Below are 52,633 nucleotides of genomic sequence, written 5' to 3'. Positions count from 1 at the left end.
CCCGTTCCGGGGAGGAGCTACTAAGGCCGTCCCACCCGCTCGATCAGGGCCATTGCCGCCGATGGCGCCCGCACCTTGGCGCCGGCGATGAAGAAGACGAACACGTCGCGGCCGCCTTGCGCCCAGGCCCGTGCCTGGTCTGCCCAGCCGTCGAGTTCGGCGGCGGTGTAGCCGGTTGGCTTCTCCTCGCAGCATTGCTGCAGCCGGGCGTAGGTGAAATCGCCGGTCTGCTCGTCGAACGTCGGGTAGTCCGCGGCATGCGCATAGACGACGGCGACGTCTGCCTTGCGGGCGAGATCGAAGAACTCGGGCGTCCGGAAGCTTTCGTGCCGCGGCTCGATCGCGTGGCGGAGCGGCACGCCGTTCCAGCTCTTCGGCAGCAGCGCGAAGAAGCTGGCGACCTCATCCGGGTCGAACTGCTTGGTGCCCATCAGCTGCCACAGGATCGGCCCGAGCTTGGGCCCAAGTTCCGTCAGGCCCTGGTCGAGGAAATTGCGGATGCCCTCCTCGCCTTCGGCCAGATTCTTGCGATTGGTGCAGAAACGGCTGGCCTTTAGCGCGTAGACGAAGCCGTCGGGCGCGGTCTTGGCCCAGCTCTCAAACGTCTTGGGCGTCTGGCGGCGGTAATAGGTGCCGTTGACCTCGATCGCGGTCAGCGCGCGGGTCGCGTGCTCGATCTCCTTCGCATGCGGCAGTTTGGGCGGATAGAAGGTCCCCCGCCACGGTTCGTAGGTCCACCCGCCAATGCCCACCCGGATCATGGGCGAAAGGCTTAGCGCAGCTCCCGCCGCATCGCCAGATTGTCGAGGATCATGCCGCCGGCCATGAACACGCTCCCGGTGCAGGCGAGGAACAGCAGCTTGCCGCCGATGCCCGGATATTGGCCGAGATAATGGATGCCCCGCTCGCATCCGCCGAGCGCAAGCGCATAGATCACGAGGAACGCTTCGAACCGCGTCTTGACCGTGAACAGGCGTTTGAGCCGGGCGAACATCGCTGCAGTAACGCGCGCCCGTCCGAGTCGGACAAGGTAAAATAAGGGTTAATGGCTCCCTGGAGGGGAGATTAAAGATCTTCGTGCGCGAGACCGAGCGTATCCAGCAATGCCGCCCGTGCCCGCTCTACCGCGGCGTGCAAGGCCGGGTCGGACAGGCGGGTCGGATCGATCGACTCCGGCCAATGCTCTGCGATCACTGCTTCCAGCCGGTCGAGCTTGGCGTCGTCGACCAGGAAGCGTGGATCGACCTCGGCCGGGTCGGCGACCACGCGGAGGCGCAGGCAGGCGGGGCCGCCGCCATTCGCCATCGACTGGCGCACGTCGACGAACTCCGTGCGGCGGATCGGGCCGTTCCCGGCGACCAGGTCTTCCAGATAGTCGCGCACCGCGGGGATCGCCTGCGCCTCGGTCGGCAGGATCAGTGCTTGCTCGCCGGAGGGGAGCGTAACCAGCTGGGCGTTGAACAGATAGCTCGCGATCGCGTCGGCAAGGCTCACGCGCGCGGCGGGGACCTCGACGATCCGCACGTCCGGCAGCAGCCGTTCGAGATCGGCGTAGAAGCGGTCGCGATCGGCAAAGGCCCGCTCGTGCGCGAACAAGGTCAGCCCGTCGGCGACGGCGACCACGTCGTTGTGGAAGGCGCCGGCGGCAATCGCCTGCTCCGCCTGCTCGACGAACAAGGTGCGCGCCGGATCAAGGCCGTGGTGCGCGGCGACCGCTTCGGACGCGGTCCGATGCTGGCGGGCAGGAAAGGGACCACCGGTGCGGCCGTAGACGAAGACTTCCACGCCCGGCGTCTCGTGAGAAGGCGCAAGGCGCATGTGATTGGCCGCGCCTTCGTCGCCGAACGGGGTGGGAACGGGTCCGTGCACGATGAAGCCAGGACTGGCGAAGGCGAGGCGCAGCTGCTTCAGCGTGTTCGGCCATTCGTGGCTGCGGTGCGGCATCGTGACGAGATTGGCGACGGTCAGGTGGCATTTGCCGTCGCGCGTATCGGGCGCGGGCGAGACGGTCGCGGCATTGGCGGTCCACATCGGCGAGGCGCTGAGCGCCCAGGCCGGCATCGGCTCAGGACTGTCCATCGTCGCCCCGAGCGCCTCCAGCCACGGCCGGTCCGGGCGCGGGTGCGGCAGCAGCACGCCCTGGGTGAGGCCAAGCCGCACATTGTGCCGCATCTTGGCGAGACCCTGCAGCGCTGCGGCGCGGGGATAGCTGGTCTGGTTCGCGTTCCTGGCGGACGCGAGATTGCCGAGGCTGAGGCCGGCATAATTGTGACTGGGGCCGACAATGCCGTCGAAGTTGATCTCTTTCACCGCTCCAGGCTCCGATGTTCGCTCGTCCCGAGCGTAGTCGAGGGGCGCACGTGATAAGTTGGAGCAGCGCCCCTCGACTTCGCTCGGGACGAGCGGGCTTCTGCTTTCACGTCCGCCCCACGTGCATCACGGTGTCGCCCACATCCACCAGCAGCATCTCCGCGCCCTCGGGATCGATCGCGACCTCGCCGTCGCCGAGCGGCTCCATCAGCGCGTAGGCGGCCCGCCAGCCCGCCAGGCGCCCGGCCGTGGCGAGGCGGCGTTCGCCGTCGGGCACGTCGCCGATCCGGGCGACGCGCGATTCGACCGCGTCCGTGATCGATCGGATGCGATCGGTGTGCGCGACCATCGTCGGGCCGCCATCGAAGATGTCGATATATTTGTCGTGCGCGAAGCCCTCATGCTCCAGCATCCGCATCGCCGCGCGACCGCTCGGATGTGGCATCGCGATCACCGCGCGCGCACTTTCGGGCAGCATATCGATATAGATCGGGTGCTTCGGCATCAGGTCGGCGATGAACTGATTGCCGTTGGTGGCATTGAACTCGTCGGCTTCCTGAAAGCTCATGCCGAAGAATTTGCCCGCCAGGCCGTCCCAGAAGGGGGAGCCGCCCGCCTCGTCGATCACGCCACGCAGCTCCGCAAGCGTGCGGTCCGAAAAGCGGCCGCGATGTTTCTTGATGAACAGATAGCGGCTGCGGGCCAGCAGCATGCCGAGGCCGCCGGCCCGCTCGCGCGGGTGAAGGAACAGGCCGCCGACTTCGCTCGCGCCCTCGAGGTCCGTGGATAGCGTCAGCATGTCGGCGCGGAAGGTGCGGTTCAGCTCGCGGGAGGTCTGGGTGAGGGTGCCGAGCCGGTAGGAGTAGAAAGGCCAGTTCTGGCCGACCATGGTGAAGATCTGGCAGGTGCCGCGGACCTGCCCGGTCTCGCTGTTTTCCAGGACCATGACGAACAGGTCGTCGACATGCTCGTCCGCCTCGCGCGCAAGTGCCGCGGCCGAACGCTCGAGCTTGGCGCGCAGTGAATTCCGGTCGGGCGGCAGGTTGGTGAAGCCACCCCCGGTCAGCTTCGCCAGTTCATACAGCGCGCCGAGGTCCTTCAGGGTTGCCGGGCGAAGAAAGCAGCTCATGGCCGGCCCCGATCGGCTAGGCGCAGAATGGCAAGCGTGGACAGCATCGCCCGTTCGGGCAGCGACTCGGGAATCAGGAACTCCTCCTCCGAATGAATGGCGCCGCCGCGCGCGCCCATCGTGTCGACGACCGGCACGCCGCAGGCGGCGATGTTGTTGCCGTCGCAGACCCCGCCGGTCGCCTTCCAGCCGATGTTGAGGCCCAGATCGGCGCCGCAGCTTTTCACCAGCCCGAACAGGCGTTCGGCGGCGGGATCGAGCGGCTTGGGCGGACGGCCGAAACCGCCATGGACGTGGATGCGGACGTCGCGCGCGGCAGCGACCTGCGCGACAGCCTGGTCGAGATGCGCGCGCGCGCGTGTCTCGTCGTCCGGCGAAGCGGGCCGGAAGTTGACGCGGAGCACCGCATGATCGGGCACGACATTGTTCGGGCCGCCGCCGTCGATTTTCGCCGGATTGGCCTTGAGCCCCGGCCCGATCGCCTGCTCCAGCCGCAATGCCAGGTCGGCCGCGGCGAGCAGCGCGTTGCGACCCTCTTCCGGATTGCGGCCGGCATGCGCGGATCGCCCACTGACCACGATCGAGAAGTTGCCCGAGCCCCCCCGCGCACCGGCGAGCGTCCCGTCGGGGAGCGCCGGCTCGTAGGTAAAGGCGGCCGCCTTGCCCTGCGCCGCACGGGCAATCAGGGCCGCGGAGGAGGGTGATCCCACCTCTTCATCGCTGTCGATCAGCACCTGATAGCCGAACGAAGGGGCGGCCGGCGTGGTCTCGACCGCTTTCAGGGCTGCCAACATCAGCGACAGGCCGCCCTTCATGTCGGCGACGCCGGGGCCGTTCAGCCGTCCATCGTCCAGCGATTTCAGCGACTGGAATGGGTGATCGGCGCCGAACACCGTGTCGTAATGACCGGTGAAGAGCAGCTGCACCGGCGCATCGGGACGCATGGTCAGCAACAGGTGCGCGCCATGCTGGACCGCGCGCACCGACCCGTTCGGATCGACGATCTCGACCGGATCGGGGGGCACCAGCTCGAGTTTGCCGGGCAGCGCAGAAAAAGCGTCGGCGAGCAGCCCCGCCATGGTCGTGAGCCCGGGCAGGTTGCGCGATCCGCTGTTGACCGCGGCCCAGGCCTGCACCTGGTCGAGCATCGGCACTGCCGCCGCCGCTTCGCATGCGCGCTGCTCGATCCCGCTCAACCCCATGCGCCGGCTCTAGCCGCGCCGGCGGGGGAAGCCAACACCGGGGGCCGAGCGCCGGCGCCGGGCCATGTCGGTCGCTGCGGCTTTCACCAGCCGGCGGAATTTGGGACACTCCATATGGCTCGGCGCGGGGCAAGCCGCTGCGTGGCGCAGGCCGTCGCGCATCGCGCTGAGCCTGCGGATCACGGCGTCCAGCTCGTCCGCCTTCGAGGCCAGCATGGCCCGGTCGATGCCGGCGCCCCCGCTTCCGAACATCTGCGCGATCTCGTCGAGCGAAAAGCCGGCCGCTCGCCCGGTCGCGATCAGCGCCAGCCGCTCCAGCACGCCGGGATCGAACAGTCGCCGCAAGCCACGCCGGCCGATTGAAGCGATCAGCCCCTTTTCCTCATAGTGGCGGAGCGCCGATGCGGGCACGCCCGAGCGCTTCGCCACCTCGGCGATATCCAGATCACGCACCCTCTTGACCTCAAGTCGACTTGAAGTGGCAGAATGCCGCTTTCGAGTGCAGCAAGCAACGGTAAGGAGCCGATCATGACCGCCATTCGCGACGCGGCGAACGAACAAGGGATCAATTGGAACGGCCAGGCCGGCTACGCCTGGGTCGAGGCGCAGGACCTGCTCGACCGGCTGTTCACGCCGATCGAGGGGTTGCTGGCGAACGCGGCGGAGGCTGCGTCCGCGCGGCGCGTGCTCGACGTCGGATGCGGCACCGGCAGCACCACGCGCGCCATCGCGCGGCTGCCCGGAGTCCGATGCGTCGGTATCGACATTTCGGAGCCGATGCTCGCGCTCGCCCGCCGCCAGGCGGAGGCGAACGATCTTGCGGCGCGCTTCCTGTGCGGCGATGCGCAGAGCTACGGCTTCGAGGCGGGCAGCTTCGACATGATCGTCTCACGCTTCGGCGTCATGTTCTTCGATGATCCGGTGAAGGCTTTCGCCAACCTGCGCCGTGCCGCACGGCCCGGCGCCTCGCTGCGCATCGTCGCTTGGCGAAGCGCGGACGAGAACCCGTTCATGACCGTCGCCGAGCGTGCCGCCGCCCCGTTCCTACCGAACCTTCCCGCGCGCACTGCCGATGGGCCGGGCCAATTCGCGTTCGCCGATCCGGACCGGGTGCATCGGATTCTTGAGGAAAGCGGCTGGAAGGGCATCGATATCCAGCCGCTCGACGTCCCCTGCACGATGCCGGAGGGCGACCTGGTGCGCTACTTCACGCTTCTGGGCCCCCTCGGCCGCGTGCTGGGCGAGGTGGATGGCGGCACCCGCGCCCGGATCGTCGATGCGGTCCGCGCCGCGTTCGACCCGTTTGTGCAAGGAGCAGATGTCCGATTCACCGCAGCCTGCTGGACGATCGGCGCCAAAGCACCGGCGTAGCGCTTTCCAGTCGGGCCGTTGGGCGCTAGGCAATCCGTCGCCGGATCGTCCGACGCTGCCTGTTGAAAGTATCCGAATGAAGCCGGTCCAGCGTATCCAGGCCAATCTCCTCGCGAAGGCGGAGCGGCGCGCGCTGACCTGGATATGCGCGCGACTGCCGGCGCGGGTGACGCCCGACGGGCTGACGGCCCTGGGACTTGCGGGCGCGGCGCTGATCTTCGCCGGCTATGCGCTCAGTTCGGTGGACCCGGCCTGGCTCTGGGCCGTGATCGCCGGACTGGTCGTCCACTGGTTCGGCGACTCGCTGGACGGAAGCCTCGCCCGGTTCCGCCGGATCGAGCGACCCGAGTTCGGCTATTTCATCGACCACAGCACCGACGGGCTCGCCAATCTGCTGATCCTTGCGGGCCTGGGCCTGAGCCCGTTCGTGCGGCTGGACATCGCGCTGTTCGCGCTTGCCGGATACCTGCTGCTCTCGATCCACGCCTTCCTGGCGGCGCGTGTGACCGGCGAGCTTCGCCTGTCCTACCTCGCCGCCGGACCGACCGAGCTTCGCCTGGTGCTGGTCGCGATCACGCTGTCGATGTTCGCGTTCGGCGCGCTGCCGGTGTCGGCCAGCGGCGTCACCGCCTTCGACCTGATCGTCGGCGGCGTCGGAATCGTCATGGTGATCTTGTTCGTCGTCCAGACTCTCGCCACTGCACGGCAATTGACGCTGCGGTAGGGGCAGCGACTGATCCGCGTTGGTTATTCGACTAAGTATCTGAAAACGCTGGTGACCCCTACGGGACTCGAACCCGTGTTTTCGCCGTGAGAGGGCGACGTCCTAGACCGCTAGACGAAGGGGCCGCGCGGGAGACGTGCGCACCTATGGTCGGGGGTGCGCGGAGTCAAGCTAGTGCCCGCCGCCGATGCCGGCCGCGGCCCGGCCTTTCGGCGCGATCCAGACCATCGCCGCGGCGACCAGGAACACGGCGCCGGCGACGAGGAAGATGTGGACCACGCCGATCGTCGCGGTCTGCGCCTCGACCATCCGGTCGATCGCGGCGCGCGCCTGCTCGTGCGTCGCGCCCCGGCCCTCGAGTTTCGCCATCGTCTCGGCGACGCCGTTGAGCGAGCCGACAACCTGGCCCCGCGCGCTGGCGTTCGCATTGTCCCACAAGGTCGTTGCAAGCGCGGTGCCGAACGCGCCCGAGAGGGTCCGGCAGAAGCTCATCAGGCCGGCGGCGGCGACGACCTTGTGCGGCGGCACCGACCCCAGCGCCAGCGCGGTGAGGCCGATGAAGAAGAACGGCATGCCGATCCCCTGCAGGATGTGCGGCAGCGCCAGCGTCCAATAGTCGGACTCGGTCGACCAGCGCATGCGCATGAACGACATCAGGAACAGCCAGATGATGCCGCCGCTGACGGTGACGCGCAGGTCGATCTTGTCCGTCATCTTCGCGGCGATCGGCGACGCAAACACCGCGAACAGCCCCAGCCAGGCGACGACATAGCCGGCGTCTGTCGCGGTATAGCCGAGCACCTGCTGCAACCAGAGCGGCGTCAGCACGACTTGGGCGAAGAAGGCGCCGAACGCCAGCGACACCGCCAGCACGCCGGCGACGAAGCCGCGATAGCGAAACACGCTGACGTCGACGATCGGATTGGGCTCGGTCGTCTCCCAGATCAGGAACGCGACGAAGCCGATCACCGCGATCAAGGCCAGGCCGACGATCCAGGTCGAATGGAACCAGTCATTGTCGCGCCCGGTATCGAGCATGACCTGCAGCGCGCCCACAAAGACGATCAGCAGCGCAAGGCCGATCACGTCGATCCGCTGGCGGATGACCTTGGTCTCGAACGGCGTCACCAGCTGCGAGACCGCGAAGATGCAGATCGCGACGACCGGCAGGTTGATGAAGAAAATCCAGGGCCACGACCAATTATCGCTGATGATGCCGCCCAGGATCGGGCCGAGGATCGGCGCTGCGGTCGTCGTCATCGCCCAGATGCCGAGCGCGGCCGATTGCTTGCCCCGGGGGAAGATGCGCATCAGCAGCGTCTGCGACAGCGGCATCAGTGGCCCGCCACACAGGCCCTGCATCACCCGGAACGCGACCAGCATGTAAAGCGTGCTGGAAATCCCGCACAGGAACGAGAACAGCCCGAATCCGATCAGCGACGTGATGAACCAGCGCACGCTGCCGAACCGGGCCGAAAGCCAACCTGTGAGCGGCACGCTGATCGCGTCGGCGACCGCATAGCTGGTGATCGTCCATGTGCCCTGGCTCGGCGAGACGGCAAGGCCGCCGGCGATGTGCGGCACGGACACGTTCGCGATCGTCGTGTCGAGCACCACGATGAAGTTCGCGAGCGCCAGCGAAAAGGCCGCGAGCCCGAGCCGCCAGCCGGTGAGGCAGGGGCCTTCCGCGAATTTGTCGAGCGCGGCGGCGGTGGTCGCCATCAGCGGCCCCGCGTGTCCACCGTCGCCGTCATCGACAGGCCGACCCGCAGCGGATGCTCCTTCAGCTCCTTCGGATCGAGCGCGATCCGGACCGGCAGCCGCTGCACGACCTTGATCCAGTTGCCGGTCGCATTCTGCGCCGGGATCAGCGCGAACGCGGCCCCGGTGCCGCCGGCAAAGCCGACGACGCGGCCGTGGAACTCCACGTCGCCGCCGTAGAAGTCAGACGTCAGCAGCACCGGCTGGCCGGGCCGGACCTTGGCGAGTTGGTCTTCCTTGAAGTTCGCATCGACGTAAGCGGCCGCGATCGGCACCAGGGTCATGATCGGCGTGCCGGCGGCGACGCGCTGGCCGACCTGGATCTGGCGATTGGTGACGATGCCGTCGATCGGCGCGCGGATGACGGTGCGCTCCAGGTTGAGCTTGGCCTGCGCCAGCCGCGCGCGGGCGGCGAGCACTTCGGGCGCCGTCCCGATCGTGGTGCCTTCGACCAGGGCCGCCGACGCCTGGAGCTCGCCAGTCGCGGCGTTCTGCGTCGCTTCTGCACTGGCGACGCCGGCGCGGGCGAGGTCGCGCGCCGCCTGGGCCGATTGGAATGCGGTCCGCGCTGCCGTCAGCTCATCGCCCGAAACGGCGCCGGAGGAAATCAGGGCCTCCCGCCGGCCGAGTTCGATCCGGGCGCGGTTGAGGGTCGCTTCGGCATCGCGCAGTCGTGCGCGTGCCTGCTCGATTTCGGACCCGCGTGCCGCGACCCGACCCTGGGCCGCGCCGACAGTCGCGCGCGATTGGCGGTACTTCTGTTCGGCCTGGGCGAGCGCGCTTTGCGCCTGCGCGACTTCGATCCGGGCATCGGCGGGGTCGAGCACGACCAGCACGTCGCCTCGCTTCACCGGCTGGGTGTTGGCGACGCGCACTTCGGCGACCGGTGCTGCGATCAGCGGCGTCACCTGCGCGGTCTCGGCGCCGACATAGGCATTGTCGGTCGAAACCCGGCCCATTTGGGTCAGGAAGAACCAGATCGCCCAGACGAGGGCTGCGGCGACCACGACCAGCGCGAGGATGCCGAACCAGCGCTTGCGAAGGCTGCGCATCTCGACCGGCGTGGTCTCGTCGATGTCGCCGACCGGCATGTCCTCGGGATTGATATCGGCCATCAGCGCAGTCCTGCCAGTTGAGGGGCCTGGAATCCGCCGCCCAGCGCGCGGACCAGGGCAATATCGAGCGTGAAGCGACGCGCTTCCAGATCGGCGACGGCGCGGCGGTTCGCCAGCACCGTGTCGTCGGCCTGCAGCGCAGTAAGCTGGTTGGCGAGCCCGCCCTGGTAGCGAATGCGCGCGATCTTCGCCGCTTCCTCTGCCGCCGTGAGCGCCTGGCGTTGCTCGGCGAGGCGCGTGTCGAGCGCGCGCAGGCTCGCGACCGCGTCGGCCACTTCGTGCAATGCGGTCACCAGCGTGCCGTTATACCGCGCGACCGCCTCGTCATAGCGGGCGCGGGCGCCGCGATAGTTGCCTTCGAGCCGGCCACCCTCGAACAGCGGCAGGCTGAGAGCCGGCCCGGCGTTGCCGTAGAGCGAACCGCTGTCGAACAATTTGTCGAGGCCGAAGGATTGCAGGCCGACGATCGCCGCCAGGTTGACGTTCGGGTAGAATGCGGCGCGCGCAACCTTGATCCGGCTGGCGGCCGCTTCGGTGCGCAGGCGCGCGGCGACGAGGTCCGGCCGCCGCCCGACCAGCTCCAGCGCGACGCGGTCGGGCAGCCGCGGCGCTCCTGCCGCGAGTTGCGGCCGCGCGATCGCAAGCCCCCGGTCCGGTCCGGCGCCGACCAGAGCGGCAAGGCGGTTGCGGGTCAGGGCGATCGCCTCGTCGAGCGCGGCGATGTCGGCCCGGGCGGCCGGCACGCGCGACTCGGCCTGGCGCTGCTCGCCGCGCGTGTCGAGCCCGTTCAGCACGCGCTTGGCGGTCAGATCGGCGGTCGCCTGGCGGACGCGGACCGCCTCTGCCGCCACGTCCCGCTCGGCATAGAGCTGGGCGAGCTCGGCATAGGCCGCAGCGACGCCGGTCGACAGCATCAGCTTGGCCTGTTCCGCGTCGACCGCCGCTGCCTGCGCGTCCGATGTCGCCGCGGCGAGCTCGGCGCGGTTCCTGCCCCACAGGTCCAGGTCGAACCCAAAGCTGCCGGTGATCCGGCCGGTGTCGATGATGCCCTTGGGCACGAACTGCCGCGGGATACCGAGATTGTAGCTCTGCTTGATGCCACCGACCGTCGCGTCGATCTGCGCCTGGGGCTGGAGCGCGGCCCCGGCCTGCTGCGCCAGTGCGTCGGCCGCGCGGACTCGCGCCGCCGCCGCTGCCACATCCGGAGATCCGGCCAGGGCTTCGCCGATCAGTGTCGAAAGCTGGGGATCGCCGAAGCCGCTCCACCAGTCAGCGGCCGGCCAGGCGCCTTGCGCTCCGGCCAGCGTCTGTCCGGCGCCGAGCGCGTCGGCGGCGACGAGCGTCGGCTTCGGCCCGAGCTTCGGCACCGACGCGCAGCCGGCCAGCATGGTCGCGGCGCCTGCGGCAATTACGAGTTTGATCGAAGCCATGCCATCCATCATACTGGGCGGTACAGGTGCGACCTGCGCGCGCCGCAAAAGGTTGTCAATCGAAATGATACCGTCCAGTACGGCTACTCCTCCTGCTCGAACGCGCGACGCACGGCGTGAGGCATTCGTGGCCGCGGCACGGCAGGCTTTCTTTTCCGAGGGTTACGGCGGGACCTCCATGTCGTCGATCTCCGCTAAGGTCGGCGGATCAAAGACGACTTTATGGACTTACTTTCCGTCGAAACAGGATTTGTTCGCGGCCGTCGTCGACGATCTGGTCGAACGCTATGGCCGCGCACTGGAGGTCCAGTTCGATCCGGACGCGGATATCGCCGATTCGCTGCGGATGATGGGGCGCGCCTTGCTCCTGACCGTGCACTCGCAGCCGATCATCGACCTCAATCGCCTGTGCGTCGGCGAAGCGGGGCGATTTCCCGAATTGGCCCGGCTGTTTCATGAGCGCGGGCCGGCCCGGGGCAAGGCACGGCTGCGCGCGTTCATTGCCGAGGCGATGGCGCGCGGCAAACTCCGCGCCGGCGATCCGGCCGCGGCGAGCCTGAGCTTTGTCGGAATGCTGTGGGCGGGATCGATTCAGTCGCACCTGCTGGGTCTGATCGAGCGGCCGAGCGACGCCGAGATCGAGCAGGAGATCGGCGCCGCGGTCGGCACGTTCCTGCGTGCCTGGGGCGCCTGAGCGAAGCGGATCAGCCGCGCAGCCGCTCCGCGTGCCAGCGCAGGTGATCGGCCATGAAGGTCGAGATGAAATAATAGCTGTGGTCGTAGCCCGGCTGCATCCGGAGCATGAGGTCGATGCCGGCAGCCTCGCACGCGCCGCGGAGCAGGCCGGGGCGGAGCTGCTCCGACAGGAATGCGTCGGCCTCTCCCTGATCGACCAGGATTTCCGGCACGCGCGCGCCATCCTCGATCAGCGCTACGGCATCATAGTCGCGCCACTTGGTCCGGTCGGGTCCCAGATAGCCGGTCAGCGCCTTCTCTCCCCAGGGCACCTGGGCGGGCGCGACGATCGGCGCGAAGGCGGAGACGCTGCGAAACCGCTCCGGATTCCGAAGCGCGATCGTCAGCGCGCCGTGCCCGCCCATCGAATGGCCGGTGATCGCCTGCCGGCCCATATCGGCGGGAACCTCCGCCGCGATCAGCGTCGGCAGCTCGTCCTCGATATAGCTGCGCATCCGGAAATGCGGCGCATAAGGGGCCTCGGTCGCGTCGACATAGAAGCCGGCGCCCTGTCCCATGTCATAGGCCGGGTCGTCGGCCACGCCTTCGCCGCGTGGGGACGTATCCGGCGCGACGAAGATCAGGCCAAGCTCCGCGCAGGCCGCGCGATACTCGCCTTTCTCCGTCACGTTCGCATGCGTGCAGGTCAGTCCTGAAAGATACCAGACGACCGGCAGCCGCGCGCCCGGTTCGTGATCGGGGACGAAGACGGAGAAGACCATCTCCGTCCCCGTCGCCTCGGATGCGTGCCGGTACACGCCCTGCGTGCCGTGATGGCTGCGCCAGGACGAGACCGTCTTCATGCGCGTCAATCCGCCACCCGATGCAGGGCGCAGAGTTTGTTGCCGTCGGGATCGCGCAAATAGGCAAGATAGAGCTTCATCGTCGAACCTTCGCGCACGCCGGGCGGATCCTCGCAGGCGGTGCCGCCCGCCTCCAGCCCCGCCTTGTGCCAGGCATCGGCCTGCTCTGGATTGTCCATCGCGAACCCGATCGTGGCGCCGTTGGCATGGGTCGCCGGCTGGCCGTCGATCGGCTTCGTCACCATGAAGATGCCGCCGTTGTGCGCGTACATCAGCCGGCCCTTTTCATCCTGCAGGCCCGGCTTGCCGCCGACCGCGCCGAACAGGCTGTCGTAGAATTTCTTCGAACGCGCGATGTCGTTCGATCCGACCATCATATGGCTGTACATGTTCGCTCCCTCCTCCTCAGTAGACGACGACCGACCGGATGCTTTCGCCAGCGTGCATCAGGTCGAAGCCCTTGTTGATCTCGTCGAGGGTCAGCACGTGGGTGATCATTGGGTCGATCGCGATCTTGCCGTTCATATACCAGTCGACGATCTTCGGCACGTCGGTGCGGCCCTTGGCGCCGCCGAATGCGGTGCCGCGCCAGTTGCGCCCGGTGACCAGCTGGAACGGCCGCGTCGCGATCTCCTTGCCCGCTTCCGCCACGCCGATGATGATCGACGTGCCCCATCCGCGGTGGCAGCATTCCAGCGCGGTGCGCATGACCTCGGTGTTGCCGGTCGCGTCGAACGTATAGTCGGCGCCACCATCGGTCAGCTCGACGACCTTGGCGACGATCTCCTCGCGCGACATGCCCTTGGTATTCAGGAAATGGGTCATGCCGAACTTGCGGCCCCATTCCTCGCGGTCCGGGTTGATGTCGACGCCGACGATCTTGTCCGCGCCGACCATCTTCGCGCCCTGGATCACGTTCAGGCCGATGCCGCCCAGCCCGAACACGACGACGTTCGCGCCGGGCTCGACCTTCGCCGTATTCACCACCGCGCCGACGCCGGTCGTCACGCCACAGCCGATATAGCAGCTCGTCTGGAACGGCGCGTCTTCGCGAATCTTCGCGACTGCGATTTCGGGCAGCACGGTAAAGTTCGAGAAGGTCGAGCAGCCCATATAATGGTAGATCGGCTGGCCCTTGTAGCTGAACCGTGTGGTGCCGTCCGGCATCAGCCCCTTGCCCTGGGTCGCGCGGATCGCGGTGCAGAGATTGGTCTTGCCGCTGAGGCACGACTTACACTGCCGGCATTCCGGCGTGTACAGCGGGATCACGTGATCGCCGGGCTTCACGCTGGTCACGCCGGGCCCGACCTCGCGCACGATTCCCGCGCCCTCATGGCCCAGGATCGAGGGGAAGATGCCCTCGCTGTCGAATCCGTCGAGCGTGTAGGCGTCGGTGTGGCAGATGCCGGTCGCCATGATCTCGACCAGCACTTCGCCGGCCCTGGGCCCTTCCAGATCCAGCTCGACGATCTCCAGCGGCTGCTTCGCCTCAAACGCGACGGCTGCGCGCGTCTTCATCCTACCTTCTCCCATACTCGTTCGGTTTCGAGCGCGTCGGCGCCTCGCGTCTGGAAGAGCCAGATCCGCGCCGGCGGCAGGTTGCGCCACACCCTCGCGGCCAGCGTCACCTTCAGGTCCGCAGAGCGCGGCAGCGGCGGCTTCACGCCATAGCTGTATTGCACGAACGGCGCCCCTGGGGGCACCAGCCGCAGCAGCTCGCGGACCAGCGCCACGCGCTCGTGATTGGGAAAGTTGAGCAGCGGCAGGCTTGAGATGATCGCGCTGAACGGACCCAGCCGCTCCAGCCGGCGGGCGTCGGTCGCGTCGCCTTCGACGACATCAAGGCCCGGAAACCGCCCCCTCAGCAGCCGTGCGAAGGTCGCGTCCGCCTCGATCGCGACCACCTTCTCCGTCCCCATGCCGCGGCGGATCAGGGCCTTGGTGACGGCGCCGGTGCCGGGCCCAAGCTCGAGCACGCGGCCGGGCGCGGAAAAGTCGACCTGGGCCGCCATGGTTTCGGCCAAAGCCGCGCTCGCCGGGCTGATTGCGCCGATTGCACGCGGATTGCGCGCCATCCGCTGCACGAAGTTCAACCAGTCGTTCACAGGGCCGGACACTCGCGCCCCATGCAGGCTGAAACGGCGGAGCGCAACGGGCTTGAATCGAACGCATCGTGCGGCACAATGCGACCGAAGGAGACCTGGCGATGGCAAGAGCCGACCAAGTCACTCATGTCGACGTTCTGATCGTCGGAGCCGGCATATCCGGCGTCGGCGCCGCCTGGCACCTGAAGAACCAGTGCCCGGACCGGTCCTTCCTGGTGCTGGAGGAGCAGGAGAGTTTCGGCGGCACCTGGATCACGCACACATATCCGGGCATCCGATCGGACAGCGACCTCTACACCTTCGGCTATCGCTTCAAGCCCTGGGTCGGAAAGCCGATCGCGACCGCCGAGCAGATCCTCACCTACATGGGCGAGGTGATCGAGGAGAACGGCCTCGGCCCGCACATCCGCTACCGTCACCGCATCCTGACCGCCGACTGGTCGAGCGCAGACGCACTCTGGACGCTGGACGTCGAGCGCACCGACACCGGCGAACGCCTGACCTTCACCACCGGCTTCCTGTGGATGTGCCAGGGCTATTACCGCCATTCGAAAGGCTACACGCCCGATTGGCCCGGCATGGCGGATTTCCAGGGCCGGATCATTCACCCGCAGACCTGGCTCGACGATCTTGACCTCAGCGGCAAGCGCGTCGTCGTCATCGGCTCCGGCGCGACTGCGGCGACGCTGATCCCCAACATCGCCGACGAATGCGCGCATGTGACGCTTCTGCAGCGCTCGCCGACCTTCTTCATCCCCGGCCGCAACATCAACGAGCTGGTCGAGACGCTGAAGGTCCTGGAAATCGACGAAAGCTGGATCCACGAGATCGCGCGGCGCGCGGTGCTGCACCAGCTGAGCGAGCTCAACCGCCGCTCGTTCGAGGATGCGGAGGCGCTGCGCCACGAGCTGCTCGAAGGCGTGCGCGCCTTCCTGCCCGAAGACCAGGTGCAGCAGCATTTCAATCCGCGCTACCGTCCCTGGCAGCAGCGTATCGCCTTCGTGCCCGACGGCGATCTGCTGGCCGCGATCCGTGACGGAAAGGCCGCGGTCGTCACCGACGAGATCGACTGCTTCACCGCGGCGGGCATCCGGCTGACGTCAGGGGAGGAGCTGCACGCGGACGTGATCGTCACCGCGACCGGTTTCGACCTCTGCATGATGGGCGACATCGCCTTCGGCGTCGACGGGCGGCCGGTCGACTGGTCGCAGACGGTCAATTACCGCGGCATGATGTTCACCGGCGTGCCGAACCTGGTCTGGGTGATGGGCTATTTCCGTGCGAGTTGGACCTTGCGCGTCGACCTGCTCGGCGATTTCGTCTGCCGGCTGCTGAACCACATGCGCGACAAGGGCGCGACCCGCGTCGACGTGCAGCTCCGCCCGGAAGACGCGGACATGCCGCTGCTCGACTGGATCGACCCGGAAAACTTCAATCCCGGCTATCTGATGCGCGGCATGCACCTGATGCCCCGGCGCGGGGACAAACCCGAATGGATGCACAACCAGGATTATTGGCGCGAGCGCGAGGAGATACCCGGGATCGACCTTGATGGCGCGGAGTTCGTCTACGGGTCTCTGGGTCGGAGCGGAAGCCGCCGCCTGATCGCCTGAACAGCCAAGGGTCGCCGATTCCGCATGACCGAACCGCCGATCCTGATGCTCGGCATCATCTTGATGACCGCCTCGCTGGTGGCGATCGTCTCGCGCCGCCTGCACCTGCCTTACAGCGCCGGACTGGTCGCCGGCGGGATCGTGCTGGCGCTGCTGCCGTTCGACCTCGACCTGCCGCTCAGCCGTGACCTGATCTTTTCGGTGTTCCTGCCGCCGCTCGTGTTCGAGGCGGCGTTGCAGCTGGATTGGCCGCGCTTTCGCCGCGAGCTGCCGCTGACTGCGGTGCTTGCCTTTGCCGGCGTCGCCATTGCCGCCGCCGTGGTCGCGGCAGGCACGCACGTCGCGCTCGGCTGGAGCTGGATCGGGGCGGGGCTGTTCGGCGCGCTGATCGCCGCCACTGATCCGGTCTCCGTCATCGCCGCCTTTCGGGAAATGAAGGCGGAACCGCGGCTGGCGCTGATCGTGGAATCCGAAAGCCTGCTCAACGACGGCGCCGCCGCGGTGGGGTTCGTGGTGCTCGCGGCGGCCGCGGGCGGCATGACGGCCAGCGTGGGCGGAGCCGCCGCTTTCCTGCTGCTGACGGTGTTCGGCGGGATCGCTTGCGGCGCGATCGTCGGCGGCGCCGTGCTGCTGATCGCCGGGCGGACCAAAGATCACATGGTCGAGATCACGCTGACGACGATCGCCGCCTATACGTCGTTCCTGCTCGCGGAGCATTTCCACATGTCGGGCGTGCTGGCGACGCTGGCGGCCGGGCTGGTGGTCGGCAATCTCGGCTGGCGGGGCCCGATTTCGGAGGCCGGTCGGGGCCATGTCCTCGCCTTCTGGGAGTTCGCCGCGTTTCTCGCGAACTCGTTCGTGTTCATCCTGATCGGCGGCCATGAAGCGCACCAGCCGCTCGCCGCGATCGGCGGTGCGGCGCTGGTCGCGATCGCCCTCGTCCTGCTCGGCCGCGCCGTCGCCGTTTATCCGCTGAGCGCGCTGTTCGCGAAATCCGATCTGCGGCTCAGCTGGGGCTATCAGCACGTGCTGTTCTGGGGCGGCCTGCGCGGCGCCCTTGGCCTCGCGCTCGCGCTTGCGCTGCCGCCAACCGTGCCGGAACGCGGCGAGATCATCGCCGTGGCCTTCGCCGTCGTCGCTTTCTCGATCTTTGCCCAGGGACTGACCATGCCATGGCTGATCCGGCGGCTTGGGCTGATCTGCGACGACAGGGCGCAGCGCGAGGGCGGATGAGCTAAAATCCGAGAAGCTATTTGGCCGCGTCCAGCGCCGCTTTGATGCGGGCGAGGAAGTCCGTGCGGGCGGCGGACAGGTCGCGACCCGTCGCCTTCGGCCAGGCACTCGACATCGCGATCACCAGCCGGCGCTTTGGATCGACGTGGATCAGCTGGCCGAAAATGCCCTGCGCCTGGAACGTGCCGTCGGCATTGATCCACCATTGATAGCCATAGCCGCGGCCGTCTCCGACCGGCGCCTGCGCACGCGTGGCTTGCCTGAACCAGCCGTCCGGCACGACGCCTTTGCCGCCCGACTGCGCGAACAGGCCGATGCGGGCGTAATCCCGCAGCGACGCCGACAGGCAGCAGCCGCCGATGTCGCGGCCCGACGCATCGACCATCCAGAACAGGTCGCGCTCCATGCCGAACGGGCGCCAGATCTTCGCTTCGGCATAATCGGTCAGCGTCTTGCCGGTCGCGTTCTGGACCAGCACGCCGATCAGGTTCGTCTCGCCGGTCTTATACACCCATTTCGTGCCCGGCGGCGCTTCGCGGGGCAGGGTGCGGAGATAGGCGACGGTCGGGTCCATGCCGGGCGGCGCCGGCTTGGCGTACATGCGCGCCACATCGGAATTCGGATCGGTATAATCCTCGTTCCATTTGACGCCGGAGGTCATCGTCAGCACCTGGCGCACGCTGACGCCGTCATAGGCGCTGCCGGCGAGGCCCGGGATGTAGCGGGTCACCGGATCGTCCACTGATTTGATGAAGCCGTCGCGGACCGCGGCGCCGACCAGAGTCGAGGTCAGCGACTTGGCGACCGAGAAGCTGGTGTAGCGGCCCTCGCGCGAATAGCCCCGCGCATAGCGCTCCAGCCGGATGCGGCCGTCTTGCACGACGATCAGCCCGGCCGTGTTGTTCGCGGCCATGAAGGCTTCGACGCCGTCGAGCTTCAGCGGCTTGCCGGGGCGAAGCGGGTAGGGATGGGAAGACGCCTTGGCCGTGGTGCCGGGGAAATGATCCTCCATGTGCGGGAAGTTCGCGTCGCGCTGCGCCTGGTTCCAGAACAGGATTTCGGCGCCGGCCTGCCGGATCCGGTCGGCATTCTCGGGCGTCAGCGCGACTTGCGCGTGGCCCGGCACGGCGGCCAGCAGTGCGGCCGCGATCAGCCCCCATTTCCCCGTCATCTAATCCCCCTTGGTCAGTGTCACCTGCGCAACCCAGATGCCGCCGCCGCGAAAGCCGCCTTCGCAGTACATCAGGTAATAGCGCCACAGCTCGACAAAGCGCCGGTCGAACCCGGCCGGCAGCCGGCCCTCCGCCACCGCCGTATCGAACCGTTCGCGCCAGCGCTTCAGCGTCTCGGCATAATGGAGGCCGAAATTGCGCTGGGCGGTCCAGGCGAGCCCCGCCGCTTCGGCAAGCGCCTTGAAGCGGCTTTCGGAAATCAGCATGCCGCCGGGGAAGACATAGGCCTGGATGAAGTCGGCGCTGTTCGCGTAATCCTCGAACAGCGCATCGTCGATCGCGATATACTGGATCGCGGCGCGGCCGCCCGGCCTCAGCGCGCGGGCGATGGTCTGCAGATAGGCGGGCCACCAGCGCTGACCGACCGCCTCGACCATCTCGACGCTGGCGACGGCGTCATATTGCTCCTGGACGTCGCGATAATCGCGGAGCTCGACGCGCACGCGGCCGGCGGCAACGTTGCAGCGGTTGAGGTCAAGCGCATGGGCCTGCTGTTCCTCCGACAGCGTCAGCGCGGTGACGTTCGCGCCATATTCGTCGGCGGCGATCTCGGCGAGCGTGCCCCAGCCGCAGCCGATCTCGAGCAAATGCTGGTCGGGCTTCAGCTCCAGCCGGTCGAGCAGCGCGCGAACCTTGTTGAGCTGCGCATAGGCGAGCTCCTCGTCGGCGCGGATCGGCTCCTGGAACAGGGCGGACGAGTAGGTCATCGTCTCGTCCAGCCATTCGGCATAGAATTCGTTGCCGAGATCATAATGGAACGCGATGTTGCGGCGCGCGCGCCTGGGCGTGTTGTCGCGCAGCCAATGGGCCAGCTTCTTCACGCGACGGCTGAGCCCCCGCGCACGAGCGATGCTGCCCAGCGCCCGGCCATTGCGCATGAACAGGTCGAACAGCGGCACCGGATCGGGACTGGTCCAGTCGCGCGCGGCCCATGCGTGATACCAGCCGATCGAGCCGCTCCGCGCGAGCTTGATCAGCGCCCGCCAGCGCCGGACCTCCACCTCCGCAACCGGCCCCGGTCCGCGCCCGCCAAGGATGCGGTAGCTTCCATCCGGCAGCCACGCCTCGATCGCGCCGGCCTCCAGCGCCGCGTCGATCCGGTCGAGCACCCGGTGGAACGGCGCAGCGACGATCGCGCTCCACAGGCCGGGAGCGGGACGGCCGGACCGAAACTGCCGGCCGCGATCAGGTGCGTGCGCAGTCATGGTCTGAAGCTAGCGATTGCGGGCCGAGTGCGCCAGACGAGTGCGGCCAAAAGAAGAAGAGTCTCGCACGAAGAACACGAAGGACACGAAGAAGCAGGTCAATCCCGAGGCGGATAATAGTCGTTTGCGAGCCGGCGCAGCCCTTCCCTGAACGTAGGCGCGCCGAAGTTCATCAGCAGGCCTAGCGGAAGATCCATCAACCGCAGATAGGTGAGCACCTGTTTTGCATGGACAGGCGCATGCGCCTCAGTCGACTTGAGTTCGATCAGCAACCTGCCTTCGACGAGGAGATCGGCGCGAAAGCCCATCTCAATATCGATGCCATTGAACCGAATCGGAATGGGCTTCTGCCGTTCGACGATGAAACCTCGCTCCGCGAGGCTGTAGGCCAAACAGGCTTCATACGCCGATTCGAGCAGACCTGGACCAAACGCCTGATGAACCTTCAATCCGCAATCGATCGCGATCCGAGCCAGCTCTTCGAGATCGGCCCGCATCTTCTCTTCGTGCCCTTTGTGTTCTTCGTGCGAGACCAAACCTTCAAATCTCGTGCGGCTGCTTCTCGACCTGCCAGGTCTGGCCCTTGGCGACGAGCTTTTGCAGGTCGGGCGTCTTGCCTTCGGCGGCGGCGCGGTTCTGGTCGGTGACGGCACGTTCGAAGGTCGGACGGGGATGGTTGAAGATCACGCCCAAGGCGACCGGGAAGCCGTTTTCGATCTCCATGTCGATCAGCATCTGGGCGATGCCCTTGTTGGTCTGGTCGTGGCGGATCACGCCCGCCGCTTCCCAGTTGCCATTCTCGACATTGACGATCTCGAGCCGGAGTTCCTTCGCGTTGAGCTTCAAGCCCATCGTGCCGCCGGCGAACAGCATCGGCTCGCCATTTTCCAGCCAGATCTGGTTGACCTGCGCCTTCGCCTTTTCGGTGAAGGCGGCGAACACTTCGTCATTATAGACGATGCAGTTCTGGTAGATTTCGACAAAGCTCGCGCCCTTGTGCGCGTGCGCCGCCTTCAGCACCGCCGCCAGATTCTTGTGCACATCGATACCGCGCGCGACGAAGCGGGCGCCGGAACCGAGCGCGAAGCTGCACGGGCTGGCCGGCCGGTCGACGGAGCCGAAGGGCGTCGAAGGCGAGCGTGTGCCGACGCGGCTGGTCGGGGAGTATTGGCCCTTGGTCAGGCCGTAAATCTCGTTGTTGAACAGCAGGATCTGGCAGTCGAGATTGCGGCGAAGGATGTGCATCGTGTGGTTGCCGCCGATCGACAGCGCATCGCCATCGCCGGTGATGATCCACACGTCGAGCTCGGGATTGGCGAGCTTCACCCCCGTCGCGATCGCCGGCGCGCGGCCGTGGATCGTGTGGAAGCCGTAGGTCTCCATGTAATAGGGAAAGCGCGACGAGCAGCCGATGCCGGAGACGAACACCGTCTTCTCCGGCGTCGCGCCGATTTCAGGCATCGTGCGCTGCACGGCCTTCAGGATCGCATAGTCGCCGCAGCCAGGGCACCAGCGGACTTCCTGGTCCGATTCCCAGTCCTTGATCGTGGTCGTCTTCGCGACGGGAGTCATGTCGTTCATGAAAGCGCACTCTCGATAGCGGCTTCGATTTCCGAAATGCGGAAGGGCTGGCCGGAGACTTTGTTGAGCGGGCGGGCGTCGACCAGATACTGGTCGCGCAGCACCGTCTTGAACTGGCCCGTGTTCATTTCGGGCACGATGATCTTGTCGTAGCTCCGCAGCAGGTCGCCCAGGTTTCGCGGCAGCGGCCAGATGTGGCGGACGTGGATGTGGTGCACGTCGCGGCCCTTCATTCGCTGGCGCCGGACGGCCTGATGGATCGGGCCATAGGTCGAGCCCCAACCGACCACGGCCAGCTTGCCCTTAGACTCGCCGAGCGTGACCTCCTGCTCCGGAATGTGATCGGCGATGCCGAGCACCTTGTCGGCGCGCAGGTCGGTCATCAGCTGGTGGTTCGACGGCGAATAGTCGATGTTGCCGGTGCCGTTCGCCTTCTCGATGCCGCCGATGCGGTGGAGCAGGCCGGGCGTGCCGGGCTTGACCCAGGGTCGCGCCAGCTTGTCGTCACGCGCATAGGCCTTGAAGCCGCCTTCGGGCACGGTCTCCAGATACTGCACCGGGAACGGCGCATAGCGGCTCATGTCTGGCACCCGCCACGGCTCGGCCGCGTTGGCGATGTAGCCGTCGGTCAGCAGCATTACTGGCGTCATGAACTGGGTCGCGAGCCGCACTGCCTCGATCGCGCAATCGAACGCGTCGGCGGGGGAGCGGGCGGCCAGCACCGGCATCGGCGCGTCGCCGTTGCGGCCATAGACGGCCTGGTACAGGTCCGACTGCTCGGTCTTGGTCGGCAGGCCCGTCGACGGGCCGCCGCGCTGCGAGTTCACGATGACCAAGGGCAGCTCGGTCATGATCGCAAGGCCCATCGCCTCGCCCTTCAGCGCGATGCCGGGACCCGAGGACGAGGTGACGCCCAGCGATCCGGCATAGGAGGCGCCGATCGCGCTCGCGATCGCGGCGATCTCGTCCTCCGCCTGGAACGTCGTGACGTCATACTCCTTCAGTCGCGACAGATGGTGCAGGATCGCCGACGCCGGCGTGATCGGATAGCCGCCGAAGAACATCGGGACATTGGCAAGCTGCGTGCCGGCGACGAGGCCCAGCGAGATCGATTCGGCGCCGGTGACGGTCCGATAGAGGCCGGGTTCGGCGGGCGCGGCCGAGATATGGTGCTGCTTCAGGAAGCCGGAGAGCTCCGCCGTCTCGCCATAGGCATGGCCGGCGTTCAGCGCGGCAATGTTCGCTTCGGCGAGCGTCGGCGCCTTGGCGAACTTGGCCTTCAGCCAGTCGACGATCGGCTGGCGGTCGCGGTCGAACATCCAGAGCGCCAGGCCTAGCGTCCACATATTCTTGCAGCGCAAAGCCTCCTTGTTGCCGAGGCCGAACGGCTTCACGGCTTCGAGCGTCAGCTGCGAGATGTTGAAGCTGAGGAGCTGCCATCGACCCAGGCTGTCGTCCTCCAGCGGGTTGGTGTCATAGCCTGCCTTGGCAAGGTTGCGCGCGCCGAACTCGCCTTCGTCGGCGATGATCAGGCCGCCGTCCTTGAGGCTGGAGACATTCACTTTCAGCGCCGCCGGGTTCATCGCGATCAGCACGTCCGGCGCATCGCCGGCAGTGTCGATGTCGGTTGAGCCGAAATTGATCTGAAAGGCGGAGACGCCGAAGGTCGTGCCCTGCGGCGCGCGGATTTCGGCGGGGAAGTCCGGGAACGTCGCGAGGTCGTTGCCGGCGAGCGCCGTCGACAGCGTGAACTGGCCGCCGGTCAGCTGCATGCCGTCGCCGGAGTCGCCGGCAAAGCGCACGACGACATTTTCCGCGGGCGGCTGGGCGCTCGCCTCCTGGGGAGTGAGCTGATGGGCGGCTGTGGCCATTTGCGACTGTCCTGCTTGATACGAGGCGGTCGAGTAGGCCGCCCGATGCGTGGCGCCAATGTAGAAAATCTGCGGCGGAGTGCAAACGGGGTTAAGTCCTTATTCCTCCCCGGAACGGGGAGGAGCTAACTCAGTATCTTCCCCAGCACCCGGATCGTCGCCGCATGCCGCTCGGCGATCGGCGTCTTGTCCGCACCGTAGCCGCCACCCGGCGTGCTCGCCAGCGGAAGGCCGTGGCGGCGGGCGAGGGCTCCGACGAACGCGTCGCGGTCGTGCAGGCCCTTGTCGGTCAGCGCCAGGCGGCCGAGCTTGTCGTCGGCGTGAACGTCGACGCCGGCCTGATAGAGGATCAGGTCCGGGCAGAAGCGCTCGACCAGGGGCGGCAACGTGGCGGCGAGCGCATCGAGATAGGCCATGTCGCCGGTGCCGTCGGGCAGCGGCACGTCGAGCGTCGAGCGGGCCTTGCGTGCCGGGAAGTTCTTCTCGGCGTGAATCGAGTAGGTGGCCACGTCCTCCCGCGCGGCAAGCAGCGAGGCAGTCCCGTCGCCCTGGTGCACGTCGCAGTCGACGATCAGCACGCGGCCCACATCGCCTTCGGCCAAGAGGCGGTGGGCGGCAACCGCAAGGTCGTTGAAGACGCAATAGCCGGCGCCGGTATCGTAAAGCGCATGATGGCTGCCGCCGGCAGTGTTCGCCGCATAGCCGTGTTCAAGCGCGAGCTTTGCGGCGAGCCAGGTGCCGCCGGGCGTCAGCTGCGCGCGGGTCGCGAGCAAGGGCGTGACCGGGAAGCCGATCCGCCGCTCCTTCTCCTTCGGCACCGCGGCGAAGAGGACTTCGTCGACATAGGCCGGCGCGTGCACTGCCTCGAGCCAAATGCGCGGCATCGGCTCGGGAACGTGGCGCGCCTGAGGGAGATCGAGCGCGTCCAGCGCTGCGATCAGGAGATTGTACTTGCTCGCAGGGAAACCGCCGGAAGGAGGCGGCGGGGTCAGGTAGCCGGGGTGGTGAACGATGTGGAGCACACGGTGGAACTAAGCACATCCGTTCGCTTCGAGCGAAGTCGAGAAGCGCAAGCTCGGAGCAGTCGTTTCTCGACTTCGCTCGAAACGAACGGTGATAATTATTCCACCCGCTCGCGGTGCCCCGTCTCGAACCCACTCGTCAGCAGCGCGGCGATCCGATCGGCCACAGCTTCCGGCGCCTTGACCGTGACCGGGTCTTCGCCCGGAAACGCCTTTTCGCGCATCTTAGTGCGGGTGGCGCCAGGGTCGAGGATTGCAACCTTGATCTTGCCCAGATTGCGCTGCTCCTCGCCATAGGCGGCGACGAGGGTTTCAAGCGCGGCCTTGGAAGCGCCATACGCGCCCCAATAGGCGCGCGGCGTCGCGCCGACGCTGGAGGTGATCGCGATCAGCTTGCCGGGGGCGGCCGCGCGCAGCAGCGGGTCGAACGCGGCGATCAGCGCCTGCTGGGCGCCGACGTTCAACGTCAGCAGCTTTGAGAATTCCTTGGCGTCGATCGCCGGCACCGGCGTCAGCGTGCCGAGCATCGCGGCGTTGAGGACGAGGGCGTCGAGCTTGCCCCAGCGTTCGCCGACCGCGGCGGCGAGGCGGCCGATGCTGTCGCCCTCGGCCAGGTCCATCGGCGCGATCGTGGCGCTGCCGCCGGCCTGGTGGATGCGGTCTTCGACCTGCTCCAGATCCTTGGCAGTGCGGGCAGTGAGGATCACGTGCGCGCCCGCCCTGGCGAGCGCTTCGGCAGTGGCGGCGCCGATGCCGCGGCTGGCGCCGGTGACGAGGGCGAGCTGGTTTTCGAGGGGCTTCGTCACGACAAACTCCGGTTTGGGCTGAGCTTGTCGAAGCCCTCCCTTCACTTTCTTGCGCCCCTAAGGGGAAAGGGAGGCCTTCGACAAGCTCAGGCCAAACCGTGCTCTGGGCCTCAGACCACCCGTTCAGCGAGCAAACTCAGCTGGTCCGTCGGCGCGAGCTCGTCCTGGTCGGTCAGCGTGGTCGGATAGTCGCCGGTGAAGCAGGCGTCGCAATGCTGCGGACGCACCTCGGCGCGGCGATCATGGCCGAGCGCCTTGTAGAGCCCCTCGATCGAGACGAACGCCAGGCTGTCGGCGTGGATGTAATCCGACATGCCGGGCACATCGAGCTTCGCCGCCAGCAGCTTGGTCCGCTCCGGCGTGTCGACGCCATAGAAGCAGCTGTGCCGGGTTGGCGGGCTGGCGATGCGCATGTGCACTTCGGCGGCGCCGGCGTCGCGCATCATCTGGACGATCTTCAGGCTGGTGGTGCCGCGCACGATCGAATCGTCGATCAGCACGACGCGTTTGCCGCCGATCAGCGCGCGGTTGGCATTGTGCTTCAGCTTCACGCCCAGATGGCGAACCTGGTCGCCCGGCTGAATGAAGGTCCGCCCGACATAATGGGAGCGGATGATGCCGAGCTCGAACGGAATGCCCGATTGCTGGGCATAGCCGATCGCGGCCGGCACGCCCGAATCGGGGACGGGAATCACCAGATCGGCCTCGACCGGTGCCTCGATCGCGAGCTGCGCGCCGATCGCCTTGCGCACATCATAGACCGACGTGCCGTCGACGATCGAATCGGGCCGCGAGAAATAGACATGCTCGAAAATGCACGGCCGCGGATTGATCGAGCCGAACGGCTGGATCGAGCGAACGCCGCTGTCGGTCACGATCACGATCTCGCCGGGCTCGACCTCGCGGATGAACTCCGCGCCGATCACGTCGAGCGCGACGGTTTCCGATGCGAAGATTGTCGCGTCGCCAAGCTTGCCCATCACCAGCGGCCGGATGCCGAGCGGGTCGCGGCAGGCGAGCATGCCTTCGGGCGTCAGGCAGATGAGGCTGTAGGCGCCTTCGACCTGCTTCAGCGCGTCGATGAATTTGTCGAGCAGCGTCCGGTAGGTGGAGGTCGCGACGAGGTGGATGATCACCTCTGTGTCCGAGGTGGACTGGAAGATCGAGCCGCGGCGGACAAGCTCGCGGCGAAGCTTCATCGCGTTGGAGATATTGCCGTTATGGGCAACCGCGAAGCCGCCCGACGACAGCTCGGCAAACAGCGGCTGGACGTTGCGCAGCGCGGTCTCGCCGGTCGTCGAATAGCGGACATGGCCGACCGCGACGCGGCCGGGCAGGCCGCGGATCACGTCGTCCCGGTCGAAATTGCCGGCAACGTGACCCATCGCGCGGTGGGTATGGAAATGCTGGCCGTCCCAGCTGGTGATGCCGGCGGCTTCCTGGCCGCGATGCTGGAGCGCGTGCAGCCCCAGCGCAACCACGGCGGACGCGGTCTCGGCATCGTAAATGCCGAATACGCCGCATTCCTCGCGAAGCTTATCGTCGTCGAACGGATTGGTGGTGAGCATGGGGAGGACCCGGACCCTCGTCTCGTTGGCGCCGCATATAGGGAGCCGTTCGGCCTTTGTCTCCCCTTGTCAGATTATTTGTCGGCCGGCTGCCATTTATAGCCGGCGCCGCTCGCCACGACGCGGCCCGTGCCGGGAAACGGAAAATGCGGCGCGAACACGAGCTCGTGCGATTCGGCCAGCCGTTCCAGCACCGCCTGGCGCATCGCCTTGCCGAGCTTCTTGTCGGTGTCGAAGCCCATCGCCCAGCCGGGCTCGGCGAGTGACACGACGGAGCTGTGCGCGGTATCGCCGATGTCGATCAGGTGGGCATGGCCGGAGTTGATCCGATAGCCGACATGCCCCGGCGTATGGCCGAAGATCGGCACCGAGACGATGCCGGGCAGAACCGCCGTGCCCGCTTCAAACGGCCGCACCTGCGCGCGGATCGCAGCGGCGATCGGTTTGGCGCCGGCCTGCTCCTGCATCCACGCCCATTCCCGGCGCGACATGCGAATCGCGGCGTTCGGAAAGGCGGAGCGGCCGTTGGCGTCGACCAGCCCGCCGACATGATCGCCGTGCGAATGGGTGATCAGCACGTCGGTCACCTTGTCGGGCGTGATTCCTGCCATGGCGAGGCTGGCGATCAGCTTGCCCTTCGCCTTCGGGCCCAGGCCAGTGTCGATCAGCACGATATGGCCGGGAATGCCCCGCACCAGCAGGCCCGAGACGCTGAGCGGGATCGCGTCAGACGGCAGCCCGGCCTCGACCAGCACGCGCGACACGGCGGCGGGGCCAACGTCGAGGCCGAATGTCTTGCCGTCATTGGCCGATTCGAAATCGGCGTCATGGATGCTGGTGACCTTCAGCGCGCCCAGGGCGATCGTCCGCGCCTCGGGCTGGATCGGCACCGGGCCGGGGGCGGCGTAGCAAGCGGAAGCGAGCGACAGGGCGAGGGCGGCGGCGAGAGCGTTGCGCATGCGCGCTTTCAATCACAGTCCGGCTCGGGCATCCAGCCCGCCATGACGGACGATCGCGAACAAGGGGCGGTGCTCGATCCCAAATGGGACGCGAACGGGCTGATCACCGGCGTCGTGACCGACACGGCAAGCGGCGAGCTGCTGATGGTCGCGCACCTGAACGCGGAGGCACTCAAGCTGACGCTGGAGACCGGCGAAGCGCATTTCTGGTCGCGCAGCCGCGGCAGGCTCTGGAAGAAAGGCGAGACCTCGGGAAACGTCCTGCGCGTCGTCGAGGCGCGGATCGACTGCGACCAGGACGCGCTGTGGCTGAAGGTCGAGCCGGCTGGCCCGGCCTGCCACACCGGCGCGCGGAGCTGCTTTTACCGGCGGATCAAGTCGGACGGTAGCCTGTCTCCCGAGCCTCCATCCGGTTCGGCCTGAGCTTGTCGAAGGCCTCCCTTTCTTTTTGTCCGAAATCAAAGAAGAAGGGAGGGCTTCGACAAGCTCAGCCCAAACCGGAGTTTTAAGGTGATCGTTTCAGCCGTTCTTCTCGCTGCTGCTTCCGCCACGGCCGCTCAGCCCAGTCCCGCCGAACTCCGGGCCACGATTTCCAGGCTCGTCGGCTTCGGCACCCGCCACACGCTGTCCACCACCACCGATCCCAAGCGCGGCATCGGCGCGGCACGGCGCTGGGCGGCAGGGCGCTTTGGGGAGTTCTCGAAGGCGTGCGGCGGCTGCCTGGCAGTCGAGACGATCGGCGACCAGTTCACCGGCCCGCGCGCGCCGAACGGGGTGCGCGTCGAAGACGTGATCGCAATCCAGAAGGGCGCCTCCGATCCGGATCGGGTGATCATCGTCCAGGGCCATATCGACAGCCGCGTGACCGACGTGATGGACGCGACGTCCGACGCGCCCGGCGCCAATGATGACGGTTCGGGCACGGCGCTTGTGATCGAGGCGGCGCGGCTGCTGTCGAAGGAAAAATTCCCGGCGACGATCGTCTACGCGGCGCTGTCCGGCGAGGAACAGGGGTTGTGGGGCGGCAAATTGCTTGCGCGCACGGCAAAGGAGCGCGGCTGGAAGGTCGCGGCGGTGCTGAACAACGACATCGTCGGCAACACGCACGGCGTCGGCGGCGCGCATGACGACACTCATGTCCGCGTGTTCAGCGAAGGCATCCGCGCCGACGCGACGCGCGAGGACGATCTCGCCCAGCGCGCGAACGGTGGCGAGGACGATTCGCCGTCCCGCTCGCTCGCCAAGGCGATCAAGCGCGTGGCCGAGCAGGATAAAGGCCTGGATGTCATCGCAGTGCGCCGGCCCGATCGCTTCCAGCGCGGCGGCGATCACACGCCGTTTCTCGAGCTTGGCTATCCGGCAGTGCGGTTTTCCGAGGTAACCGAGAATTACGATCACCAGCACCAGACGCTTCGGACCGAGAACGGCAAATTCTACGGCGACACGATCGAAGGCGTGGACTTTCCGTACCTTGCCCGGGTGACCGCGCTGAACATGGCCGTGATCCGCGAACTGGCGAGCGCGCCGGCGGCGCCCGACAAGGTCACGATCCAGGGAGCGCTCAGTGCCGACACGACGGTGGCCTGGGCACCGGTGCCGCGCGCTGCCGGATACCGCGTGCGCTGGCGCCTCGCCGATCGGCCCGACTGGACCGATTTCAAGGACGTGCCGGCGAACGACACGTCGCTGTTCCTGAAGGACGTCAATATCGACCATCATTTCTTCGGCGTCGCCGCGCTGTCGTCCGGCGGGGCGGAAAGCATCATCACCTTCGCCGGCCCGGCCCCGCGCAAATGATCCGGGCGGTCCTTGCGGTTCTGCTGGCGGCGCTTGCCATGCCGGCCTTAGCGGAAAACGTCATTCTGCTCCGCCCCGCCCGCGTGTTCGACGGAGTCGAGCGGCAGGCGCATGACGGTTGGGCGGTGCTGGTGCGCGGCGACAGGATCGAGGCGGCGGGGCCGAACCTTGCCGCGCCGGCCGGGGCGACGGTGGTCGAGCTGCCGGGCATGACGCTGATGCCGGGCATGATCGAGGGGCATTCGCACCTGTTCCTCCACCCGTACAACGAGACGCCGTGGGACGATCAGGTGCTGCACGAGCCGCTGGCGCTGCGCACCGCGCGGGCGACGGTGTCGGCGCGCAACACGCTGATGGCGGGCTTCACGACGGTCCGCGACCTCGGCACCGAAGGCGCCGGCTATGCCGATGTGGGCCTGAAGCAGGCGATCGAGCAAGGCATCGTGCCCGGGCCGCGGATGCTGGTCGCGACACGGGCGCTGGTCGCGACCGGCGCCTATGGCCCGAAGGGCTTCGAGCCGGGCGTCGCAATCCCGCAGGGTGCCGAGGAAGCGGACGGGCCGGAGCTGGTCCAGGCCGTGCGGCGGCAAATCGGCGGCGGCGCCGACGTCGTCAAATTCTATGCCGATTACCGCTGGCGCCCGGGCGAGCCGAGCCGGCCGACATTCAGCCTCGACGAGCTGAAGGCCGGCATCGAGGCCGCGCATTCGGCCGGGCGTATCACCGCCGCGCATGCGAGCACGGCCGAAGGCATGCGCCGCGCCGCGCTCGCCGGCATCGACACGATCGAGCATGGCGACGAAGGTACGCCCGAAGTGTTCAAGCTGATGGCAGAGCGCAAAATCGCCTATTGCCCGACGCTGGCCGCCCGCGACGCGATCGCCCGTTATCGCGGCTGGAACGGGCAGGAGCCCGCCCCCGCCGGCGTGATCGAGAGCCGCAAGGCGTTCCAGATGGCGCGCACGGCCGGCGTGCCGATCTGCATGGGCGGCGATGTCGGCGTGTTCACCCACGGCGAGAATGCGCGCGAGATGGTGCTGATGAACCAGGCGGGCATGCCCGCGCCGGACGTGCTGATCGCGGCAACCTCAGGCAATGCGCGCTTCTTCCATATCGCGGGCAAATTGGGCGTGGTGAAGCCGGGGCTGCTGGCCGACCTTGTCGCCGTCGACGGTGATCCGACGCGAGACATCGGTGCAGTCAAGCACGTCCGGATGGTGATGAAGGGCGGGGTGGTGGTGCGGGTGCCTTAGCCCTCACCTGCATTCGGCCCCAAAACCGGTTTGGCCTGAGCTTGTCGAAGGCCTCCCTTCTTCTTGGCCGAGTCCGTAATAAGAAAGGAAGGGCTTCGACAAGCTCAGCCCAAACCGAGATTAAGGTGCCGGCTGGAGGTGCTCCCAAAACTCCGCCAGCACGGCCCTGTACAGTTCCTGCTTGAATGGCACGATCATCGCCGGCAGCTCATTCGGTTCCGCCCATTTCCAGGCGCGGAACTCGGGTTCCGCCGTGTCGATATGCACGTCCGCGTCGCTGCCCAGGAACCGGCACAGGAACCAGGTCTGGCGCTGGCCGCGATATTTGCCGCCCCAGAGCTTGCCCTGCAGGTCTTCTGGCAAGTCGTAATCGAGCTGCCGTGACGCGCAGGCGATGATCGCGACCAGATCGCGGGCGATGCCCGTTTCTTCCTCCAGCTCGCGGAGCGCCCCTTCCTCCGCGCTTTCGCCCGGATCAAGGCCGCCCTGCGGCATCTGCCACGCCTCGAGCGCGTTATCGAGGCGCTGGCCGACGAACACCTTGCCCTCGGCATTGAGCAGCATCACGCCGACCGCGGCGCGGTAGGGAAGATCGCTCACTCTGCCGCGGCCGCCACCGTATCCGCCCCCTGCGCCGCTTCCGCCATGACGCGGTCGGCTTCGGCCTCGTTGATCATGTCCTTCAGGATGCGGAAGCAGGCGGCGACGTCGCCGGCGCTCGACGGAATCGCCTTCCGAAGCGTGATGAAGCCGTGGATGTTGCCGACCGCCTCGCGATAGACCGTCGGCACGCCGGCGCGGATCAACTCGGCGGCATAGGCGCGGCCCTGGTCGCGGATCGGATCGAGGCTGGCAGTGATCAGCAGCGTCGGCGGCGTGCCCTCGTGCCGGTGCAGGATCGGCGTGTGCCGAATGTCGTCCTCGGTCGCGCGATACGCGTCGAAGAACCATTGCATGCCGTCGCGGGTGAGCAGGAAGCCGTCGCCGAAATCATGGAACGACTGGTATTTGGTCGCGTCGTCGACGGCCGGATAGATCGGCCATTGCACGATCACGGGCACTTCCGCCGGTCGGTCGCGCAACTGCTGGGCGGTGACGATGGTCAGATTGCCGCCCGCGCTGTCTCCGGCAAGCACCAGGCTGGCGACTTTCAGGCCCAGCTCCGCCGGACTGGTCGCAATCCAGCGCGTCGCGGCCTCGCAATCGTCGGGTGCCGCCGGGAACGGGTGTTCGGGGGCAAGGCGATAGTCGACCGCAACCACCGGCAGGTCGAGCGCGCGCGCAGCCTCTGCACAGAAACTGTCGTGCGTTTCCAGATCGCCGATCACGAAGCCGCCGCCGTGGAAGAAGACCATCACCGGGCCGGGCTGCCGCCGCTCACGCGCGTCATAGAGGCGAAGGGGAATATCGCCGCATTTCAGGTCGCGCTTGATCGCGAGTTCGCCGGCGGGCGGGTCCGCCACGTCCTTCATCGCCGCGTAGGTCGCACGCGCCTCGGGCGCGGTGACCTCGTGCATCTTCGGGCCCGGGATGTTGTTCAGGAATTCGAGGAACATCCGGACGTCGGGGCGGACATAGGGCTGGGACATGGGGCGCTCCTGTCGGTTCTGATTCGAAACCGTTCTACGTCATCCCGGCGAAAGCGGGAATCCTGATCCTCCCCTGCAATGGGAGGGGGACCGCTCGGCGAAGCCGAGTGGTGGAGGGGTGTCCCCGTCCGAGATTTATTCTGAGGCGCTGACACCCCTCCGTCGCGCTTCGCGCGCCACCTCCCCTCTAAGGGGAGGATCTGTTTGTCAGCTTGTCAGCAGCCCGTGGTTCTTCTTGCCCGCGGACACCCGCACCGGTTCGGCGCCGACGGTCACGCTCAGCGCCTCATCTTCGACCTTCTCGCCGGCAACCCGCGCGCCGCCCTGCTTGATCAGGCGCCGCGCCTCGTTCTTCGAGCCGGCGAGGCCGAGACCCACCAGCGCGTCGACGATGCCGATCGTGCCGTCCGGCACCGCCAGGCTCGGCAGCGATTCCCCGGCCGCGCCTTCCTCGAAGGTCCGGCGCGCAGTCTCCGCCGCGTCGTCCGCGGCCGCGCGGCCGCGGCACATCGCGGTCGCCTCGTTGGCGAGCACCTTTTTTGCCTCGTTGATCTCGGCGCCTTCGAGCGCTTCCAGCCGAGCGGTTTCATCCAGCGGCAGATCGGTGAACAGTCGCAGGAAGCGGCCGACGTCGCGATCGTCGGTGTTCCGCCAGAATTGCCAATAGTCGTAGGCGGAGAGCTGGTCCTCGTTCAGCCAGACCGCACCCGACATCGTCTTGCCCATCTTGCCGCCGTCCGCCGTCGTGATCAGCGGCGTGGTGACGCCGAACACCTCCGTGCCGTCGACGCGGCGCGCGAGCTCGATGCCGTTGACGATATTCCCCCACTGGTCCGACCCGCCCAGCTGCAGCCGGCAGCCGGCCCGGCGGCTGAGCTCCAGGAAGTCATAGGCCTGGAGGATCATGTAGTTGAACTCAAGGAACGACAGCGACTGCTCGCGATCGAGCCGCAGCTTCACGGAATCGAAGCTCAGCATCCGGTTGACCGAGAAATGCTGGCCGATGTCGCGCAGGAACGGGATGTACTCGAGCTTGTCGAGCCACTCGGCATTGTCGAGCATGATCGCGTCGCTGGGGCCATCGCCGAAGGTCAGGAAGCGCTCGAACACGGTCCGGATCGACGCGATGTTGGCGGCGATCGTGTCGACCGTCATCAGCTTGCGCGCTTCGTCCTTGAAGCTCGGATCGCCGACCTTCCCAGTGCCACCGCCCATCAGCACGATCGGCTTGTGCCCCGCCTGCTGCAGCCGGCGCAGCAGCATGATCTGCACCAGGCTGCCGACATGCAGCGACGGCGCTGTCGGGTCGAAGCCGATATAGCCCGGGACGACCTGCTTGCTCGCCAGCGCATCCAGCGCGGCCGCGTCGGTGACTTGGTGGATGTATCCGCGTTGGTCGAGCAGGCGGAGGAGGGGAGAGGTATAGGCGGTCATTTGCTTCGCCCTTAGCGGTAACCCGGTGCAAAGGGGAAGGGAGGGCTTCGACAGGCTCAGCCCGGACCCGACTGAGAGTCCGCGTCCAATTTCAACTCGGTTTGGGCTGAGCTTGTCGAAGCCCTCCCTTTCTTCTTTACAAGGGGCGATGACCTTCTGGGCATACATGATTCAGTGCGGCGACCGGCATTTCTATGTCGGGCATACGAATGATCTTGAGCAGCGCATGGGCGAGCACCAGGCTGGCACCTTTCGTGGATACACGAGCACGAGGCACCCGTTACATCTGGTTTGGTCGCAAGAGTTTCCGTCGCGGTACGAAGCCGTGGAAGCTGAGCGGAAATTGAAGGGATGGGGTCGGGCGAAAAAACTCGCTTTGATACGGGGTGATTGGGCGTTGATTTCGGCACTGGCGCGGGGGAAGCAAAAAGAAGGGAGGGCTTCGACAAGCTCAGCCCAAACCGAGGGGGTTGTGAGGCCGGAGCCTTGCTTCCTTCACCCCCACTCCGCCCAGCTCCCCTCAGAACCCTTTAGCCTGGAAGCCTCGGTCCGCCGCGCGCGTGGCTACCTGCGGCTCCGCTATCGTCTTGCCGGTGACCTCGACACTCTCAGCATCCCGGCGCGCGCCGGGCCTGCCCGGCGCGATAACCTTTGGCAGCACACCTGTTTCGAAGCCTTTGTCGCAACGGGCGCCGGCTATCTGGAATTCAACTTTTCGCCCTCGACCGAATGGGCGGCATATCGCTTCTCCGGCTACCGCGAGGGCATGGAGCAGCTGGACATTCCCACGCCCAAACTCCGGGTATCGCGCACCGACCAGGCGCTGGAGCTGACCGTCGAAGTGGCGTTGCCGGAACCCGCCACCCGCCTCGGCCTGTCCGCCGTGGTCGAAGAAATCTCCGGCACCAAATCCTATTGGGCCCTCCGCCACCCGCCGGGCGACAAGCCCGATTTCCATCATCCGGATTGCTTTGCGCTCGAACTGCCGCCACCAACCGACGCATGAAAATCGGTATCGATCGGCTGCTCGCCGACCCAGACCTGCGTGCCCCGCTCGAAGGCAAGCGCGTCGCGCTGTTGGCGCATCCGGCCTCGGTCACTGCGGATCTGACGCATTCGCTCGACGCGCTGGTCGCGGCGGGTGTGAACGTGACTGCGATGTTCGGGCCGCAGCATGGCGTGCGCGGCGATCTTCAGGACAATATGATGGAGTCGCCGGACTTCACCGATCCGGTCTACGGCATCCCGGTGTTCAGCCTCTACGGCGAGGTGCGGCGGCCGACCGGCCAGTCGATGCACACGTTCGACGTGATGCTGGTCGACTTGCAGGATTTGGGCTGCCGCATCTACACCTTCATCACGACGCTGCGTTACGTGCTCGAGGCTGCCGCCGAGCATGGCAAAACGGTGTGGGTGCTTGACCGGCCCAATCCCGCCGGACGGCCGATCGAGGGGCTGACGCTCCGCGAGGGCTGGGAAAGCTTCGTCGGCGCCGGGCCGATGCCGATGCGGCACGGGCTGACCCTCGGCGAGCTGGGGCGCTGGTTCATCGACCGGCTGAAGCTCGATGTCGATTACAAGGTGATCGAAATGCGCGGCTGGCGGCCGGGGGCGGAGCCCGGCTTCGGCTGGCCGCTTGAGGAGCGGGTGTGGATCAACCCGAGCCCCAATGCGCCCAACATCAACATGGCGCGCGCCTATGCCGGCACCGTGATGCTGGAAGGCACGACCCTGTCGGAAGGACGCGGCACCACGCGGCCGCTGGAGCTGTTCGGCGCCCCCGACATCGACGCGAAGGCGGTGATCGCCGAAATGCGCCGCCTCGCGCCCGAATGGCTGGACGGATGCGCGCTCCGCGAAATCTGGTTCGAGCCGACCTTTCACAAACATGCGAAGACGCTCTGCAACGGCGTCCACATTCATGCCGAGGGACGGTTCTACGACCACCAGGCCTTCAGGCCGTGGCGGCTGCAGGCGCTTGGCTTCAAGGCGATCCGGGGCCTTTATCCGGATTACCCGCTGTGGCGCGATTTCCCGTATGAATATGAATTCGGCAAGCTCGCGATCGACGTGATCAACGGTTCGCCGCTGCTGCGCGAGTGGGTCGACGATGCCGCCGCCGCTCCCGGCGATCTCGATGCGATCACGCGGCCGGACGAACAGGCCTGGGAAGAGGCGCGGCGGCCCTTCCTTCTCTACTGAGAGCTGGAGTTAAGCCCCGCGAAACGTGCTGGAATCCGGACGAACGGCGCCACAAAAATATTCGCGAATCGGGCTGTGGGAATTAACCATCATTTTACGATTGCGGGGCAGCATGGAAAACCTGGAGCGGTCGGGGAATCGCTTCATGAGCGCCGGGGAGAGGGTCGCTGTGGAATCGAACGTCCGTTACTATGCGCGTCGCGCTGCTTACGAAGCCAATGCCGCTGCCAAGGCAGTGACGCCGGAGGCTGCGATCCGCCGCCAGGCGCTGGCCGAAATGTTCGCGCGCAAGGCGCAGGAACTCTGCGCCTGATCTGACCGCGCGGTTGGCGGCGCGCTCTCGCGCCGCTATTGCCGCGCCATGGCCAAGCAGCGCGCCGACCAGCTCCTCGTCGATCGCGCGCTTGCCGAAAGCCGCACCCGCGCGCAGGCGCTGATCCTCGCCGGCCTCGTCTTCTCCGGAGACCGGCGCATCGACAAACCCGGACAGACTCTTGCCCACGACGCGCCGATCGAGGTGCGCGGCCGCGACCATCCCTGGGTCTCGCGCGGCGGCATCAAGCTTGCGCACGCGCTGGACCATTTCGGCTGGGGCGTGGCGGGCGCGGTCGCGATGGACGTGGGCTCGTCGACCGGCGGCTTCACCGATGTGCTGCTGACGCGCGGCGCGATCCGCGTCTATGCGGTCGACAGCGGCACCAACCAGCTCGCCTGGAAGCTGCGCCAGGACTCCCGCGTGGTCGTGCTGGAGCAATTGAGCGCGCGGCTGCTGACGCCGGCGCATATTCCCGAGGCGGTCAATCTGATCGTTTGCGATGCGAGCTTCATCGGTCTCGCCAAGGTGCTGGAAGTGCCGCTGACCTTTGCCGGCCCGGATGCGCGGCTGCTGGCGCTGATCAAGCCGCAGTTCGAGGCCGGGCGCGACGAAGTCGGCAAGGGCGGCGTGGTGCGCGATCCCGCCGTGCACGCGCGCGTCTGTAGCGAGGTCGCGGAATGGGTTTCGGCGCAGGGCTGGCGCGTGGCGGGGATCGTCGAGAGCCCGATCACCGGACCGGAGGGCAATATCGAGTTCCTGATCGCGGCGGAGCGCGGCTGACGCCGCTCGTCGAACCGCCACGCGGCTGGTCGAAAGTTGCACGCGCGCAACGGCTTGCGCGTCATGGTACGGTGATGCGCGTCCTGATCTGCTCTGCCGCCGCCGCCCTCCTGTGCTCGACCTCGGCGTTCGCGCAGCGCACGACCGACAACGCGACCACGCAGTCGAAAGACGCGTTCGGGAAAAAGGTCGGCGACGAGCAGATCGGGATCTACAATCCGTTCGACGTGCGCGGCTTTTCCGCCGTCGACGCGGGCAACACCCGGATCGAAGGGCTCTATTTCCAGCAGGAGGCGAACCCGACCGACCGGCTGATCGAGGGGTCGACGATGCGGGTCGGCATCTCGGCCCAGGGCTATCCGTTTCCGGCGCCGACCGGCATCGCCGATTATTCGCTGCGCAAGCCCGGCGACAAGACGCTGGCGAGCGTGGTGCTGCGCTATGGGCCGTTCGATGCGCAGGTCGGCCAGCTCGACCTATCGCTTCCGATCGACGGCAGCAAGCTCGGCGTCCAGGCGGGCGTCGGCTATTACAACGACAACCAGCATTTCGGCGGCACCCCGCATTATCTGTCGATGGGCGTCACTCCGGTCTGGCGCCCGGCCGAAGGCGTCGAGATCATCCCGTTCTGGAGCTCGATCCAGACCCGTTCGCAGGAAGCGCAGACGCTGGTCTTCACCGCGGGCGATTATCTGCCGCCGCGCGTCAAGCGGGTCGTGTTCGCTGGGCAGCCCTGGGCGATCTATCAAGGAAACGCCTGGAACACCGGGCTGATCGCGAAGGCGCCGGTGGCGGGCTTCGACATTGCGGCGGGGGTGTTCCGGTCGGTCAGCCACGACGCGCGCAATGCGATCGACCTGCTGCTGGGCGTGACGCCGGACGGCAACGCCGCAAACCGGCTGGTGATCGTCGATTCCGGAGACGTGTTCGCCGCCACGTCGGGCGAGCTGCGCGTGTCCCGCAATTTCGATGAGGGCAAGCGCCGCCACAGCTTCATCGCGACGGTCCGTGCGCGCGACCAGCGGCGGCGCTATGGCGGCTCGGACCCGATCTCCCTCGGCCCGACGGTCTGGGGTGAGGTGGATTACAAGCCGCGGCCGGAGTTCAGCTTCGGCGAGAAGACGCGCGACCATGTCCGGCAGACGACGTTCGGTATCGGCTATCAGCTGAAGTGGCTGGATGTCGGCGAGTTCGGAATCGGGGTGCAGAAGACCGACTATAGCAAGGACGTCCTGACCCCGGCCGGGCCGCTGCCGGAGTCGAAGTCTTCGCCCTGGCTGCTGAACGCCAACGCCGCGATCGAAGTGACGCGCGCAGTCGCAATCTATGCCAGCTATGCGCGCGGCCTGGAGGAAAGTCCGGTCGCGTCGGAAATCGCCGTCAACCGCAACGAAGCGCCGCCAGCGATCCTGACCGAGCAGAAGGATGCGGGGGTGCGCTGGGCCGTCACCGACAATCTCTCGGCGATCGCGGGCGTGTTCGAAATCACCAAGCCCTATTTCAACCTCGACAGCGTCAATCGCTTCCGCCAGCTCGGCGAGCTTCGGCATCGAGGCGTCGAGCTGTCGGTCGCAGGCCAGGTCGCCCCAGGGCTGAACATCGTCGCCGGCACGCTGTTCCTCGATGCGCAAGTGACCGGCGAGCTGGTCGACAGCGGCGCGATGGGACGCAAGCCCGTCGCCTCGATCGAGCGGCACAGCATCGCGAGCATCGACTACCGCTTCCCCGACAGCCCGTTCTCGGTCGACGCGTTCCTGGAAGAGACCGGCCGGCGGGTCGCCAACGCCGCCAACACGCTCTACGTGCCGCCGCGCGCGGTGCTTGCGATCGGCGGGCGCTACCGGTTCAAGATCGGCAAGTCGAACGCGCTGATCCGCGCCCAGGTCGGCAATATCTTCAACAACTATGGCTATGGCGTCGGCGGCAGCGGCTTCTTCGTCTACAACCAGCCGCGCCGGCTGAGCGTGACGTTGACCACGGATATCTAGCGTTCGTCGCCCGAAGCTTTGACTCTCCCGCCCCGGTCGCTACGGAGCCGCGCAAACCGGACGGAGGTACGAGTGGGGGAAATCGCGTCGCGTTCGCAGATCGGGTTTTCGCTTTTCAGGCGCGCCGTCGTCACCATCCCGCTGGTGCTGCTGCTCGGCATTCTGTCGGGCAGGCTGGCGGGGTCGGGATACGACAACAGCTGGTTCGCGGTGCTGCGCAAGCCCGCGGCGATGCCGCCGGGCGCCGCGTTCGGCCTCGCCTGGACGCTGCTCTACATCCTCCAGGGCCTCGCGCTGGCGATCGTGCTGAACGCGCGCGGCAATCGGCTGCGGGGCCTCGCGGCCCTGCTGTTTGTGGTCCAGCTTGCGCTCAATCTCTGCTGGTCTCCGCTGTTCTTCGCGATGCACCAGGTGACGGCCGCGTTCTGGCTGATCGTCGGCATCTTCGTCGCCGCAGCCGCGACGACCGTGGTGTTCGGCCAGGTCCGCACGGCCGCCGCCTGGCTGATGGTGCCCTATCTCGCCTGGCTCTGCTTCGCCGCCGCGCTCAATCACGATATCCGCCGCCTGAACCCGGATGCGGAACGGCTTGTCCCGGGCAGTCTCAACACCCAGATAGGCGACTGACCAGGAGCGACCATGCAGACCGAGAACCGTTTCTTTGACGATTTCGCCAAGATGCTGAACGGCGTCGCCGGCACCTTTGCCGGCATGGGCCGCGAGGCGGAGAGCTCGTTTAAGGAGCGGATGCGCGAATGGATCGGCGGCATGGATTTCGTCAGCCGTGACGAATTCGAGGCGGTGAAGGCGATGGCCGCGGCCGCCCGCGACGAGGCGGATGCGCTGCGTGCCCGCGTGGACGCGCTTGAGGCGGCGGGGCCCGGCGGCAAGCAGCCGCCCAAGATTTGACCACAACCTGTCCCATTTCAATCCACAGCTTTATGAACTCGCCCACAGCGGGCCGCTTGTCGCGCACACGCTGCACTGCGATCATGCAGCGCAACAAACGGTCGCGACCGGGGAACGGCCATGATGACGCTTGAAGACTTCGAAGAAGCCGAAGGTGAATCGGCCGCTCCCATCGAAATGCTGGAGAATTACTTCTCCGCGCATGGCTGGGCGTACGACCGCAATGCCGACGACGAGATCGTCGCCAACGTCAAAGGCAGCTGGACCGAGTATGAGCTGCGCGGCGTCTGGCGCGACGAAGACCGGGTGCTGCAGTTCCTGGCCCTCCCCGACATCAAGGTGCCGGAAGAAAAGCGGAGCGCGATCTACGAAGCGATCGGGCTGGTCAACGAGCAGCTCTGGATCGGCCATTTCGAGCTGTGGTCGGCCAGCGGCATCCTGCTCTTCCGCCATGCCGCGCTTCTGGAAGGCGACGAGCCGGCGATGTCGCTCACTCAGACCGAGACGCTGATCGAATCCGCGATCGACGAATGCGAACGCTATTACCCGGTGTTCCAGTTCGTGCTGTGGGGCGGCAAGACCCCGCGCGAAGCGATCGCCGCGGCCCTGATCGAGACTCAGGGCGAGGCGTAAATCACCCTCTCCCATCGGGAGAGGGCGACTCGCGGCTCTGCCGCGAGCGGGGTGAGGGGGACCGGAGCGGAAAGTTACTCCCCGAGCACCACGACGCGGTTCCGGCCCTCGCGCTTGGCGCGATAGAGGGCCTGGTCGGCGGTGCGGAGCATCTGGCGGCCGTTTTCCTTCGGGCCGAGCGAGGCGACGCCGGCCGAAAAGCTGACCTGGCCGATCGGCTCGCCGCTCTGCTTGGCGACAAGCCGGCGCTCTTCCAGATCAGCGCGCACCTCGTTGACGATCCGCGCCGCCGCTTCGGCGGTCGATGCTTCGAACAGCATCACGAATTCCTCGCCGCCATGCCGCGCGACGAAGCAATTGTTGCCGGACGCGGACGCGAGCCGCTGGGCGACGAACTTCAGGATGCGATCGCCGACATCGTGGCCGTGCGTGTCGTTGATGACCTTGAAATGATCGATATCGCAAAAGGCGAGCGCGAGCGGCTTGCCGGTCTCGCGCGCCTGCGCGACCGCGCGGCGGAGCTTGTTTTCGAACGCGCGACGATTGGCGAGCCCGGTCAGCGCATCGCTTTCCGCGATCCGGCGCGCCTCGGCCAAGCTGCCGCGCAGCTGGGTCATCTGCTTGCCGGCGTCGCGAAGCTGCTGCTCGGCCGCCTTGGTCCGCTCGATCATCGAGCTGGTCAGCTGCACCAGCGCCTTGACCGCGCCTTCGCTGTCGTCGCCCTGCAGGTCGGCGACCTTGCTTTCCAGCGCCTGGCCATAGGCCTTGGCATCGGCTCCCGATTGCTTGGCGAGGCCGGCGATGTCGCTGAGCCCCGCCTGTGCCTTGTCGACCAGGTTCGCCAGGAATTCGGCCGACATATCGGTGCGGACTTCGGCCAGGATCAGGTCGGCGGCTTCGGCGGTCAGCAGGCCTTCGCGCACGATCGCGCGATCGACCGCGTCGACCAGCCGCCGGTCGGTTTCGAGGACATAGCCGTAGACAAGCTCGTAGTGCGGCGGCGTCGGCTCGAGCAGGTTCTGCTGAAGGAACGCGCCGACGCGCTGGAATATGGACGGTTCCTGGCCGCTCTGGTCCGGCTCCAGCACGTCTTCCTCGCGGTTGCCGAACCAGCTTTTCACCGCCTGGGTCAGGCGGTTGCCGCGCTGGCGGGCGTCGTCACGCGCGGCGCTCCGGCGATCCCGGCCCGGAATGCCGTCGACAGAAACCAGACGTGCGGAGGATGATGCGTCGCTCATGCGATATTGAACGGCAGCGCGGCGATTTTCTTGACCGTCCGATACGAAAAAATTGAGGCGCAATTTCCGGTTGCGCGGTAGGCGGTGGGGCATGGACGCAAAGCTTTCGAATTTGGGGCCGATCTGGCTGGTCGGGTGCGGCAACATGGCCGGCGCGATGCTGCGCTGCTGGCTGAAAGCGGGGCTGCCGCCGGAGTCGGTGACGGTGATCCGGCCAAGCGGCGTTGCGCCGGCGCCTGGCGTGCGGGCCGTGCGCGAGATGCCCAAGGGCGAGGCGTCGCCGCGCATCCTGCTGCTTGGGGTCAAGCCGCAGAAGCTGGTCGAGGTCGCCGACGCCGTCGCCGCGGCTGTCGGTCCCGAGACGATGCTGGTGTCGATCCTGGCGGGCACCGAGCTCGACACGCTGCGCGGGCGATTCCCGCAGGCGGGCACGGTCGTGCGGGCGATGCCGAACACGCCGGTCGCGCTCGGCCGCGGCGTCGTCGCGCTTTACGGAGATGCCGGCGCACGGGCGGCGGAGCTGGAAACGCTGATGCGTCCGCTGGGACTTGCCGAGTGGGCCGCGGACGAGGCGCAGTTCGGGCAGATGACCGCGCTCGCCGGATGCGGGCCGGCCTTCCTGTTCCGCTTCATCGATGCGGTGGCGGCGGCCGGGATCGCGCTCGGCCTGCCCGCGGACCAGGCGCTGCGCCTCGCGACCGCGATGGTGGACGGGGCGGCGGGACTCGCGGCGGGCTCCGACGAAAGCCCTGCCGTGCTCGCCGATCGGGTCGCCAGCCCCGGCGGCATGACCCGCAAAGGGCTGGACGTGCTGGACGAGGGCGGCGCGCTGCGCGCGCTGATGACGCGCACGCTGGCGGCAGCCGAGCGGCGCGGCCGCGAGATGGCCGCGGAAACGCGCTAGCCCAGCCCTTCGAGCACCGTCCAGAAGCCGCCGACCGCCTGCTGCCCCGCCTGGGCGTAGGCGGACGCCATGCGCGCGCGTATCGCTTCGAACAGCTCGGCTTCCAGCGCCTTGCCGCTCTCCGTCAGCCGAAGGAGCCGCTGGCGGCGATCGTCGCGCCCGACCCGCACCTCGACCAGGCCGCGTTCCGTCAGCTCGTTCAGCACGCGGTTCAAGGACTGTTTGGTTATGCCGAGCCGGGCGAGCAGCGCGCCGACGGTCAGGTCCGGCTGACGACCGATGAAATAGAGCACGCGCTGATGGGCGCGGCCAAGCTTTGCGTCGGCGAGAATGGGGCCGATCGCACGGGCAAGTTCGGCTTGCCCCGCAAACATCAGCTCGAGCCCACGCCGCACCTCGGCTTCGCGCAGGAACAGGGCAGTCGGGAAGCTTGCCATTGCGCTCGCCATGCCATTCGCCCTAGGCGGTCTGCAACCTGCGAGGGGACCGATGAGCCTGACGTTCGAGTTTCAGCCCAATGCCGCGCCGCTGGCGACCGGAGAGCGCGACGCGCTGCTCGCCGATCCCGGCTTCGGCCGCGTCTTCACCGATCACATGGCGGTGGTGCGCTATACCGAAGGCCAGGGCTGGCATTCGGCCCGGATTCAGGCGCGCGAGCCGATCGCGACCGATCCGGCCTCGTCGGTGCTCCACTACGCGCAGGAGATTTTTGAAGGGCTGAAGGCTTATCGCCAGCCCGATGGCGGCGTCGCCCTGTTCCGCCCGGACGCCAATGCGCGCCGCCTCAGGCAATCGGCAAAGCGGATGGCGATGCCGGAGCTCCCGGAGGAAGTTTTCATCGACTCCGTCCGCGCGCTTGTCCGCACCGACAGGGACTGGGTGCCAAGCATCCCTAACGGCGCGCTCTATCTGCGCCCATTCGTGTTCGCGAGCGAAGTGTTCCTGGGGGTGAAGCCTTCGTCCGAATATATCTATGCGGTGATCGCCTCGGCGGTCGGCTCCTACTGGAAGGGCGGGGTGAAGGCGATCTCCCTCTGGGCATCGCAGAGCTACACCCGCGCGGCTCCGGGCGGGACGGGCGCCGCCAAGTGCGGCGGCAACTACGCCGCCAGCCTGATCGCGCTTGCCGAAGCGGGCCGCCAGGGGTGCGAGCAGGTCGTGTTCCTCGACGCGGTCGAGCGCCGCTGGGTCGAGGAACTGGGCGGCATGAACATCTTCTTCGTGTTCGCCGACGGCACGCTGCGCACGCCGCCGCTGGGCGGCACGATCCTGGCCGGGATCACGCGCGACTCCCTGATCCGCCTCGCGCGCGACCAGGGGCTGACGGTCGAGGAAGCGCCCTATGGAATCGATCAGTGGCAGGAAGACGCGAAAAGCGGCCGGCTGGTCGAGGCGTTCGCCTGCGGCACCGCGGCGGTGGTGACGCCGATCGGGCGCGTGAAGGGCGAAGGCTTCGACGTGACGATCGGCACCGGCGGCACCGGCCAGCTGACCGAAAGCCTGCGCCGCCAGCTCACCGACATCCAGTTCGGCCGCGCCCCGGACCCGCACGGCTGGATGATGCGCGTCGCCTGACGGCTTTTAGGGGTTTTCGCGCGCCCAGCCGCCGCTATAGAGGCGCCCGCCTGCTGGGGCGTCGCCAAGTGGTAAGGCACCGGTTTTTGGTACCGGCATTCGCAGGTTCGAATCCTGCCGCCCCAGCCAGGCTATAGGCGCTAATGCCGGTTCGCCGCCGAGCGCCGCATGGCGCCAAATCAGTAGCGGCGGAGCAGGCCGGCAAGGCAGCCCTGCACACGAACCCGGTTCGGATCGTAACGCTGCGGATCATAGGCACGATTGGCCGGATCGAGGCGGATCATCGCACCTTCGCGCCGGAAATATTTGAGCGTTGCTTCATTTTCGTCGACCAGCGCGACGACGATTTGCCCGTCGCGCGCGGTCTCGGCGCGGCGGATCAGCGCGTAATCCCCATCGAGAATCCCGGCCTCGACCATCGAATCGCCGGCGACCTCCAGCGCGTAATGCTCGCCGGGGCCGAGCAGCGCGGCGGGTACGGACAGATTGCTCTGCCCCTCGATCGCCTCGATCGGCGCGCCGGCGGCGATGCGGCCGTGCAGCGGGATTTCGAGGACATTCTCGTTCGCGGCGACAGGCACCGGCACCTTCGCGAGCGACGACGCAGGCGCGACCTTGCGCTCCTGCCGCTCGGGCATTTTCAGCACCTCGAGCGCGCGGGCGCGGTTCGGCAGCCGGCGGATGAATTGGCGTTCCTCCAGCGCGGAGATCAGGCGGTGCACGCCCGATTTGGACTTCAGGTCCAACGCGTCCTTCATTTCCTCGAACGAGGGCGAGACGCCGCTTTCGGCCAGCCGATCATGGATGAAGCAGAGCAGTTCATGTTGCTTGCGCGTCAGCATCGCGGCCCCTCCGCCTAGAACGAATACGGAACGTTTATGGCGCAAGCCCACAGCGGTCAAGCGATAATCAGAACATCCGCGAACATCCCCGGTTCAGCCGCAGGCGCATGCGGCTGCCGCACCAGCAGCACGTCGGCGTGGGCGAGCGCCGGCAGCGCGCCGCTGTCCTGGGCGGCGAGCGGACGGACGGTGCCGTCGACGATCGCTGCGCGGAGGAAATCGAGGCGCGGGCCATTGGCGGCAACGGGTGCGCCGAGCGGCAGGCGGACGGTGCGGGGCAGGGGATCGGCGGCCCCGCCCAGCGCCGCGATCAGGGGCCTCAGGAACAGCAGCGCCGTCACGAACGCCGAGACCGGGTTGCCGGGCAGCCCGAGCACCACGCAGTCGCCGAGGCGCCCGGCCATCAGCGGCTTGCCGGGCTTCATCGCGACCCGCCAGAAGTCGATCCGCGCGCCGGCCGCTTCGAGCGCGGGCCGGACCAGATCGTGATCGCCGACCGAGGCGCCGCCGGTCGTGACCAGGATGTCCGCGCCCGCCGCCGCCTGGATCAGGGACCTCTGGATCAGGTCCAGATCGTCCCGGACCGGGGCGTGGCACTGGAGATGGGCGGGTTCCGCGGCGAGCAAAGCGGCCAGCATCGGCGCGTTCGATTCATGGATCTGCCCGGGGCCCAAGGGCGCGCCGGCCAGGGCAAGCTCGTCGCCGGTCGAGAGGATCGCGACGCGTGCGCGGCGCCGCACCGGCAGCACGGCATGGCCCGCCATCGCGGCGAGACCGATCCGGGCCGGCGTAAGGCGCTCCCCTGCGCCCAGCACCGTTGCTCCGGTCGTGAAGTTCGCGCCCTTCCGGCGGACATGCGCGCCTTTCGCCGGCGGACCGTCGCCGGTCAGCCGCAGCGCATCGCCGTCCCGCGCGGCGTCTTCCTGGACCAGGATCGTGTCGGCGCCGGCGGGAAGAGGGGCGCCGGTGAAAATGCGCGCCGCCTCGCCGGGGCCGATCGCGCATGCCGGCATGGTTCCGGCAGCAATGTCCTGCACCACCGTCCACGGGCCGGGACGATCGCCGAAACGGATCGCATAGCCGTCCATCGCCGAGAGATCGGCGAACGGATGATCGACGCAGGCCGGGATGTCGGCGGCAAGCCAGCGGCCGGCCGCCTCGCCGAGCGGCGCCTGCTCGACGGGCAGTGGTTCGGCGAGCGCGAACAGCCGCGCCTGCGCTTCATCAAGGGGCAGAAGGTCCGACACGCCCGCTGCATGGCACAGCGGCGGGGGCGGAGAACAGCGTTTGCGTCAGGCCCCGAACAGGCCGACCTGAGGGCCAAGCTGGCGGTGGATCACCGTCGGCGGCACGTCGGCGATCTTGCGGCGGCCATGCCAGAGCTCGGCGCCGAAGCCGTTCGGGACGGTCCGCGCCTTGCGCACCGCCGTCAGGTCGTCCAGCGCTTCGACATCCTCGGGCGCGACATGCTGCCCGTCGGAACCCAGGTGATACAGTCGATACCAGCTCATCGGAGCCCCGCAATCCTACTCTGAACGCGAAAACGCGGACGGGGGCGGCAGGGTTCCTGGCAAACTTGCTGATCTGGATCAGCAGCGATGCGGCTGGCCCGGACGGTAGGCGCATACGATGTTCGGCGCGAGCTCGTCTTCGCTGAACCAGGCCGGCTTCAGCTGACCACGCGCGAACAGCGGCGCCTGGTCGGCGTAATGGCGCGAGTCCGGATGCGAGGTCGCCGCGCCGAACTGGTGGATGCTTTGCGCGTGCACCGTGCCGGCTTTGTCCCAGGTGACGAGCATGATGTAGCTGTCGCCCAGATTGCCGAACAGCCGGCCGTCGTCCGCCCAATCGGTGTAGATCGCGCGAAGCGCACCCGGGCCGCCGGTCAGCGGCAAATCCAGCGTGCCGCGGCGCAGGCGGACAAGGCTGGTCAGCGGCGGGTCGAGGCGTCCGAACGCGGCGGTCAGATGCTTCACGGCCTCCGCCAGCGTCGCGCGGGGCGGCGGCGGCGTGCGGTTGCTGTAGATCGCGCGCATCCCGAATTTCACCACAAGAAAGGCCAGCGCGTCCGCGCTGCCGCGGCCGTCCAGCGTCCCGTCCCAGGTGCGGAGCAGCGCCTGGGCGCGCGCGAGATCGGGGCTGCCGCGCAGATCGAGCTGCAGCGCCGCATCGACATAATGCCGCTCGTTCGAGCGCGGATCATAGCCGGTGTCCATCTTGACGTGCCACAGATCGTCCGCGCTGACCCTGGGCAGAGCGGAGAGCAGGCTGATGCCGCGAAGCGCGCGGTTGGTGACGTTCTCCTCGATGCCGAGCAGCGGCGAATAGGCCTCGCGCTTCAGGTTCGATCCGTCCTGGGTCGCGAGCCACGGCGAGTTATTGGCATTCACCACGAACCCGCTGGCCGGACTGACAAGCTGCGGCGCGGCGTCGAACGGAAGCTGGCGCCGCCAGACGTCGCGGTTGGTGTCACCGGGCAGGATGCCGCGCCAGTCGAACCCCGGCGCCCGCTCCGGAAAGCGCGCATTGTAGAAAAGGCCGATCCGGCCGGTCGCGTCGGCATAGACGAAGTTCGTCGCCGGCACCGCGGCCATCCGCATCGCGGCGATCCATTCGCCATAGTTCCTGGCCTTGGTGAGCCGGTAATATTGCTCGACCTGCCGGATCTCGCCGATGCTGCCATAGCGGATCGCGAACGCGCCCGCCTTGTTGACGATCACCGGGCCCTGGATCGCGCGATAGACGGTCTTGCGCACCGGCAGCACGAACGGGCCGAAGCGCACCCACAGCCACACGCCCTGTCTTCCGAGCGGCCGCGTGCCGCCGTCGAAGCGATAGGATCGGCCGCCATCGGTCAGCGTCAGCCGATAGACATCGATCAGGTCCGGCCGGTTGACCGTGTTCGCCCAGCCGAGCGTGCGGTTATGGCCGGTCAGCGGAAACGGCGCGATCGGAAACAGGCCGCCGGCCATGTCCAGCCCTTCGTCACTGGTCACATGCGCTTCGTACCAGGCGACCGGACCGGTCCAGGGCTGGTGCGAGTTGAGGAGCAGGCGGGTGGCACCGTCCGCCGAGCGGCTCGGCGCGACGGCAAAGGCGTTCGATCCCTTGTCGGTGCCCAGGTTGGAATCGTTCGGCAGCGGCTCGTTCTGGACGAGCGCGCCCAGCGTATGGTCGAGGCCGAAGAAGAAGGGAGAGGTGAGCGCGAACCCGGCGACGATATCCTTGCCGGTGATCGGGAACAGGCCGGGCAAATGGCGTTCGCCGGGATGGCGCGCGGCATAGAGATTGACGCCGTCCGCATAGGCCTCGACGACCTTGCGGACCTGCGGCGACAGCTTCGTTTCATAGCCGCGATCGACGTCGGCGCGGACGCCAAGCAGGTGATAGGCATAGTCCTGCGCGGCGCCCTTCGCGCCGGTCAGCTCGCCCAGCCGCCCGCGCGTGCCGGCAAGCACCTGCTCCAGCGTGACGAAATCATCCTCCGACTGCGCCCAGCCGAGCCCGAACGCGGCAGCGGCATCGGTGCGCCCCTTCACATGCGGCACGCCCCAGCGATCGCGCCGGATCAGCACCTCGTAGCAGCCGGCCGGCTCGGGGACGGTCTCAAGGCGCGCGCGCAGCGGGGAAAAGGCGATCACGTCCGCCGCCGCCACCGCAGCAACCACCACCACGCCGCCGAGCGTCCATTTCCACCAGCTTTTCATGCGGTCAGGCCTGCCTTGCCTTCTGCATCCCGCCCGCGATGCGGCGGGCGAGGGTGCGCGGCGTGAAGCGGATCGATTCCGCCATGATGGTGTTGAAGGCGCCCGAAATCTTGACCGCCTGGTTGTGCTCCAGCGCGGCGAGCCCGTCGCGCACCACTGCGTCGGACGAGCTGGCGAACCGCTTGAACAGCTCGCTGTCGCCCATGCCCGCGATATCGGCGAACTCGGTCCGCGTCGGCCCCGGGCACAGCGCCGCGACCTTCACGCCGTGCGCCCGCACTTCCTCTCGTGCAAAGCTTCCGAAAAGCTCAGCACGAACGCCTTGGTCGCGTAATAGACGGCCATCCACGGCCCCGGCTGGAAGGCGGCGGTCGAGGCGACGTTCAGGATGCCGCCGCGCCGCCGCTCGATCATGCCCGGCAGCACCCGGTGGCACAGGTCGGTCAGCGCCGTGCAGTTGAGCGCGATCATCCGCTTCTGCTCGTCCAGCCCGAGCTCCGCGAACGCGCCGCGCGCGCCGAAGCCGGCATTGTTGATCAGCGTGTCGATGCGCAGCCCCCGCTCCGCGACTTCGGCCATCAGCGTCTCGCCCGCATCGGGCGCGGCAAGGTCGAGCGCGATCGTCTTCACCGAGACACCATTGCCCGACGTCAGCTCCACCGCCAGCTCCGCCAGCCGTTCCTGCCGCCGCGCGACCAGCAGCAGGTCGTGCTTGCGCGCCGCCAGCGCCCGCGCGAATCCCTCGCCCAGGCCCGACGACGCGCCGGTGACCAGAGTCACGTCCATGGTCGATCCCCCCTTGTTCATCCCTCGTGAAGCTTCCCGCGCCTAAGCTCGCCGATCAAGTTGTTTCGGGGTCGCGCATGCGTGTTCTGCTTGCTTTTTTGCCGCTGGCGCTTGGCGGCTGCCTGGTCCGCACCGCCGCCGACGTGGTGACGATGCCGGTAAAAGCGGTCGGCTGGACCGCCGACAAGCTGACCACCAGCCAGTCCGAAGCCGACGAAAAGCGCGGCCGCGAGCTCCGCAAGGAAGACGAGCGCCGCGCGAAGGAAGAGAAGCGCCGCGAGCGCGAGGAGCGTCGGGACGAGCGCACGCCCTACTGATCACCCCCCACTCGGTTTGGCCTCAGCCCGAACCGGCTTTGGGCATCAGCATCGCCTTGACCCTCCGCCCGCCTTTGTGCACGTGGCGTCGGCCGTGCCCGACACCCGCGCCCCCAGCTTCCAGGACCTGATCCTTCGCCTCCACGCCTACTGGAGCGAACAGGGCTGCCTGATCCTCCAGCCCTATGACATGGAAATGGGCGCCGGCACCTTCCACACCGCGACCACCTTGCGCGCGCTCGGCCCCGATCCGTGGAACGCCGCCTTCGTCCAGCCCTGCCGCCGCCCGACCGACGGCCGCTATGGCGAAAATCCGAACCGGCTGCAGCATTATTACCAGTATCAGGTGATCCTGAAGCCCAGCCCGCCAAACCTGCAGGACCTGTATCTCGGCAGCCTGAAGGCGATCGGCCTCGATCTGCTGAAGCACGACATCCGCTTCGTCGAGGACGATTGGGAATCGCCCACGCTCGGCGCCTGGGGCCTCGGCTGGGAAGTCTGGTGCGACGGCATGGAAGTCACCCAGTTCACTTACTTCCAGCAAATGGGCGGCTTCGACTGCAAGCCGGTCGCCGGCGAGCTCACCTACGGGCTCGAGCGGCTGGCGATGTACATCCAGAATGTCGATCGGGTGTACGATCTCGACTTCAACGGCCGCGGTGTCACCTATGGCGACGTGTTCCTCGAAAACGAGATCGAGATGTCGACCTGGAATTTCGAGGTCGCGAACACCGAGGCGCTGTTCGACGGCTTCCGCAAGGCCGCCGCGGAATGCGAATCCTGCCTCGACCGCAAGCTCCCGATCCCCGCCTATGAACAGGCGATCAAGGCCAGCCACATCTTCAACCTGCTGCAAGCCCGCGGCGTCATCTCCGTCGCCGAACGCCAGGCCTATATCGGCCGCGTCCGCGACCTCGCCAAAGGCGCCTGCGCCGCCTGGATGGAAAAGAACGGATGGGCGGCGTGAGCGGCCTTCAAGATCCTCCCCGGGACGGGGAGGGGGACCGCGGCGCGAAGCACCGTGGTGGAGGGGGCACGTCACGCTCGCTGCGGCGCCCCGAAGTGTACGATGCACGCAAGGCGAGACGGGAAATGAGCCTGCCCGAAGTGCTCCTGTGGCAGCGCCTAAAGGGTTCGCCTCTTGGAATTTCCTTCCGCAAGCAGCACCCGATCGGTGCTTACCGAGCGGACTTCTATTGTGCCTCCGCAAAGCTTGTGATCGAGGTGGATGGCATTTCTCATGATATGGGCAACCGGCCTGGCCGCGACGCATTGCGAACCGAGCGGCTGGGGAACGAAGGATACAGCGTCATTCGCATTCTCGCGTCCGACGTGTTGCGCGATCCAGATGCGGCCGCCGACTCCCTTATCGCCTTTGCATCGAACCCCCCTCCACCGTCCCTTCGGGACGGTCCCCCTCCCCGCGAGCGGGGAGGATCGTGATGCCTGATTTCCTCCTCGAGCTCCTGTCCGAAGAAATTCCCGCGCGGATGCAGCCGCGGGCGCGGGACGATCTGGCGCGGCTGTTCGAGGCCGAGATCGCCAAGGCCGGCCTGAAAGCGGAAGCGATCGAGACCTTCTCGACCCCCCGCCGCCTCGCGCTGATCGCCCGCAATCTCCCCGACCAGACCGAAGCCGTTCGCGACGAGCTCAAAGGCCCGCGAACCTCCGCCCCGCCCCAGGCGCTCGAAGGGTTCCTGCGCAAGACCGGCCTCACCCAGGACCAGCTCACCGAACGCGATGGCGTCTATTACGCCGTGATCGACAAGCCCGGCCGCGCCACCTCGAACGTGCTCGCCGAAGCGATCCCCGCGCTCATCCGCGCCTTCCCCTGGCCCAAGTCGATGCGCTGGGGCGCCGCCTCCGCCTCGACCGAAAGCCTGCGCTGGGTCCGCCCGCTGCACGGCATCGTCGCCCTGCTCGGCGGCGAGATCGTACCCTTCGAAATCGACGGCATCGAAAGTGGCGCGGAAACGGTCGGCCACCGCTTCCACCATCCCGGCCGCATCACGATCGGCAGCGCCGACGATTACGCGGCAAAGCTCCGCGCCTGCCACGTCCTCGTCGACCATCAGGAACGCGAGACGATCATCGCCGAGGGCGCCGGCACGATCGCCGCCCAGGCCGGCCTCACCCTCGTCCGCGATGAAGCCCTGCTCCGCGAAAATGCCGGCCTCACCGAATGGCCGGTGCCGCTGCTGGGCAGCTTCGACCCCTCCTTCCTGGAAGTCCCGCCCGAGGTGATCCAGCTCACCATGGCGACCAACCAGAAATATTTCGCGCTTTTAGCTCCTCCCCGTTCCGGGGAGGATCAATTAGCCCCCGCCTTCATCTGCACCGCGAACGTCGAGCCCCGCGACGGCGGCGCGACGATCGTCGCCGGCAACCAGAAAGTCCTCGCCGCTCGCCTGTCGGACGCGAAATTCTTCTGGGAACACGACCTGAAAGTCCCGCTGGAGGACCAGGCGAAGAAGCTCGACCAGATCGTCTTCCACGAAAAGCTCGGCACGGTGGCCGACAAGGTCGACCGCGTCGCCAAGCTCGCGCGGTGGTTGGTGGAAGAAGGCATAATCAAATCCTCCCCGGAA

At 67.4% G+C, this 52,633-nt stretch carries 55 protein-coding genes and 2 tRNA genes; 23 read left to right on the top strand and 34 right to left on the bottom strand.

Translation table 11 applies throughout. From position 1 onward, the window contains the following. Window positions 1–20 precede the first annotated feature (20 nt). The 6 genes from SCH01S_RS09315 to SCH01S_RS09290 all read right to left on the bottom strand — a co-directional run bounded on the left by SCH01S_RS09315 (window position 21) and on the right by SCH01S_RS09290 (window position 5,094). Window positions 21–761, bottom strand: a complete 741-nt coding sequence (locus tag SCH01S_RS09315; RefSeq protein WP_046348528.1) for a DUF72 domain-containing protein — start codon at window positions 759–761, stop codon at window positions 21–23. 11 nt (window positions 762–772) lie between these two features. Next, window positions 773–994 (bottom strand): hypothetical protein, encoded by a 222-nt coding sequence (locus SCH01S_RS16445; protein ID WP_046348527.1) that lies wholly within the window; start codon window positions 992–994, stop codon window positions 773–775. Between the two features lie 71 nt (window positions 995–1,065). Next, the gene (locus SCH01S_RS09305; RefSeq protein WP_046348526.1) at window positions 1,066–2,310 is read right to left on the bottom strand and encodes an N-succinylarginine dihydrolase; all 1,245 of its coding nucleotides are present in this window, start codon (window positions 2,308–2,310) and stop codon (window positions 1,066–1,068) included. Between the two features lie 106 nt (window positions 2,311–2,416). Then, entirely contained in the window at window positions 2,417–3,439 is a 1,023-nt protein-coding gene (locus SCH01S_RS09300; RefSeq protein WP_046348525.1) for an arginine N-succinyltransferase, read from the bottom strand. Next, complete coding sequence (locus SCH01S_RS09295) at window positions 3,436–4,641, bottom strand: hydrolase (RefSeq protein WP_046348524.1); 1,206 nt, start codon at window positions 4,639–4,641, stop codon at window positions 3,436–3,438. The genes SCH01S_RS09300 and SCH01S_RS09295 overlap by 4 nt, the downstream gene beginning before the upstream one ends. Before the next feature lie 9 nt (window positions 4,642–4,650). Beyond that, the gene (locus SCH01S_RS09290; protein WP_046348523.1) at window positions 4,651–5,094 is read right to left on the bottom strand and encodes a helix-turn-helix domain-containing protein; all 444 of its coding nucleotides are present in this window, start codon (window positions 5,092–5,094) and stop codon (window positions 4,651–4,653) included. 75 nt (window positions 5,095–5,169) lie between these two features. Here SCH01S_RS09290 and SCH01S_RS09285 point away from each other — a divergent pair, with 75 nt between their 5' ends. Then, on the top strand, window positions 5,170–6,012 hold the full coding sequence (locus tag SCH01S_RS09285) for a class I SAM-dependent methyltransferase (RefSeq protein WP_046348522.1): 843 nt from the start codon (window positions 5,170–5,172) through the stop codon (window positions 6,010–6,012). Between the two features lie 76 nt (window positions 6,013–6,088). After that, complete coding sequence (locus SCH01S_RS09280; protein WP_046348521.1) at window positions 6,089–6,736, top strand: CDP-alcohol phosphatidyltransferase family protein; 648 nt, start codon at window positions 6,089–6,091, stop codon at window positions 6,734–6,736. Window positions 6,737–6,785: 49 nt separating this feature from the next. Here SCH01S_RS09280 and SCH01S_RS09275 read toward each other — a convergent pair. From SCH01S_RS09275 to SCH01S_RS09260, 4 genes are all read right to left on the bottom strand, one after another. Beyond that, window positions 6,786–6,861, bottom strand: a tRNA-Glu gene (locus tag SCH01S_RS09275). A 46-nt stretch (window positions 6,862–6,907) separates the two neighbouring features. Continuing rightward, window positions 6,908–8,458: a DHA2 family efflux MFS transporter permease subunit gene (locus tag SCH01S_RS09270; protein ID WP_046348520.1), complete on the bottom strand. Its 1,551-nt coding sequence runs from the start codon at window positions 8,456–8,458 to the stop codon at window positions 6,908–6,910. Next, window positions 8,458–9,612 carry an HlyD family secretion protein gene (locus tag SCH01S_RS09265; RefSeq protein ID WP_052733882.1) on the bottom strand — a complete coding sequence of 385 codons (1,155 nt, stop codon included), beginning with the start codon at window positions 9,610–9,612 and terminating at the stop codon, window positions 8,458–8,460. Before SCH01S_RS09265 ends, SCH01S_RS09270 begins: the two co-directional genes overlap by 1 nt. Continuing rightward, entirely contained in the window at window positions 9,612–11,042 is a 1,431-nt protein-coding gene (locus SCH01S_RS09260; RefSeq protein WP_245612215.1) for an efflux transporter outer membrane subunit, read from the bottom strand. The genes SCH01S_RS09265 and SCH01S_RS09260 overlap by 1 nt, the downstream gene beginning before the upstream one ends. Here SCH01S_RS09260 and SCH01S_RS09255 point away from each other — a divergent pair. After that, complete coding sequence (locus SCH01S_RS09255) at window positions 11,041–11,736, top strand: TetR/AcrR family transcriptional regulator (RefSeq protein ID WP_281174977.1); 696 nt, start codon at window positions 11,041–11,043, stop codon at window positions 11,734–11,736. The genes SCH01S_RS09260 and SCH01S_RS09255 overlap by 2 nt on opposite strands. A gap of 10 nt (window positions 11,737–11,746) precedes the next feature. On the opposite strand, the gene fghA is transcribed toward SCH01S_RS09255, so the two are convergent. The 4 genes from fghA to SCH01S_RS09235 are packed head-to-tail and all read right to left on the bottom strand — an operon-like array spanning window position 11,747 to window position 14,697. Then, complete coding sequence (gene fghA / locus SCH01S_RS09250; protein ID WP_046348517.1) at window positions 11,747–12,580, bottom strand: S-formylglutathione hydrolase; 834 nt, start codon at window positions 12,578–12,580, stop codon at window positions 11,747–11,749. A 5-nt stretch (window positions 12,581–12,585) separates the two neighbouring features. After that, entirely contained in the window at window positions 12,586–12,969 is a 384-nt protein-coding gene (locus SCH01S_RS09245; protein WP_046348516.1) for a VOC family protein, read from the bottom strand. Between the two features lie 16 nt (window positions 12,970–12,985). Next, complete coding sequence (locus tag SCH01S_RS09240) at window positions 12,986–14,098, bottom strand: S-(hydroxymethyl)glutathione dehydrogenase/class III alcohol dehydrogenase (RefSeq protein WP_046348515.1); 1,113 nt, start codon at window positions 14,096–14,098, stop codon at window positions 12,986–12,988. Next, window positions 14,095–14,697 carry a class I SAM-dependent methyltransferase gene (locus tag SCH01S_RS09235; protein WP_157032880.1) on the bottom strand — a complete coding sequence of 201 codons (603 nt, stop codon included), beginning with the start codon at window positions 14,695–14,697 and terminating at the stop codon, window positions 14,095–14,097. The genes SCH01S_RS09240 and SCH01S_RS09235 overlap by 4 nt, the downstream gene beginning before the upstream one ends. 89 nt (window positions 14,698–14,786) lie before the next feature. Here SCH01S_RS09235 and SCH01S_RS09230 point away from each other — a divergent pair, with 89 nt between their 5' ends. Further along, window positions 14,787–16,298, top strand: coding sequence for a flavin-containing monooxygenase (locus SCH01S_RS09230; protein ID WP_046348514.1), 1,512 nt, complete (start codon window positions 14,787–14,789; stop codon window positions 16,296–16,298). Between the two features lie 24 nt (window positions 16,299–16,322). Further along, window positions 16,323–17,531, top strand: a complete 1,209-nt coding sequence (locus SCH01S_RS09225) for a cation:proton antiporter (protein WP_046348513.1) — start codon at window positions 16,323–16,325, stop codon at window positions 17,529–17,531. Between the two features lie 16 nt (window positions 17,532–17,547). Here SCH01S_RS09225 and SCH01S_RS09220 read toward each other — a convergent pair whose 3' ends face one another. From SCH01S_RS09220 to SCH01S_RS09180, 9 genes are all read right to left on the bottom strand, one after another. Then, entirely contained in the window at window positions 17,548–18,702 is a 1,155-nt protein-coding gene (locus SCH01S_RS09220) for a serine hydrolase domain-containing protein (protein WP_084689485.1), read from the bottom strand. Next, the gene (locus SCH01S_RS09215) at window positions 18,703–19,968 is read right to left on the bottom strand and encodes an SAM-dependent methyltransferase (RefSeq protein WP_046348512.1); all 1,266 of its coding nucleotides are present in this window, start codon (window positions 19,966–19,968) and stop codon (window positions 18,703–18,705) included. It lies immediately after the preceding gene. Window positions 19,969–20,066: 98 nt separating this feature from the next. Next, on the bottom strand, window positions 20,067–20,465 hold the full coding sequence (locus tag SCH01S_RS09210; RefSeq protein WP_046348533.1) for a GxxExxY protein: 399 nt from the start codon (window positions 20,463–20,465) through the stop codon (window positions 20,067–20,069). Between the two features lie 43 nt (window positions 20,466–20,508). Next, window positions 20,509–21,549, bottom strand: coding sequence for a 2-oxoacid:ferredoxin oxidoreductase subunit beta (locus SCH01S_RS09205; protein WP_046348511.1), 1,041 nt, complete (start codon window positions 21,547–21,549; stop codon window positions 20,509–20,511). After that, window positions 21,546–23,420 (bottom strand): 2-oxoacid:acceptor oxidoreductase subunit alpha, encoded by a 1,875-nt coding sequence (locus tag SCH01S_RS09200; RefSeq protein WP_046348510.1) that lies wholly within the window; start codon window positions 23,418–23,420, stop codon window positions 21,546–21,548. Before SCH01S_RS09200 ends, SCH01S_RS09205 begins: the two co-directional genes overlap by 4 nt. Before the next feature lie 125 nt (window positions 23,421–23,545). Beyond that, window positions 23,546–24,442: a histone deacetylase family protein gene (locus SCH01S_RS09195; RefSeq protein ID WP_046348509.1), complete on the bottom strand. Its 897-nt coding sequence runs from the start codon at window positions 24,440–24,442 to the stop codon at window positions 23,546–23,548. 98 nt (window positions 24,443–24,540) lie between these two features. After that, window positions 24,541–25,248, bottom strand: a complete 708-nt coding sequence (locus SCH01S_RS09190) for an SDR family NAD(P)-dependent oxidoreductase (RefSeq protein ID WP_046348508.1) — start codon at window positions 25,246–25,248, stop codon at window positions 24,541–24,543. Between the two features lie 110 nt (window positions 25,249–25,358). Then, entirely contained in the window at window positions 25,359–26,816 is a 1,458-nt protein-coding gene (gene purF, locus SCH01S_RS09185; RefSeq protein ID WP_046348507.1) for an amidophosphoribosyltransferase, read from the bottom strand. 74 nt (window positions 26,817–26,890) lie between these two features. Continuing rightward, window positions 26,891–27,775: an MBL fold metallo-hydrolase gene (locus SCH01S_RS09180; RefSeq protein WP_046348506.1), complete on the bottom strand. Its 885-nt coding sequence runs from the start codon at window positions 27,773–27,775 to the stop codon at window positions 26,891–26,893. A gap of 42 nt (window positions 27,776–27,817) precedes the next feature. Between SCH01S_RS09180 and hisI the strand changes: the two genes are divergently transcribed. The 3 genes from hisI (at window position 27,818) to SCH01S_RS09165 (ending at window position 30,825) form a co-directional block, all read left to right on the top strand. Beyond that, complete coding sequence (gene hisI / locus SCH01S_RS09175) at window positions 27,818–28,198, top strand: phosphoribosyl-AMP cyclohydrolase (RefSeq protein ID WP_046348505.1); 381 nt, start codon at window positions 27,818–27,820, stop codon at window positions 28,196–28,198. Between the two features lie 90 nt (window positions 28,199–28,288). Beyond that, window positions 28,289–29,572 carry a M28 family metallopeptidase gene (locus SCH01S_RS09170; protein WP_046348532.1) on the top strand — a complete coding sequence of 428 codons (1,284 nt, stop codon included), beginning with the start codon at window positions 28,289–28,291 and terminating at the stop codon, window positions 29,570–29,572. After that, entirely contained in the window at window positions 29,569–30,825 is a 1,257-nt protein-coding gene (locus SCH01S_RS09165; protein ID WP_046348504.1) for a metal-dependent hydrolase family protein, read from the top strand. Before SCH01S_RS09170 ends, SCH01S_RS09165 begins: the two co-directional genes overlap by 4 nt. Before the next feature lie 120 nt (window positions 30,826–30,945). Here the strand turns inward: SCH01S_RS09165 and SCH01S_RS09160 are convergent, their stop codons facing one another. The 3 genes from SCH01S_RS09160 to tyrS form a co-directional block, all read right to left on the bottom strand. After that, the gene (locus tag SCH01S_RS09160) at window positions 30,946–31,425 is read right to left on the bottom strand and encodes an RNA pyrophosphohydrolase (protein WP_084689484.1); all 480 of its coding nucleotides are present in this window, start codon (window positions 31,423–31,425) and stop codon (window positions 30,946–30,948) included. Continuing rightward, window positions 31,422–32,414 (bottom strand): alpha/beta hydrolase, encoded by a 993-nt coding sequence (locus SCH01S_RS09155; protein WP_046348503.1) that lies wholly within the window; start codon window positions 32,412–32,414, stop codon window positions 31,422–31,424. Before SCH01S_RS09155 ends, SCH01S_RS09160 begins: the two co-directional genes overlap by 4 nt. Window positions 32,415–32,621: 207 nt before the next feature. Beyond that, window positions 32,622–33,848, bottom strand: a complete 1,227-nt coding sequence (tyrS, locus tag SCH01S_RS09150; protein ID WP_046348502.1) for a tyrosine--tRNA ligase — start codon at window positions 33,846–33,848, stop codon at window positions 32,622–32,624. 148 nt (window positions 33,849–33,996) lie between these two features. Here tyrS and SCH01S_RS16970 point away from each other — a divergent pair, with 148 nt between their 5' ends. The 8 genes from SCH01S_RS16970 to SCH01S_RS09110 all read left to right on the top strand — a co-directional run bounded on the left by SCH01S_RS16970 (window position 33,997) and on the right by SCH01S_RS09110 (window position 40,676). Further along, a complete protein-coding gene (locus SCH01S_RS16970) occupies window positions 33,997–34,854 on the top strand; it encodes a GIY-YIG nuclease family protein (protein WP_217995430.1) in 858 nt (285 codons plus the stop codon). Further along, complete coding sequence (locus SCH01S_RS09140) at window positions 34,851–36,050, top strand: exo-beta-N-acetylmuramidase NamZ family protein (protein ID WP_046348500.1); 1,200 nt, start codon at window positions 34,851–34,853, stop codon at window positions 36,048–36,050. The genes SCH01S_RS16970 and SCH01S_RS09140 overlap by 4 nt, the downstream gene beginning before the upstream one ends. A 145-nt stretch (window positions 36,051–36,195) precedes the next feature. After that, on the top strand, window positions 36,196–36,363 hold the full coding sequence (locus SCH01S_RS09135; RefSeq protein WP_157032879.1) for a hypothetical protein: 168 nt from the start codon (window positions 36,196–36,198) through the stop codon (window positions 36,361–36,363). A 48-nt stretch (window positions 36,364–36,411) separates the two neighbouring features. Continuing rightward, complete coding sequence (locus SCH01S_RS09130; protein WP_046348498.1) at window positions 36,412–37,146, top strand: TlyA family RNA methyltransferase; 735 nt, start codon at window positions 36,412–36,414, stop codon at window positions 37,144–37,146. Window positions 37,147–37,220: 74 nt separating this feature from the next. Beyond that, complete coding sequence (locus SCH01S_RS09125; protein WP_046348497.1) at window positions 37,221–39,134, top strand: TonB-dependent receptor domain-containing protein; 1,914 nt, start codon at window positions 37,221–37,223, stop codon at window positions 39,132–39,134. Between the two features lie 72 nt (window positions 39,135–39,206). Further along, complete coding sequence (locus tag SCH01S_RS09120) at window positions 39,207–39,761, top strand: TspO/MBR family protein (protein WP_046348496.1); 555 nt, start codon at window positions 39,207–39,209, stop codon at window positions 39,759–39,761. A 12-nt stretch (window positions 39,762–39,773) separates the two neighbouring features. Further along, window positions 39,774–40,043 carry an accessory factor UbiK family protein gene (locus SCH01S_RS09115; RefSeq protein ID WP_046348495.1) on the top strand — a complete coding sequence of 90 codons (270 nt, stop codon included), beginning with the start codon at window positions 39,774–39,776 and terminating at the stop codon, window positions 40,041–40,043. A 120-nt stretch (window positions 40,044–40,163) separates the two neighbouring features. After that, window positions 40,164–40,676, top strand: coding sequence for a type III secretion system chaperone family protein (locus tag SCH01S_RS09110; protein ID WP_046348494.1), 513 nt, complete (start codon window positions 40,164–40,166; stop codon window positions 40,674–40,676). Window positions 40,677–40,750: 74 nt separating this feature from the next. Here SCH01S_RS09110 and SCH01S_RS09105 read toward each other — a convergent pair whose 3' ends face one another. Further along, window positions 40,751–41,914, bottom strand: a complete 1,164-nt coding sequence (locus tag SCH01S_RS09105) for a GGDEF domain-containing protein (RefSeq protein WP_169746380.1) — start codon at window positions 41,912–41,914, stop codon at window positions 40,751–40,753. Window positions 41,915–42,005: 91 nt separating this feature from the next. Between SCH01S_RS09105 and SCH01S_RS09100 the strand changes: the two genes are divergently transcribed. Beyond that, on the top strand, window positions 42,006–42,818 hold the full coding sequence (locus SCH01S_RS09100; protein WP_046348493.1) for a pyrroline-5-carboxylate reductase family protein: 813 nt from the start codon (window positions 42,006–42,008) through the stop codon (window positions 42,816–42,818). On the opposite strand, the gene SCH01S_RS09095 is transcribed toward SCH01S_RS09100, so the two are convergent. Continuing rightward, window positions 42,815–43,267, bottom strand: coding sequence for a MarR family transcriptional regulator (locus SCH01S_RS09095; RefSeq protein WP_046348492.1), 453 nt, complete (start codon window positions 43,265–43,267; stop codon window positions 42,815–42,817). The two genes, SCH01S_RS09100 and SCH01S_RS09095, sit on opposite strands and share 4 nt — an antisense overlap. A gap of 40 nt (window positions 43,268–43,307) precedes the next feature. Between SCH01S_RS09095 and SCH01S_RS09090 the strand changes: the two genes are divergently transcribed. Together SCH01S_RS09090 and SCH01S_RS09085 are read left to right on the top strand one after the other, a co-directional pair. Then, a complete protein-coding gene (locus SCH01S_RS09090) occupies window positions 43,308–44,393 on the top strand; it encodes a branched-chain amino acid aminotransferase (RefSeq protein ID WP_245612214.1) in 1,086 nt (361 codons plus the stop codon). Between the two features lie 54 nt (window positions 44,394–44,447). Continuing rightward, a tRNA-Gln gene (locus SCH01S_RS09085) sits at window positions 44,448–44,522 on the top strand. A 50-nt stretch (window positions 44,523–44,572) separates the two neighbouring features. Here the strand turns inward: SCH01S_RS09085 and lexA are convergent. The 6 genes from lexA to SCH01S_RS09060 form a co-directional block, all read right to left on the bottom strand. Next, on the bottom strand, window positions 44,573–45,235 hold the full coding sequence (lexA, locus tag SCH01S_RS09080) for a transcriptional repressor LexA (protein WP_046348490.1): 663 nt from the start codon (window positions 45,233–45,235) through the stop codon (window positions 44,573–44,575). Window positions 45,236–45,291: 56 nt separating this feature from the next. After that, the gene (locus tag SCH01S_RS09075; protein WP_046348489.1) at window positions 45,292–46,482 is read right to left on the bottom strand and encodes a molybdopterin molybdotransferase MoeA; all 1,191 of its coding nucleotides are present in this window, start codon (window positions 46,480–46,482) and stop codon (window positions 45,292–45,294) included. Between the two features lie 45 nt (window positions 46,483–46,527). Continuing rightward, the gene (locus SCH01S_RS09070) at window positions 46,528–46,746 is read right to left on the bottom strand and encodes a hypothetical protein (RefSeq protein WP_046348488.1); all 219 of its coding nucleotides are present in this window, start codon (window positions 46,744–46,746) and stop codon (window positions 46,528–46,530) included. 78 nt (window positions 46,747–46,824) lie between these two features. Further along, entirely contained in the window at window positions 46,825–48,942 is a 2,118-nt protein-coding gene (locus SCH01S_RS09065; protein WP_046348487.1) for a penicillin acylase family protein, read from the bottom strand. A 4-nt stretch (window positions 48,943–48,946) separates the two neighbouring features. Beyond that, window positions 48,947–49,222: an SDR family oxidoreductase gene (locus SCH01S_RS17170; protein WP_245612213.1), complete on the bottom strand. Its 276-nt coding sequence runs from the start codon at window positions 49,220–49,222 to the stop codon at window positions 48,947–48,949. Continuing rightward, window positions 49,204–49,728, bottom strand: coding sequence for an SDR family NAD(P)-dependent oxidoreductase (locus SCH01S_RS09060; protein WP_245612212.1), 525 nt, complete (start codon window positions 49,726–49,728; stop codon window positions 49,204–49,206). The genes SCH01S_RS17170 and SCH01S_RS09060 overlap by 19 nt, the downstream gene beginning before the upstream one ends. Window positions 49,729–49,805: 77 nt before the next feature. On the opposite strand from SCH01S_RS09060, the gene SCH01S_RS09055 reads away from it, so the two are divergent. From SCH01S_RS09055 to glyS, 4 genes are all read left to right on the top strand, one after another. Beyond that, window positions 49,806–50,045: a hypothetical protein gene (locus SCH01S_RS09055; RefSeq protein ID WP_046348486.1), complete on the top strand. Its 240-nt coding sequence runs from the start codon at window positions 49,806–49,808 to the stop codon at window positions 50,043–50,045. A 94-nt stretch (window positions 50,046–50,139) separates the two neighbouring features. Next, a complete protein-coding gene (locus tag SCH01S_RS09050; protein ID WP_245612211.1) occupies window positions 50,140–51,012 on the top strand; it encodes a glycine--tRNA ligase subunit alpha in 873 nt (290 codons plus the stop codon). 125 nt (window positions 51,013–51,137) lie between these two features. Then, window positions 51,138–51,488: an endonuclease domain-containing protein gene (locus tag SCH01S_RS16135; RefSeq protein WP_245612210.1), complete on the top strand. Its 351-nt coding sequence runs from the start codon at window positions 51,138–51,140 to the stop codon at window positions 51,486–51,488. Beyond that, the coding region (gene glyS, locus SCH01S_RS09045; RefSeq protein WP_046348485.1) for a glycine--tRNA ligase subunit beta at window positions 51,488–52,633 on the top strand (1,146 nt) is incomplete at its 3' end. The genes SCH01S_RS16135 and glyS, both read left to right, overlap by 1 nt.

Source organism: Sphingomonas changbaiensis NBRC 104936, from assembly GCF_000974765.1.
GTDB lineage: Bacteria > Pseudomonadota > Alphaproteobacteria > Sphingomonadales > Sphingomonadaceae > Sphingomonas_B > Sphingomonas_B changbaiensis.
Note: the sequence above shows the minus strand (reverse complement) of the source record. Positions and strands in the feature narration are given on the sequence as shown.

Excerpts from the sequence above, each read along its gene's own strand:
- SCH01S_RS09315 (WP_046348528.1), bottom strand. The coding sequence starts at position 761 with ATGATCCGGGTGGGCATTGGCGGGTGGACCTACGAACCGTGGCGGGGG.
- SCH01S_RS16445 (WP_046348527.1), bottom strand. The coding sequence starts at position 994 with ATGTTCGCCCGGCTCAAACGCCTGTTCACGGTCAAGACGCGGTTCGAA.
- SCH01S_RS09300 (WP_046348525.1), bottom strand. The coding sequence starts at position 3,439 with ATGAGCTGCTTTCTTCGCCCGGCAACCCTGAAGGACCTCGGCGCGCTG.
- SCH01S_RS09295 (WP_046348524.1), bottom strand. The coding sequence starts at position 4,641 with ATGGGGTTGAGCGGGATCGAGCAGCGCGCATGCGAAGCGGCGGCGGCA.
- SCH01S_RS09285 (WP_046348522.1), top strand. The coding sequence starts at position 5,170 with ATGACCGCCATTCGCGACGCGGCGAACGAACAAGGGATCAATTGGAAC.
- SCH01S_RS09280 (WP_046348521.1), top strand. The coding sequence starts at position 6,089 with ATGAAGCCGGTCCAGCGTATCCAGGCCAATCTCCTCGCGAAGGCGGAG.
- SCH01S_RS09270 (WP_046348520.1), bottom strand. The coding sequence starts at position 8,458 with ATGGCGACCACCGCCGCCGCGCTCGACAAATTCGCGGAAGGCCCCTGC.
- SCH01S_RS09265 (WP_052733882.1), bottom strand. The coding sequence starts at position 9,612 with ATGGCCGATATCAATCCCGAGGACATGCCGGTCGGCGACATCGACGAG.
- SCH01S_RS09255 (WP_281174977.1), top strand. The coding sequence starts at position 11,041 with ATGCCATCCATCATACTGGGCGGTACAGGTGCGACCTGCGCGCGCCGC.
- SCH01S_RS09260 (WP_245612215.1), bottom strand. The coding sequence starts at position 11,042 with ATGGCTTCGATCAAACTCGTAATTGCCGCAGGCGCCGCGACCATGCTG.
- fghA (WP_046348517.1), bottom strand. The coding sequence starts at position 12,580 with ATGAAGACGGTCTCGTCCTGGCGCAGCCATCACGGCACGCAGGGCGTG.
- SCH01S_RS09245 (WP_046348516.1), bottom strand. The coding sequence starts at position 12,969 with ATGTACAGCCATATGATGGTCGGATCGAACGACATCGCGCGTTCGAAG.
- SCH01S_RS09240 (WP_046348515.1), bottom strand. The coding sequence starts at position 14,098 with ATGAAGACGCGCGCAGCCGTCGCGTTTGAGGCGAAGCAGCCGCTGGAG.
- SCH01S_RS09230 (WP_046348514.1), top strand. The coding sequence starts at position 14,787 with ATGGCAAGAGCCGACCAAGTCACTCATGTCGACGTTCTGATCGTCGGA.
- SCH01S_RS09225 (WP_046348513.1), top strand. The coding sequence starts at position 16,323 with ATGACCGAACCGCCGATCCTGATGCTCGGCATCATCTTGATGACCGCC.
- SCH01S_RS09220 (WP_084689485.1), bottom strand. The coding sequence starts at position 18,702 with ATGACGGGGAAATGGGGGCTGATCGCGGCCGCACTGCTGGCCGCCGTG.
- SCH01S_RS09215 (WP_046348512.1), bottom strand. The coding sequence starts at position 19,968 with ATGACTGCGCACGCACCTGATCGCGGCCGGCAGTTTCGGTCCGGCCGT.
- SCH01S_RS09210 (WP_046348533.1), bottom strand. The coding sequence starts at position 20,465 with ATGCGGGCCGATCTCGAAGAGCTGGCTCGGATCGCGATCGATTGCGGA.
- SCH01S_RS09205 (WP_046348511.1), bottom strand. The coding sequence starts at position 21,549 with ATGAACGACATGACTCCCGTCGCGAAGACGACCACGATCAAGGACTGG.
- SCH01S_RS09200 (WP_046348510.1), bottom strand. The coding sequence starts at position 23,420 with ATGGCCACAGCCGCCCATCAGCTCACTCCCCAGGAGGCGAGCGCCCAG.
- purF (WP_046348507.1), bottom strand. The coding sequence starts at position 26,816 with ATGCTCACCACCAATCCGTTCGACGACGATAAGCTTCGCGAGGAATGC.
- SCH01S_RS09180 (WP_046348506.1), bottom strand. The coding sequence starts at position 27,775 with ATGCGCAACGCTCTCGCCGCCGCCCTCGCCCTGTCGCTCGCTTCCGCT.
- hisI (WP_046348505.1), top strand. The coding sequence starts at position 27,818 with ATGACGGACGATCGCGAACAAGGGGCGGTGCTCGATCCCAAATGGGAC.
- SCH01S_RS09165 (WP_046348504.1), top strand. The coding sequence starts at position 29,569 with ATGATCCGGGCGGTCCTTGCGGTTCTGCTGGCGGCGCTTGCCATGCCG.
- SCH01S_RS09155 (WP_046348503.1), bottom strand. The coding sequence starts at position 32,414 with ATGTCCCAGCCCTATGTCCGCCCCGACGTCCGGATGTTCCTCGAATTC.
- tyrS (WP_046348502.1), bottom strand. The coding sequence starts at position 33,848 with ATGACCGCCTATACCTCTCCCCTCCTCCGCCTGCTCGACCAACGCGGA.
- SCH01S_RS16970 (WP_217995430.1), top strand. The coding sequence starts at position 33,997 with ATGACCTTCTGGGCATACATGATTCAGTGCGGCGACCGGCATTTCTAT.
- SCH01S_RS09140 (WP_046348500.1), top strand. The coding sequence starts at position 34,851 with ATGAAAATCGGTATCGATCGGCTGCTCGCCGACCCAGACCTGCGTGCC.
- SCH01S_RS09135 (WP_157032879.1), top strand. The coding sequence starts at position 36,196 with ATGAGCGCCGGGGAGAGGGTCGCTGTGGAATCGAACGTCCGTTACTAT.
- SCH01S_RS09130 (WP_046348498.1), top strand. The coding sequence starts at position 36,412 with ATGGCCAAGCAGCGCGCCGACCAGCTCCTCGTCGATCGCGCGCTTGCC.
- SCH01S_RS09125 (WP_046348497.1), top strand. The coding sequence starts at position 37,221 with ATGCGCGTCCTGATCTGCTCTGCCGCCGCCGCCCTCCTGTGCTCGACC.
- SCH01S_RS09115 (WP_046348495.1), top strand. The coding sequence starts at position 39,774 with ATGCAGACCGAGAACCGTTTCTTTGACGATTTCGCCAAGATGCTGAAC.
- SCH01S_RS09110 (WP_046348494.1), top strand. The coding sequence starts at position 40,164 with ATGATGACGCTTGAAGACTTCGAAGAAGCCGAAGGTGAATCGGCCGCT.
- SCH01S_RS09105 (WP_169746380.1), bottom strand. The coding sequence starts at position 41,914 with ATGAGCGACGCATCATCCTCCGCACGTCTGGTTTCTGTCGACGGCATT.
- SCH01S_RS09100 (WP_046348493.1), top strand. The coding sequence starts at position 42,006 with ATGGACGCAAAGCTTTCGAATTTGGGGCCGATCTGGCTGGTCGGGTGC.
- SCH01S_RS09095 (WP_046348492.1), bottom strand. The coding sequence starts at position 43,267 with ATGGCGAGCGCAATGGCAAGCTTCCCGACTGCCCTGTTCCTGCGCGAA.
- SCH01S_RS09090 (WP_245612214.1), top strand. The coding sequence starts at position 43,308 with ATGAGCCTGACGTTCGAGTTTCAGCCCAATGCCGCGCCGCTGGCGACC.
- lexA (WP_046348490.1), bottom strand. The coding sequence starts at position 45,235 with ATGCTGACGCGCAAGCAACATGAACTGCTCTGCTTCATCCATGATCGG.
- SCH01S_RS09070 (WP_046348488.1), bottom strand. The coding sequence starts at position 46,746 with ATGAGCTGGTATCGACTGTATCACCTGGGTTCCGACGGGCAGCATGTC.
- SCH01S_RS09065 (WP_046348487.1), bottom strand. The coding sequence starts at position 48,942 with ATGAAAAGCTGGTGGAAATGGACGCTCGGCGGCGTGGTGGTGGTTGCT.
- SCH01S_RS09060 (WP_245612212.1), bottom strand. The coding sequence starts at position 49,728 with ATGGACGTGACTCTGGTCACCGGCGCGTCGTCGGGCCTGGGCGAGGGA.
- SCH01S_RS09055 (WP_046348486.1), top strand. The coding sequence starts at position 49,806 with ATGCGTGTTCTGCTTGCTTTTTTGCCGCTGGCGCTTGGCGGCTGCCTG.
- SCH01S_RS16135 (WP_245612210.1), top strand. The coding sequence starts at position 51,138 with ATGAGCCTGCCCGAAGTGCTCCTGTGGCAGCGCCTAAAGGGTTCGCCT.